Annotated in this window: 56 protein-coding genes, 8 tRNA genes, 1 other RNA gene, 2 pseudogenes and 2 riboswitches (1 of these 69 running past the window's edge); of the genes and pseudogenes, 55 read left to right on the plus strand and 12 right to left on the minus strand. The window is 35.6% G+C overall.

The window, feature by feature from the left end; translation table 11 throughout:
* The first annotated feature begins 71 nt into the window (after positions 1–71).
* The 25 genes and pseudogenes from mrdA (at position 72) to P3F81_RS03680 (ending at position 22,059) form a co-directional block, all read left to right on the plus strand.
* Positions 72–1,862 (plus strand): penicillin-binding protein 2, encoded by a 1,791-nt coding sequence (gene mrdA / locus P3F81_RS03555; RefSeq protein WP_434064767.1) that lies wholly within the window; start codon positions 72–74, stop codon positions 1,860–1,862.
* A gap of 90 nt (positions 1,863–1,952) precedes the next feature.
* Positions 1,953–2,576, plus strand: coding sequence for a septum site-determining protein MinC (minC, locus tag P3F81_RS03560; RefSeq protein ID WP_147667716.1), 624 nt, complete (start codon positions 1,953–1,955; stop codon positions 2,574–2,576).
* A complete protein-coding gene (gene minD, locus P3F81_RS03565) occupies positions 2,569–3,357 on the plus strand; it encodes a septum site-determining protein MinD (protein WP_147667717.1) in 789 nt (262 codons plus the stop codon). Before minC ends, minD begins: the two co-directional genes overlap by 8 nt.
* A gap of 12 nt (positions 3,358–3,369) precedes the next feature.
* On the plus strand, positions 3,370–3,645 hold the full coding sequence (gene minE, locus P3F81_RS03570) for a cell division topological specificity factor MinE (protein ID WP_147667718.1): 276 nt from the start codon (positions 3,370–3,372) through the stop codon (positions 3,643–3,645).
* Positions 3,646–3,797: 152 nt separating this feature from the next.
* Positions 3,798–4,904, plus strand: coding sequence for a rod shape-determining protein RodA (rodA, locus tag P3F81_RS03575; RefSeq protein WP_147667719.1), 1,107 nt, complete (start codon positions 3,798–3,800; stop codon positions 4,902–4,904).
* 110 nt (positions 4,905–5,014) lie between these two features.
* The gene (locus P3F81_RS03580; protein WP_147667720.1) at positions 5,015–5,752 is read left to right on the plus strand and encodes a M23 family metallopeptidase; all 738 of its coding nucleotides are present in this window, start codon (positions 5,015–5,017) and stop codon (positions 5,750–5,752) included.
* A 187-nt stretch (positions 5,753–5,939) separates the two neighbouring features.
* Positions 5,940–6,824, plus strand: a complete 885-nt coding sequence (locus P3F81_RS03585) for a M50 family metallopeptidase (RefSeq protein WP_147667721.1) — start codon at positions 5,940–5,942, stop codon at positions 6,822–6,824.
* Between the two features lie 142 nt (positions 6,825–6,966).
* Positions 6,967–9,520: pseudogene (locus P3F81_RS03590) on the plus strand (TIGR03960 family B12-binding radical SAM protein).
* A 50-nt stretch (positions 9,521–9,570) separates the two neighbouring features.
* Positions 9,571–11,013: an Rne/Rng family ribonuclease gene (locus tag P3F81_RS03600; RefSeq protein WP_147667724.1), complete on the plus strand. Its 1,443-nt coding sequence runs from the start codon at positions 9,571–9,573 to the stop codon at positions 11,011–11,013.
* Positions 11,014–11,151: 138 nt separating this feature from the next.
* Positions 11,152–11,463, plus strand: a complete 312-nt coding sequence (rplU, locus tag P3F81_RS03605; protein ID WP_147667725.1) for a 50S ribosomal protein L21 — start codon at positions 11,152–11,154, stop codon at positions 11,461–11,463.
* Positions 11,464–11,466: 3 nt separating this feature from the next.
* Entirely contained in the window at positions 11,467–11,808 is a 342-nt protein-coding gene (locus tag P3F81_RS03610; RefSeq protein WP_147667726.1) for a ribosomal-processing cysteine protease Prp, read from the plus strand.
* Positions 11,809–11,810: 2 nt separating this feature from the next.
* A complete protein-coding gene (rpmA, locus tag P3F81_RS03615) occupies positions 11,811–12,101 on the plus strand; it encodes a 50S ribosomal protein L27 (protein ID WP_147667727.1) in 291 nt (96 codons plus the stop codon).
* A 238-nt stretch (positions 12,102–12,339) separates the two neighbouring features.
* Complete coding sequence (locus P3F81_RS03620) at positions 12,340–12,576, plus strand: Spo0B domain-containing protein (protein ID WP_147667728.1); 237 nt, start codon at positions 12,340–12,342, stop codon at positions 12,574–12,576.
* 73 nt (positions 12,577–12,649) lie between these two features.
* Positions 12,650–13,921 (plus strand): GTPase ObgE, encoded by a 1,272-nt coding sequence (gene obgE / locus P3F81_RS03625; RefSeq protein ID WP_147667729.1) that lies wholly within the window; start codon positions 12,650–12,652, stop codon positions 13,919–13,921.
* An 11-nt stretch (positions 13,922–13,932) separates the two neighbouring features.
* Positions 13,933–14,244 (plus strand): ribosome assembly RNA-binding protein YhbY, encoded by a 312-nt coding sequence (gene yhbY, locus P3F81_RS03630; RefSeq protein WP_147667730.1) that lies wholly within the window; start codon positions 13,933–13,935, stop codon positions 14,242–14,244.
* Positions 14,245–14,259: 15 nt separating this feature from the next.
* Positions 14,260–15,413, plus strand: a pseudogene (gene proB / locus P3F81_RS03635) (glutamate 5-kinase).
* Positions 15,414–15,631: 218 nt separating this feature from the next.
* Positions 15,632–16,885, plus strand: a complete 1,254-nt coding sequence (locus P3F81_RS03640) for a glutamate-5-semialdehyde dehydrogenase (protein WP_147667732.1) — start codon at positions 15,632–15,634, stop codon at positions 16,883–16,885.
* Positions 16,886–17,041: a hypothetical protein gene (locus tag P3F81_RS03645; RefSeq protein ID WP_309320633.1), complete on the plus strand. Its 156-nt coding sequence runs from the start codon at positions 16,886–16,888 to the stop codon at positions 17,039–17,041. It begins immediately after the preceding gene.
* A 40-nt stretch (positions 17,042–17,081) separates the two neighbouring features.
* Positions 17,082–17,696, plus strand: coding sequence for a nicotinate-nucleotide adenylyltransferase (gene nadD / locus P3F81_RS03650; RefSeq protein ID WP_147667733.1), 615 nt, complete (start codon positions 17,082–17,084; stop codon positions 17,694–17,696).
* A gap of 86 nt (positions 17,697–17,782) precedes the next feature.
* Positions 17,783–18,034 carry an RNA recognition motif domain-containing protein gene (locus P3F81_RS03655; RefSeq protein ID WP_147667734.1) on the plus strand — a complete coding sequence of 84 codons (252 nt, stop codon included), beginning with the start codon at positions 17,783–17,785 and terminating at the stop codon, positions 18,032–18,034.
* A 157-nt stretch (positions 18,035–18,191) separates the two neighbouring features.
* A complete protein-coding gene (gene yqeK / locus P3F81_RS03660; protein WP_147667735.1) occupies positions 18,192–18,770 on the plus strand; it encodes a bis(5'-nucleosyl)-tetraphosphatase (symmetrical) YqeK in 579 nt (192 codons plus the stop codon).
* Entirely contained in the window at positions 18,763–19,755 is a 993-nt protein-coding gene (locus tag P3F81_RS03665) for an LCP family protein (protein ID WP_177505177.1), read from the plus strand. Before yqeK ends, P3F81_RS03665 begins: the two co-directional genes overlap by 8 nt.
* A gap of 18 nt (positions 19,756–19,773) precedes the next feature.
* Positions 19,774–20,124 (plus strand): ribosome silencing factor, encoded by a 351-nt coding sequence (gene rsfS, locus P3F81_RS03670; protein ID WP_147667737.1) that lies wholly within the window; start codon positions 19,774–19,776, stop codon positions 20,122–20,124.
* 9 nt (positions 20,125–20,133) lie between these two features.
* Positions 20,134–21,009 carry a CvfB family protein gene (locus P3F81_RS03675; RefSeq protein ID WP_147667738.1) on the plus strand — a complete coding sequence of 292 codons (876 nt, stop codon included), beginning with the start codon at positions 20,134–20,136 and terminating at the stop codon, positions 21,007–21,009.
* Between the two features lie 117 nt (positions 21,010–21,126).
* Complete coding sequence (locus P3F81_RS03680; protein WP_147667739.1) at positions 21,127–22,059, plus strand: chemotaxis protein; 933 nt, start codon at positions 21,127–21,129, stop codon at positions 22,057–22,059.
* A gap of 357 nt (positions 22,060–22,416) precedes the next feature.
* On the opposite strand, the gene P3F81_RS03685 is transcribed toward P3F81_RS03680, so the two are convergent.
* From P3F81_RS03685 to P3F81_RS03705, 5 genes are all read right to left on the minus strand, one after another.
* Positions 22,417–22,493: transfer RNA gene (locus P3F81_RS03685), tRNA-Met, on the minus strand.
* A 7-nt stretch (positions 22,494–22,500) separates the two neighbouring features.
* Positions 22,501–22,576: transfer RNA gene (locus P3F81_RS03690), tRNA-Thr, on the minus strand.
* An 18-nt stretch (positions 22,577–22,594) separates the two neighbouring features.
* Positions 22,595–22,670 (minus strand) — tRNA-Met (locus tag P3F81_RS03695).
* Between the two features lie 12 nt (positions 22,671–22,682).
* A tRNA-Tyr gene (locus tag P3F81_RS03700) sits at positions 22,683–22,767 on the minus strand.
* Positions 22,768–22,774: 7 nt separating this feature from the next.
* Positions 22,775–22,850: transfer RNA gene (locus tag P3F81_RS03705), tRNA-Thr, on the minus strand.
* Between the two features lie 201 nt (positions 22,851–23,051).
* Here P3F81_RS03705 and P3F81_RS03710 point away from each other — a divergent pair.
* The 3 genes from P3F81_RS03710 (at position 23,052) to glpK (ending at position 26,502) form a co-directional block, all read left to right on the plus strand.
* A complete protein-coding gene (locus P3F81_RS03710; RefSeq protein WP_147667740.1) occupies positions 23,052–23,621 on the plus strand; it encodes a glycerol-3-phosphate responsive antiterminator in 570 nt (189 codons plus the stop codon).
* A 498-nt stretch (positions 23,622–24,119) separates the two neighbouring features.
* A complete protein-coding gene (locus P3F81_RS03715; RefSeq protein ID WP_309320634.1) occupies positions 24,120–24,863 on the plus strand; it encodes an MIP/aquaporin family protein in 744 nt (247 codons plus the stop codon).
* 142 nt (positions 24,864–25,005) lie between these two features.
* On the plus strand, positions 25,006–26,502 hold the full coding sequence (glpK, locus tag P3F81_RS03720; protein WP_147667741.1) for a glycerol kinase GlpK: 1,497 nt from the start codon (positions 25,006–25,008) through the stop codon (positions 26,500–26,502).
* A gap of 175 nt (positions 26,503–26,677) precedes the next feature.
* Here glpK and P3F81_RS03725 read toward each other — a convergent pair whose 3' ends face one another.
* A complete protein-coding gene (locus P3F81_RS03725) occupies positions 26,678–26,884 on the minus strand; it encodes a Spo0B domain-containing protein (RefSeq protein WP_309320635.1) in 207 nt (68 codons plus the stop codon).
* 176 nt (positions 26,885–27,060) lie between these two features.
* Positions 27,061–28,170, minus strand: a complete 1,110-nt coding sequence (locus P3F81_RS03730) for an acyltransferase (protein WP_147667743.1) — start codon at positions 28,168–28,170, stop codon at positions 27,061–27,063.
* Positions 28,171–28,436: 266 nt separating this feature from the next.
* Between P3F81_RS03730 and P3F81_RS03735 the strand changes: the two genes are divergently transcribed.
* Complete coding sequence (locus P3F81_RS03735; RefSeq protein WP_147667744.1) at positions 28,437–28,751, plus strand: hypothetical protein; 315 nt, start codon at positions 28,437–28,439, stop codon at positions 28,749–28,751.
* A gap of 58 nt (positions 28,752–28,809) precedes the next feature.
* Here P3F81_RS03735 and P3F81_RS03740 read toward each other — a convergent pair whose 3' ends face one another.
* Positions 28,810–29,286 carry an OstA-like protein gene (locus P3F81_RS03740; RefSeq protein ID WP_147667745.1) on the minus strand — a complete coding sequence of 159 codons (477 nt, stop codon included), beginning with the start codon at positions 29,284–29,286 and terminating at the stop codon, positions 28,810–28,812.
* Positions 29,287–29,377: 91 nt separating this feature from the next.
* Between P3F81_RS03740 and P3F81_RS03745 the strand changes: the two genes are divergently transcribed.
* The 17 genes from P3F81_RS03745 to P3F81_RS03825 all read left to right on the plus strand — a co-directional run bounded on the left by P3F81_RS03745 (position 29,378) and on the right by P3F81_RS03825 (position 43,063).
* Positions 29,378–30,373: a deoxyguanosinetriphosphate triphosphohydrolase gene (locus tag P3F81_RS03745; RefSeq protein WP_147667746.1), complete on the plus strand. Its 996-nt coding sequence runs from the start codon at positions 29,378–29,380 to the stop codon at positions 30,371–30,373.
* A gap of 324 nt (positions 30,374–30,697) precedes the next feature.
* Positions 30,698–32,497, plus strand: a complete 1,800-nt coding sequence (gene dnaG / locus P3F81_RS03750) for a DNA primase (protein WP_147667747.1) — start codon at positions 30,698–30,700, stop codon at positions 32,495–32,497.
* A gap of 64 nt (positions 32,498–32,561) precedes the next feature.
* Positions 32,562–33,689 (plus strand): RNA polymerase sigma factor RpoD, encoded by a 1,128-nt coding sequence (rpoD, locus tag P3F81_RS03755; RefSeq protein WP_147667748.1) that lies wholly within the window; start codon positions 32,562–32,564, stop codon positions 33,687–33,689.
* Between the two features lie 87 nt (positions 33,690–33,776).
* Positions 33,777–33,852: transfer RNA gene (locus P3F81_RS03760), tRNA-Asn, on the plus strand.
* Between the two features lie 7 nt (positions 33,853–33,859).
* Positions 33,860–33,934 (plus strand) — tRNA-Ile (locus P3F81_RS03765).
* Between the two features lie 35 nt (positions 33,935–33,969).
* Positions 33,970–34,045, plus strand: a tRNA-Val gene (locus P3F81_RS03770).
* 70 nt (positions 34,046–34,115) lie between these two features.
* Positions 34,116–34,805 (plus strand): tRNA (adenine(22)-N(1))-methyltransferase, encoded by a 690-nt coding sequence (locus P3F81_RS03775; protein ID WP_147667749.1) that lies wholly within the window; start codon positions 34,116–34,118, stop codon positions 34,803–34,805.
* Positions 34,796–35,914 (plus strand): Nif3-like dinuclear metal center hexameric protein, encoded by a 1,119-nt coding sequence (locus tag P3F81_RS03780; protein WP_147667750.1) that lies wholly within the window; start codon positions 34,796–34,798, stop codon positions 35,912–35,914. The genes P3F81_RS03775 and P3F81_RS03780 overlap by 10 nt, the downstream gene beginning before the upstream one ends.
* Before the next feature lie 58 nt (positions 35,915–35,972).
* Positions 35,973–36,080, plus strand: a riboswitch (TPP riboswitch).
* Between the two features lie 179 nt (positions 36,081–36,259).
* The gene (gene thiS / locus P3F81_RS03785; protein WP_309320636.1) at positions 36,260–36,460 is read left to right on the plus strand and encodes a sulfur carrier protein ThiS; all 201 of its coding nucleotides are present in this window, start codon (positions 36,260–36,262) and stop codon (positions 36,458–36,460) included.
* A gap of 1 nt (position 36,461) precedes the next feature.
* Positions 36,462–37,235: a thiazole synthase gene (locus tag P3F81_RS03790; RefSeq protein WP_147667752.1), complete on the plus strand. Its 774-nt coding sequence runs from the start codon at positions 36,462–36,464 to the stop codon at positions 37,233–37,235.
* A gap of 8 nt (positions 37,236–37,243) precedes the next feature.
* The gene (thiH, locus tag P3F81_RS03795; RefSeq protein WP_147667753.1) at positions 37,244–38,344 is read left to right on the plus strand and encodes a 2-iminoacetate synthase ThiH; all 1,101 of its coding nucleotides are present in this window, start codon (positions 37,244–37,246) and stop codon (positions 38,342–38,344) included.
* A complete protein-coding gene (gene thiF / locus P3F81_RS03800; protein WP_147667754.1) occupies positions 38,344–38,946 on the plus strand; it encodes a sulfur carrier protein ThiS adenylyltransferase ThiF in 603 nt (200 codons plus the stop codon). Before thiH ends, thiF begins: the two co-directional genes overlap by 1 nt.
* 111 nt (positions 38,947–39,057) lie before the next feature.
* A complete protein-coding gene (gene thiE / locus P3F81_RS03805) occupies positions 39,058–39,714 on the plus strand; it encodes a thiamine phosphate synthase (protein ID WP_147667755.1) in 657 nt (218 codons plus the stop codon).
* Between the two features lie 73 nt (positions 39,715–39,787).
* Positions 39,788–40,142: RNase P RNA component class A (rnpB, locus tag P3F81_RS03810), an RNA gene on the plus strand.
* A 158-nt stretch (positions 40,143–40,300) separates the two neighbouring features.
* Positions 40,301–41,302: an ABC transporter substrate-binding protein gene (locus tag P3F81_RS03815; protein WP_147667756.1), complete on the plus strand. Its 1,002-nt coding sequence runs from the start codon at positions 40,301–40,303 to the stop codon at positions 41,300–41,302.
* 82 nt (positions 41,303–41,384) lie between these two features.
* The gene (locus P3F81_RS03820; RefSeq protein ID WP_147668207.1) at positions 41,385–42,260 is read left to right on the plus strand and encodes an ABC transporter permease; all 876 of its coding nucleotides are present in this window, start codon (positions 41,385–41,387) and stop codon (positions 42,258–42,260) included.
* Between the two features lie 8 nt (positions 42,261–42,268).
* A complete protein-coding gene (locus P3F81_RS03825; protein WP_147667757.1) occupies positions 42,269–43,063 on the plus strand; it encodes an ABC transporter ATP-binding protein in 795 nt (264 codons plus the stop codon).
* Positions 43,064–43,155: 92 nt separating this feature from the next.
* Here the strand turns inward: P3F81_RS03825 and P3F81_RS03830 are convergent, their stop codons facing one another.
* On the minus strand, positions 43,156–43,722 hold the full coding sequence (locus P3F81_RS03830) for a nitroreductase family protein (protein WP_147667758.1): 567 nt from the start codon (positions 43,720–43,722) through the stop codon (positions 43,156–43,158).
* 340 nt (positions 43,723–44,062) lie between these two features.
* Here P3F81_RS03830 and P3F81_RS03835 point away from each other — a divergent pair, with 340 nt between their 5' ends.
* From P3F81_RS03835 to P3F81_RS03865, 7 genes are all read left to right on the plus strand, one after another.
* Positions 44,063–44,905: a transporter substrate-binding domain-containing protein gene (locus P3F81_RS03835; RefSeq protein WP_147667759.1), complete on the plus strand. Its 843-nt coding sequence runs from the start codon at positions 44,063–44,065 to the stop codon at positions 44,903–44,905.
* 72 nt (positions 44,906–44,977) lie between these two features.
* Positions 44,978–45,781 (plus strand): amino acid ABC transporter permease, encoded by an 804-nt coding sequence (locus P3F81_RS03840; RefSeq protein ID WP_147667760.1) that lies wholly within the window; start codon positions 44,978–44,980, stop codon positions 45,779–45,781.
* 1 nt (position 45,782) lies between these two features.
* A complete protein-coding gene (locus P3F81_RS03845; RefSeq protein WP_147667761.1) occupies positions 45,783–46,541 on the plus strand; it encodes an amino acid ABC transporter ATP-binding protein in 759 nt (252 codons plus the stop codon).
* Positions 46,542–46,811: 270 nt separating this feature from the next.
* On the plus strand, positions 46,812–47,774 hold the full coding sequence (locus P3F81_RS03850; protein ID WP_147667762.1) for a glycosyltransferase family 2 protein: 963 nt from the start codon (positions 46,812–46,814) through the stop codon (positions 47,772–47,774).
* A 48-nt stretch (positions 47,775–47,822) separates the two neighbouring features.
* Positions 47,823–47,970: riboswitch (cyclic di-AMP (ydaO/yuaA leader) on the plus strand.
* Positions 47,971–48,016: 46 nt separating this feature from the next.
* Entirely contained in the window at positions 48,017–48,637 is a 621-nt protein-coding gene (locus P3F81_RS03855) for a C40 family peptidase (protein ID WP_434064768.1), read from the plus strand.
* Positions 48,638–48,907: 270 nt separating this feature from the next.
* Positions 48,908–49,276, plus strand: coding sequence for a sigma-70 family RNA polymerase sigma factor (locus tag P3F81_RS03860; RefSeq protein ID WP_434064759.1), 369 nt, complete (start codon positions 48,908–48,910; stop codon positions 49,274–49,276).
* A 71-nt stretch (positions 49,277–49,347) separates the two neighbouring features.
* A complete protein-coding gene (locus tag P3F81_RS03865; RefSeq protein WP_309320637.1) occupies positions 49,348–49,857 on the plus strand; it encodes a transcriptional regulator in 510 nt (169 codons plus the stop codon).
* A 175-nt stretch (positions 49,858–50,032) separates the two neighbouring features.
* Here P3F81_RS03865 and P3F81_RS03870 read toward each other — a convergent pair whose 3' ends face one another.
* The gene (locus tag P3F81_RS03870; RefSeq protein ID WP_309320639.1) at positions 50,033–50,851 is read right to left on the minus strand and encodes a restriction endonuclease; all 819 of its coding nucleotides are present in this window, start codon (positions 50,849–50,851) and stop codon (positions 50,033–50,035) included.
* Positions 50,852–51,805: 954 nt separating this feature from the next.
* On the opposite strand from P3F81_RS03870, the gene P3F81_RS03875 reads away from it, so the two are divergent.
* Positions 51,806–55,060 carry a hypothetical protein gene (locus P3F81_RS03875; protein ID WP_309320640.1) on the plus strand — a complete coding sequence of 1,085 codons (3,255 nt, stop codon included), beginning with the start codon at positions 51,806–51,808 and terminating at the stop codon, positions 55,058–55,060.
* 126 nt (positions 55,061–55,186) lie between these two features.
* On the opposite strand, the gene P3F81_RS03880 is transcribed toward P3F81_RS03875, so the two are convergent.
* Both P3F81_RS03880 and P3F81_RS03885 read right to left on the minus strand, forming a co-directional pair.
* Positions 55,187–55,354, minus strand: coding sequence for a hypothetical protein (locus tag P3F81_RS03880; RefSeq protein WP_309320641.1), 168 nt, complete (start codon positions 55,352–55,354; stop codon positions 55,187–55,189).
* 124 nt (positions 55,355–55,478) lie between these two features.
* Positions 55,479–56,960 (minus strand): FtsK/SpoIIIE domain-containing protein, encoded by a 1,482-nt coding sequence (locus P3F81_RS03885; protein WP_309320642.1) that lies wholly within the window; start codon positions 56,958–56,960, stop codon positions 55,479–55,481.
* A gap of 634 nt (positions 56,961–57,594) precedes the next feature.
* Here P3F81_RS03885 and P3F81_RS03890 point away from each other — a divergent pair.
* On the plus strand, positions 57,595–57,671 hold the start of the coding sequence (locus P3F81_RS03890) for a hypothetical protein (protein WP_309320643.1). It continues 1,321 nt past the right edge of the window; 77 of the gene's 1,398 nt are visible here — the first part of the coding sequence; the start codon lies at positions 57,595–57,597; the stop codon falls past the right edge of the window.

Here is a 57,671-nt window from a genome sequence, read left to right on the forward strand (position 1 = left end):
CACCTTTTTAGGTGTCTTTTATTTGAATATAGGAGAGAAGAATTGTGATAGCAAGAAAATTTAAAGGCCGCATGGAAGGTTTAGCTGTTATTGTTTGTTTAGTTATATTTGCGTTGCTTTCCAGATTGGGGTATTTACAAATTGTTGAGGGTGAATACTATAGCAAGTTAGCTGACGGAAATCGAATTCGATTGATTCCTGCAATGGCTCCCAGAGGCTTATTTTATGACCGCAATGGAATTTTAATGGTATCAAATCGTCCAGGTTTTACAGTATCATTGTTACCATTGTCAGGACCGGTATCGGATGATGTGGTAAACAAACTATCTGTACTTTTGGGTGTTACGAAGGAATCCATTTATGCTAAAGTCAAGCAACATACAGCGTTTGATCCAATCCATATAAAAAGTGATGTTGGACCGGAAATTGTAACGGTAATTGAGGAGCAAAAGGATGAGTATCCGGGGGTTGTAATTGAGATACAGCCAATTAGAAATTATGTGAATAATGATTTTGCAGCACATATTTTTGGTTATGTAAGTGAAATTAATGATACGGAGCTTGAAAAAAAGAAAAGTGATGGTTATAAATCTGGAGATATTATAGGTAAATTTGGACTGGAAAGAGTATATGATAAGGAGCTTCGTGGTATTGATGGCGGTGGGCAGGTTGAAGTCGATGTAACGGGCAAACCTGTTCAAGTTTTAGGTAAAAAAGAGCCAGTTCCAGGCTGTGATTTAACATTGACAATTGATGAAAATATTCAAAAAGCAGCTGAAAAGGCGATTGATGAGCAACTTCTTTATTTGCAGACAAAAGGTGGACGACCAAATGCAAAAGCAGCAGCTGCTGTAGTTGTGAATCCACAAACTGGGGAAGTCTTAGCGATGGTTAGTCGCCCAGCTTTTAATCCAAATTTATTTGCTGGTGGAATTTCAACTAAGGATTGGAATTTAATTAATAATAACCCAAATCATCCACTGGATAATAAAGCAATAACAGGAGAATATCCACCAGGATCAACATTTAAAGTTGTAACTGGGGTAGCAGCTTTAGAAGAAAATAAGGTAACGCCAGAAGAAAAAATATTAGATACAGGAAAGCATTGGATTATTCCAAAGGTCAATGCTGAAGGTGAGGCTTTGGGCTGGATTAATTTCCAAGAAGCTTTGTCTAAATCAGATAATGTTTATTTTTATGAGATGGGAAATCGATTAGGAATTGATTTGATAGAAAAGTATGCGAGGATGTTTGGGCTTGGAGCTAAAACTGGCATTAATTTACCATATGAAAGTGAAGGGTTAGTTGCAAACCGCAAATATAAAGAAGAGGTTTTTGAAGATGATTGGTATCTATCGGAAACTTTTGATGCGGCAATTGGGCAAGGGTTTAATTTAGTTACACCATTACAAATTGCCATGCTTTATAGCGAGATTGCTAATGGGGGGATACGTTATAGACCATATTTAGTAAGCAAAATTACTGCGCCTGATGGAACGGTGATTAAACAATTTCAATCCGAAAAACTAGGGCAGTTAACTATTTCACAAAAAACGATGGATTTAATTCGTATTTCTTTACGTGATGTTGCACGCGAGGGCGGAACAGCAGGGCAAATATTTAAAGATTTTCCGGTTCCAATCGCAGGTAAAACGGGTACTGCCGAAAATCCACATGGCAGTGATCATGGTTGGTTTGTTGCCTATGGACCTTTTGATAATCCACAATATGTCGTTGCCGTAATTGTTGATCAAGGTGGATTTGGTTCAATGTCAGCCGTACCAATTGGTAAGAAAATATTAGAAGCGGCATTTCATATTGACAACAATCCAAAAGAAAATCCTGTAGTTATAGGCCAATAGTGACATTTTCCGTAATATAGGCAGGAGTATAGCGGAAAATAGCGAATAGGTATTAATTGACATAGTATGCAGGTGAAAATAGGAGTAATGATGAATAAAGACGTTGTATTTAAAGGAAGCCGAACAGGACTTCAATTAGTTTTGAATGAGAATGTAGATTTTTCTGATATTTTAATACAATTAAGAAATAAATTAGAGTCTGCAATTGGCTTTTTTGGAAAAGGCACTATAATTCATGTTAATTCCGATGTTTTTAATGAACAAGAACAAATAGAGGTAGAAAATTTATTGAGTCAATATGGAATGACTTTGGAAATTTTGTCACCTCAAATTGAAAATTACATCATCGAGCCGGAACAAAGTATGGCTGATCATGTTATGGTTATTGAACAAACCGTTCGTGGTGGACAAGAAATTATCTATGATGGATCTATTTTGGTAAAGGGAAATGTGAATCCTGGGGCGCAAGTAATTGCTGGAGGAAATATTGAAATCGAGGGTACTTGCCGTGGACTTGTTCACGCTGGGGCTTATGGTGACATGAATGCTATGATTACAGCGCGTCGTATGCGCGCTTTGCAAATTCGTATTGCAAGTTTAGCAGCTAGGGCACCGGATAATTTTGAGGAAGTCGATCATCCCGAATGTGCGCGGATTAAAAATGGAGAAATCGTTATTGAATCAGTAAAAGAGCAGGAGGATATCTATGAGTGAAGTTATCGTTATTACATCTGGAAAAGGCGGCGTAGGAAAGACTACGACTACAGCAAATCTAGGTGTTGGTTTTGCGCTAAGAGGTAAGAGAGTAGTGCTCATTGATACGGATACAGGTCTTCGAAATCTTGACTTGTTATTAGGCTTGGAAAATCGTATTATGTATGATTTGATTGATGTAACAGAAGGGCGAGTGCCATTTAAGAAAGCTTTAGTACGTCATAAAAAGCATGATAGTTTGTATTTGTTGCCTACATCCCAAACGAAGGATAAGGCTGCTGTGAATCCAGAGCAAATGACAGCATTGTGTAATGAGTTGGCAAAAGATTTTGATTACATATTAATTGATTGTCCTGCTGGTATTGAGCAAGGTTTTAAAACTGCAATTGCAGCTGCTGATCAAGCAATCGTTGTTACGATTCCTGAAATTTCTGCTGTTCGTGATGCTGATAAAATTATCGGTGAACTTGGAAGGGCGGAAAAAGGCGATATCAAACTTATCGTGAATCGGATTCGCCCGCAAATGGTGAAAAAAGGCGATATGCTTGCAATGGAAGATATAGATGAAATTTTATCTCTTGATTGTATTGGGCAAATTCCTGATGATGAGTTGGTGGTTACTTCAACAAACAGAGGAGAGCCAGTAATTACAAATCCTGTTTCAGTAGCAGGGCAGGCATACAAAGATATTGTTGGACGTCTTTGTGGAGAAAACATTCCATTTAGTCCGATTGTCGAAGAAGGTTTTTTCGCGAAGCTAAAAAAAGTATTTAAACTGTAGGGAGGAAAGGATATGTTAGGTGCTATAATGAAGATGTTGGGTAAAGATAGCAAATCGTCAAAGGATATTGCCCGAGAACGGTTACGCTTAGTTTTAGTACATGATAGAGCAAGTGTTACTCCACAGTTTATGGAAGTACTGAAAGATGATATGATTAAGGTTATTTCAAATTATATGGATATTAATGAAAAAGAGATGGAAGTAAATTTTACAAAAGACGAGTCATCTGTAGCACTTGTTGCAAATATTCCAGTAAATAGAATGAAACATCAATGTTATGACAAATAAATAAAATCAAAAGTTGAAATGACGGACGTTGTTTCAACTTTTTTTATGGAAATTTATTTTATGAGTTACTTTATCTTGTAGATGATTTTAGGAAATGATATGATATATCATAAATAGTGTGATTTTGTATAGGGAAGGTATGTAAAAGGTAAATGATTAGTCAAAGATTGCTTCGCAAATTGGATTTTACGTTAATTATTGTTACGTTACTTATTGTTGGGGTGAGCTTAATTACTATTGGTAGCGCGACACATATTAATACTCCGAGTGAAGATCGGTATTGGTATGTACAAAGGCAAGGCATTTTTGCCATGATGAACTGTTTATTTGTATTTTTTCTTTTGCATTTTGATTATAAAGAACTACAAAAGTATGGAAATCATTTGTATATTTTTAATTTAGTTATGTTATTGGCGGTTATGTTGATTGGACATTCTGCATTAGGTGCACAGCGTTGGATACAAATTGGTCCAATTAGTTTGCAACCGTCGGAGTTTTCAAAAATTATTATGATTGTTTCTTTAGCAGCAATGCTCGATCAGCGAATAGGAAAGTTAAATACTTTTAAAGATTTGTTGCCAGTAGCTGCGTATGTAGGCCTTCCGTTCTTACTTGTGTTAAAGCAGCCAGACTTAGGGACCTCATTGGTTTTCTTGGCAATTTTATTGGGAATGACATTTGTTGCGGGGATTAATCTTCGGCTATTGATGATTCTATTTGGAGCAGGTGTTGCTTTAATGCCGATTTTTTGGCACTTTTTAAAAGAGTATCAGAAAATGCGAATCATGGTATTTATGGATCCAAATGTAGATCCATTAGGGTCTGGCTATCATATTATCCAGTCGAAGATTGCAATCGGTTCTGGGATGCTATTTGGCAAAGGATTATTTGGTGGAACGCAAAGTCAATTGAATTTTTTACCGGAAAATCATACGGACTTTATTTTTGCTGTTATTGGTGAGGAGCTTGGATTTATTGGGGCAGGAATAGTGTTACTTTTATATCTAATTCTCTTATATCGAGGCGTTAAAATCGCAAATGAAGCCCGTGATAATTTTGGTTCGTTGCTGGCTGTTGGAATTACCTCGATGCTGACATTTCATTTGCTAATTAATGTCGGTATGACTGCTGGAATTATGCCGGTTACAGGTATACCATTGCCTTTAATGAGTTATGGTGTAAGTTCGCTTACCACAAATATGCTTGCGATAGGAATTTTATTGAATATTTATATGCGACGGCAAAAGATTATGTTTTAAAAGGGAAGGTGTTACCCATACGGTGAGAAGATGGGTAACACCTTTATTATTTTTGAATTTGGTATCATTTCATTTAAAGTACCATATATTTTGGTACGGGGGTGTATGTAATGCCGAAAAAGTGGAATGATTGGAAAAGTTATTGGGATAATGAAGAGGATTGGATGTATGCTTATGATGAGGAAAAACCATATAAAAAGGATCTGAAAAAGATTGCGGTTGCTGGGTCTGTTTTTATTGTTTTTTATGCCATTCAGGCATTCCATAATCCAACTGGAGAAGTTCTTAAAGAGTATACGAGAAATGTTCTGGAGTGGAAAATGGATTTTAAAGAAATTACACAGGGCGTTCAACAACATTTACCAAGTATTGATTCTGATATATTAAAGCATGCACAAGCGGTAATTGCTCGACCGACAAATCCTTACCAATATATGAATATTCCGGTAGAAGGAGAAATTGTCTCTAACTTCGGTTGGAAAGATGATGAAAAAGGCAAACCGCAGTATTGGCAGGATGGAATTGAGTATAAAGTACCTTTTGGAACGAAGATTAAAGCAAGTAGTACTGGAAAAGTAAAATCTATTGCTCAAACTGAAGAACGAGGAAAAATGGTTGTTTTGTCTCATGCAAACGAGATTGAAACGGTATATGGATATTTAGAAGATGTAAAAGTAAGTGAAGGAGATCGTGTGACGCAGGGGCAAATCATTGCTACAAGTGGAAATAAAGTGCATACAGAAGAGCCAATGTTGTATTTTGGTATGCGTGAAAAGGGAATATCTGTTAACCCAAGTGATAAGGTAAGACTTAATTCAAGTCAAGGTCTAAATTCATCTGAATCCTAGCTATATTTATTTAATGATTGAGAAAATCACCCGTGCCCTATTAATATAATTCCCATTTCGCGAAGAGGCGAGCTTGTAATAGCGCGGAGTAATTTTTCATGTTGAATCGCTTATCTCGTTAGATAATATGGTTAGTCATTGAATAGAAGATTGACATTTAAAAATATGATAGGAGCGTGTATCTAGTTTGCGAATTGGCAAGTTCAGCGGTATTATTGTAAAAATAAATCGCTGGTTTATTTTTTTACTAGCACTATTTTGTATCACTGGATTAACGCAGCAAGTTTTAGTAGCTTTCATTAGTGTTTTTGTACATGAAATTACTCATGTTATTGTATCCACTTATCTTGGAGTGAAAGTACAAGAAGTTGAACTTTTTCCGTTTGGTGGAGCGGCTAAAATAGAGCGATTGTATGAAACATCGCGTTGGAATCAGTTTTTGATTTTTGCAGCTGGGCCTATGATGAGCTTGACTCTAGCTGCTATTTTTTATGGAATAAATTTATTATATAGTCATTCATTGTTACAAGAATTGTTTGAAATGAATTTTATGCTAGGTTGGTTTAATTTAATTATTGCGACTCCATTAGATGGTGGCAGAATGTTACAAATTTTCTTAAGTGGATCGGTAGGGTATGTAAGGGCGGGAAAAATTTCTCTTTTTATTAGTCGATTTATTTGTTTAATATTTTTAGGTAAGTTTATTTATGATTGCGTATTTTTGGATATCATCAATTTCTCAATTCTTTGTGTAATCATCTTTATTATTATTGTAGCAAATAAAGAGAGTAAGGTTGTTCAATATAATATTCTGAAATCTATCATGCGTAAAGAAGAAAGGTTAGCTGATGAAGGCTGTAGCGAATCAATGACATATACCGCTTTACATACTATACAAGCAAGAGATATAATAAAGTGTTTAGCGCATACGCAATACCATATGGTTTTTGTTATTGATTATGCGCATCATTTACTGGGGACTTTAACGGAAGTTGAAATTTGGGAAGCTTTAGCGAGAAAGCGTAGCGATATAACATTAGGCGAAATTTTGCTTGCAAAAGAAGGGACATAAGTCCCTAAAACTTCAAAAAAGCAGGATTTTTTTTGTCTTTCAAGAAATTTATAAAGCTATAGTAAAAATATTCCGCAAGGGTAAACTAGATAAGTCAGATACAGTAGAAAAAGATATATGTTTTATGGAGGTTATAATTTTCATGATAAAACTTACCCCTGCTGTGATTAATTCGGTAACAAAACCGGGGCGATATACAGGCAATGAATTGAATATGGTGAAAAAAGAATTACAAGATATTGATTTTCGTATTGCATTAGCTCTGCCAGATGTATATGAAGTTGGGATGTCTAATCTCGGTTTAAAAATTTTATATCAAGTATTAAATAACCAATGTAATATTTATGCAGAACGTGTATATACTCCTTGGGTAGATATGGAAGAAAAGATGCGTGCGCAAAAATTACCGCTATATTCGTTAGAAACATTCACCCCGATTAAGGAATTTGATATGATTGGATTTTCCTTGCAATATGAAATGATATATTCAAATGTGCTTACGATGCTTGACTTAGCACAGATTCCTTTGTTGACAAGTGAACGTAAGGAAGAGGATCCATTTGTTGTTGGTGGTGGACCTTGTGTTTATAACGCAGAGCCAGTTGCCGATTTTTTTGATTTTTTTGTGATTGGCGAAGGGGAAGAAGTTATTATTGAAGTAGCAAATGCTTTCATTTCATGGGAAAAAGCGGGGAAACCAGAAGGACGGAATGGGTTTTTAAAACGTGTTGCAACGATTGATGGTATTTATGTTCCATCATTATATGAAGTACTGTATAACGAAGATGGAACGATAAAAAAGGTGAAATCGTTGACGGATGAAGCAAAGCCAGTGATTCAAAAGCGTTTAATTAAAGATATGCGCCAAAGTGCGTTTGCCACAAAACCAGTTGTACCATATATTGATGTTGTTCATGATAGAATTATGTTGGAATTGTTTCGTGGCTGCACACGGGGGTGTAGATTTTGCCAGGCTGGTATAGTTTATCGTCCAGTACGCGAAAGAACGAAAGACGAATTGGTTGGTTTGGCAAAACAAATTTCTGAAAATACCGGATATGATGAAATTTCCTTGACTTCACTAAGCTCCGCGGATTATTCTTGTCTACCGGAACTCGTGGATGATTTGATGGATGAGTTGAAGGAAGCTGGGGTAAGTATTTCGCTTCCTTCACTTCGTATTGATAGCTTTTCCATAGATTTAGCACATAAAGTGCAACAAGTTAGAAAAAGTGGGCTGACTTTTGCACCGGAAGCAGGTACGCAAAGGATGCGTGATGTGATTAATAAAGGTGTTACGGAAGAAAATTTAAAAGAGGCTGTAACAGCGGCTTTTCGTCAAGGGTGGACAACCGTGAAGCTTTACTTTATGATTGGGTTGCCAACAGAGACGGATGAAGATGTCATTGGAATTGCGCAGCTAGCACAAAAAGTTGTGCAATGGTATAAAGAAGTCAAAGGGAAACGTGGTGCAAGGGTAACGGTAAGTGTCTCTTGTTTTGTACCGAAACCACATACTGCTTTTCAATGGTTTGGGCAAAATACGATGGAGGAATTGGAACGAAAACAACGACTACTAAAAGAAAACATAAAAGATCGGGCAATTAATTTTAGTTATCACGATGCCAAGACCAGCTATTTAGAAGGAGTTTTTGCACGAGGTGATAGACGACTTGGAAAAGTATTGCTAGAAGCATGGAAGCTTGGAGTAAAATTTGATGGTTGGTCAGAACATTTTAAATATGAAACTTGGTTAGAAGCTTTTAAAATTTGTGATGTTAATCCAAATTTTTATAATCAACGGGAACGGGATAAGGAGGAAATCTTACCATGGGATCATTTAAGCAGTGGCGCGAATAAAGAGTTTTTCTTAAGGGAATATAAAAATGCCGTTAGTGAAAAGTTTACGCCGGATTGTCGCCATGATAGATGCAGCGCTTGTGGTGTTTGTCAGAATTTAAATGTTCAAGTAATAGACTGGAAGGAGGATGCAAGGAATGTGTAAGATTCGCAGTGAAATTACTAAAGGAGAAGAAATTCGTTATATTTCTCATTTGGATTATGCTTCAGCGGTTGAGAGAGCAATTCGCCGGACGAACTTACCAGTTGCGTATTCAGAAGGGTTTAATCCCCATATGAAAATATCTTTTGCATCAGCGCTTGCCGTTGGTGTAACAAGCGATGCTGAGTATATGGATGTTGAATTTAAAGAACCTATTTATGTGAAGGGGTTCTGTGAGACAATGCGTAATCAATTACCTCCAGGCATTGAGTTGTTACGTGCAGTTGAAATTGTTGATAAACAACCTGCTTTGATGGCGATTGTGAATTCGGCGGTTTATCAGGTTTGTCTTCCATATGATTGTGATTTTTCAAAAATTAAAAATGCTGTAAAATCTTATAATGAAGCAGAAATGATGATGTTTACAAGATTTTCTCCTAAAAAAGGGAAAAAAGAAATTGAAATAAAACAATATATGGAAAGACCGATTTGTGTAATGACGAAGGGAACAACAGCTATCTTGGATATGTACGTTAAGATTACACCTATGGGCAGTATAAAACCAGGAGAAGTTCTACAGGCCATAGCCGAAAAATTTGACTTCCCAATATATCTTGAAGATGTATTGATTCACCGCAAAGGAATTTATGCCAATGGGTCAACACCAATTGACTTATTGATCAATGAAAAATAGAAATACATAAGTAAATAAAAGTTTACTTAAAAAGGTTTGGAGAGAATGAAATGAAGTCTATTATCGTGAATGTTGTTCCAGAAGAGACGAGAATGGCGATATTAGAAGAAAATGAATTGATGGAATTGTCAGTAGAGCGGAACTTACATGACCACATTGTTGGAAATATTTACAAAGGGAGAATTCAAAATGTCTTGCCGGGGATGCAGGCGGCTTTTGTTGATATTGGTTATGAAAAAAATGCTTTCTTATATATTGGTGATGGCTTACCTAAAGACGCTGTGAAGTCAATTTCAAAGAATGAAACATTTCATGTAGGACAAAATGTTTTAATTCAAATTGTAAAAGATGCGATTGGAACGAAAGGACCACGAGCGACAACTCATCTGACTCTGCCCGGACGCTATGTTGTCTTAATGCCGACAGTAGATTATATCGGAATATCAAGACGAATTGAAGAAACTGATGAACGGGAAAGGCTAAAAGCCGTTGCTGAAAAAATTTGCCCTTCAGGTATGGGGATGATTGTTCGTACGGTAGCGCAAGGCAAAAGTGAGGAAGTTCTAGAAAAGGACATTCATTACTTGGCGAATTTATGGCAGTCAATTACGGCACGAAGTAGAGTATCAGGCGCATTGACACTTTTGTACCGCGATGCGGATTTGGTCATTCGGATTGTTAGAGATTATTTATCTTCAGATGTTGAAGAGTTAATTATTGATCATCAAGAATCATATCAAAGGGTTTGTGATTTGCTTCAAACGACTCCCGAGTTACTAGAAAAGGTTAAGCTGTATACAGGGCGAGAAGGGGTTTTTAAACATTACTCTATTAATGAAGAAATAGAAAAAATGGGAAAGCGTGAAGTCGAATTAAAATCAGGTGGTTCAATTGTTATTGATAAAACAGAAGCTTTAACAGTGATTGATGTCAATACGGGAAAATTTGTTGGTAAGACGAATTTATCTGATACCGTATTTCAAACGAATATTGAAGCTGCCGAGGAAATTACAAAGCAGATTCGATTGAGGGATATTGGCGGAATTATTATTGTTGATTTTATTGATATGGAAACGGAAGAACAGAAGCAGACGATCCTTAACGTGTTAGAAGAAAAAGTAAAAAAAGATCGAACGAAAACAAATATCGTAGATATAACAAGTCTTGGTTTGGTTGAAATGACAAGAAAGAAATCTCGTAAGAGTTTTGAAGGAATGCTCTATAGTACTTGTCCATATTGTGAAGGCAGAGGCAGGGTAAAATCACCAGAGACGGTTAGTATTAACATAAGCCGTGGACTAAGAAGAATTCATAAAAAGAAAAATGCCAGTCATGCTTATTTAATTCAAGTACACCCACAAGTAGCAGAAAGTCTTTTAGAAACGGATATCTTAACTAGGCTAAAGATTGAATTAGGATGTACAATAAAAATAGAAGCATTAGCGAGCCTCCATCCAGAGGTTTACTCCATCTTGCAGTTGGATGAATTATAGATTGACAAGCAATTTTTTTTATGATAAAATTCTACGATGTAGGCAATGTAATTGCTTTCCCAAACCGCATGGTGAGGTCTTGATAAACAGAGTTTTCTGTACCGTAATCAGCGAGTATACATATAGGGAGGTGTAATGATGTACGCAATTATTCAAACTGGTGGTAAACAATATCGTGTTGCTGAAGGCGATACTTTATTTGTTGAGAAAATTGAAGCTAACGAAGGCGACGTAGTAGAATTTGATCAAGTTCTTACTGTTGTTAAAGATGGCGAAGTTGTTGTTGGTAAACCTGTTGTTGCAGGTGCTAAAGTAACTGCTAAAGTTGAAGCTCAAGGTAAAGGTAAAAAGATTTTAGTTTTCAAATATAAAGCTAAAGCTAATTATCGTAGACGTCAAGGTCATCGTCAACCATTTACAAAAGTTACTGTTGAAAAAATTGAAGCTTAAGTTATGGTAAGGCGAAGCGGTGTAGAAATAGAAATATTTCGCAATGCATTAGGTCTTGTAGTCGGATTTTCGGCAAAAGGGCATGCTGGAACAGCAAAGCATGGCAAAGATATTGTTTGTGCGGCTATTTCGGCATTAACGCAGACTACTGCGTTAGGACTGGTGAAGCATTTAAATCGGGAGATTGATCTTCAGCACGCAAGTGGTGATATGGTTGTCCGTTTAAAAGCAAAGCCAGATGCATTGACGAATGCTGTTTTTGAAACGATGATTCTTGGGTTAAATGAGATCGAAAAAATAAATCCGCAAGGTGTGCATATTTTAGACGCACAGGAGGTGAAATGAGTATGTTTAATTTTAATTTACAGTTGTTCGCTCACAAAAAAGGTGTTGGTAGCACCCGTAACGGACGTGATAGCGAATCTAAACGTCTTGGTGTAAAACGTCAAGCTGGTACCGTTGTTACCGCTGGCAGCATTTTAGTTCGCCAGAGAGGTACTCACTTCCATCCAGGTCAAAACGTAGGCATTGGTAAAGATGATACCTTATATGCTAAAATTGCTGGCAAAGTGGCTTTTGAACGTAAAGGTCGTTTTGATAGACAAGTTAGCGTTTATGCTGTGGAAGAAGCTATCTAATAAAACATTACCTGCGGCTTTAAGTCGCAGGTATTATTTTTATCCGATAATGGTGTAGTTGATGAGTAAACTCTTTCGTGAGAAAATGTTAGTTATCGGCAATAAAAAACGTTATTGTTTTGTGATGTATAAAAAGCTGGTAGAGTGTTTACCAGCTTTTTATACATCACAAAAAGGAGTTTTATAGGAAAGAGCAGAATCAAAATCATATGTATGGGATATGAAGGAGGCTGTTGCTATGGAAAAAGAATTGAAGAATCAAGTTGTATGTGATGAAATTGTACTTGCATTAAGAAAGCAGCAACATGATTTTATTAATCATATTCAAGTTATTCAAGCTTACCTACAGATCGGTAAATTGGATAGAGCTTTGCGTTATTTAGATGGAATTGCACATGACGTTGGTGCTGTAGATCGTATTATAAACGAGTTAAACTGCAAGAATATGTGCCGGGCATTGAGTAATAAAAAATAAAATTACATATATTAATGATAGTTAGCCTAAAATACAGGATTTGTGAAAATGTTTATTTAAAAAGGAGATAGTAATGTTTATAGATAGAGCGAGAATTCAAATAAAAGCTGGAGACGGCGGACATGGAATGTCAAGCTTTCGCAGAGAAAAATTCGTTCCTAAAGGTGGTCCCAGTGGTGGCGACGGTGGCCGTGGGGCGAGTGTTGTTCTAAAAGTAGATCCTAATATGAATACTTTGATTGATTTCCGTTATAAACGTAAATTTGTTGGAAAAAATGGAGATAACGGCGGTACGAAAAATTGTTATGGACAAAATGCTGAACCTTTAGTGGTTAAAGTACCTGCAGGCACAGTAGTAAAAGATGCTGAAACAGGTGAAGTATTGGCGGATTTAACGGAAATTGACGAAGAAGCAGTATTAGCTCATGGTGGGCGTGGTGGACGTGGTAATGCAAAGTTTGTAAATAGTGTAAATCGTGCCCCAACTTTTGCTGAAATGGGTGAACCAGGAGAAGAAAGAGTTTTACAACTAGAATTAAAACTTTTAGCCGATGTTGGTTTGGTAGGTTATCCGAGTGTTGGGAAGTCCAGTATTATTTCTATGGTGTCAGCTGCGAGACCTGAAATTGCAGCATATCACTTCACGACATTAGTTCCTGTGCTTGGTGTTGTTAGCCTTGGCGAGGGACATAGTTTTGTTATGGCAGATATTCCAGGACTTATTGAAGGTGCCCATGAAGGTGTTGGTTTAGGACATGACTTCTTACGGCATGTTGAGCGAACAAAGATTATTTTACATGTAATAGATGTTTCTGGAATAGAAGGGCGCGATCCTATAGAGGATTACCATCGAATTAATAAAGAACTTCGTTTATACAATGAAAGATTAGCAAAACGTCCACAGATTATCGCGGCAAATAAAATGGATATTCCTGAGGCAAAAGAAAATTATGAGAAATTAAAAGCTTTTGCAAACGAGCAAGGGATTGAAATCTTCCCGGTATCCGCAGCAACGAATGAGGGATTAAAACCATTAATTGAGCGCGTATCACAAATGCTCGATGAATATGTAGAAGAGCCGGAAGCAATTGAAGAAGTTAAAGTTTATCAGGCAAAACCTGATGATGAAATTACAATTTCGCGTGATGAAGCAGGTGATTTTGTCGTTAAAGGGAAATATATTGAAAAACTAGTTGCGATGACGAATTTTGAGAATGATGAAGCGCTGCAAAGATTCCAATATATTTGGCGTGTAAAGGGCATAGAGGATATGTTAAAGGCGCATGGGGTAAAAGAAGGCGACACCGTTCACATCGGTACAATGGAATTTGACTATAAAGAATAGGAGCGATTTATTTGATAAGAAACACACTAACGGGAAAACAAAAGAGGTTTTTACGTGCGATGGGATCGACTTTAGATCCAGTTGTACAGATTGGTAAAGGGGGACTTGTACCTTCGATTGTGACAAGTGCCCTGGATGCTATTCAAGCACGTGAATTGATTAAAGTAAAGGTGTTGCAAAATTGCCTTGAAGACCCTAGAGCTGTAATTGAAACGCTTGCGGATCGTACGAATACGGATTTAGTACAAATTATCGGTCGAAATGGTCTTTTATATAAGAAAAATTTTGAAAAAACCAAAATTGAACTCCCAAAATCGAAGTAAATAGAGGTAGTTTCCATGGATACAAGAGCTGAGCTGAAAAAAGCAAAACGTATTGTGATTAAAGTTGGTACAAGTACGTTAACTTATAGTACAGGAAAATTAAATTTTTCAAGGATAGAAAAATTAGTTCGTGAACTTTCTGATTTAGCAAACCAAGGAAAAGAGATTATATTAGTTACGTCTGGTGCCGTTGGTGCAGGAATGGATCGGATGGGACTTAAAGAAAGACCTAAAACGATTCCTGAAAAGCAAGCATTAGCTGCAGTTGGGCAAGGCATTCTCATGCATACATATGAGAAAATTTTTGGTGAGTATGGACAAACTGTTGCACAAGTTTTATTAACAAGGGAAAATTCTCTGCAGCATCATCAATATACACATTGTCGAAATGCATTATTGACGTTATTGCATATGGGAGTTATTCCAGTCATTAATGAAAATGATGCGGTGGCAGTAGAAGAATTGAAAATCGGCGATAATGATACTTTATCAGCAACTGTTGCAACTTTAGTTGATGCAGATGTGTTAATTATACTATCGGATATTGAGGGCTTATATACAGCAAATCCGCAAACCGATAAAACGGCAAAACTTATTTCAGAAATAAAAGAGATTACACCGGAGATAGACGCTCTCGCTGGCGGGGCAGGATCTAAGCTAGGTACAGGTGGTATGTTTACTAAAATTCAAGCGGCTAAAATTGCTGGTAATGCTGGTGTTACTATGCTGATTGCATCAGGCAGTCGAGAAGGTATTGTTTGTGATATATTAGAAGGTAAATCTTTTGGTACAATTTTTCCCGCAAAAGAGGCACATTTAAAAGTGCGAAAAAGTTGGCTGGCCTTTGGGACAAGGATTGTTGGTGAAGTATCGGTAGATGCTGGGTGTCAAGCAGCGCTTTTAAATGAAGGATCAAGTTTACTTGCGGTTGGTATTACAAAAGCTTGCGGAAAGTTTTCGAAAGGCGATACTGTACGGATTTTATCTGAACATGGACAAGAAATTGCACGTGGAATGATTAATTATAATGCGGACCAGTTGAACCTTATTTTAGGCAAATCCACGAAAGAAATAAAGAATATTCTAGGTGTATTAGCGGTAGATGAATTCTAGGTGTATTAGCGGTAGATGAAGTTGTTCATCGTGATAATATGATTTTGATGGCATAAATGGGAGCTGGTGCGAATGATGACTTACATTCAACCAGCTTATTATTTTGATTGACGAATATAGTTGCAACATATAGAATAATTCTTATACATAATTGTAAGGCTCTTATAATATTTTTATTTGATTTGTAAAATATATTTTCATTATTTCTTTTTAAGTAGATAAGTCCTTTAATGTATTTGCGAAATACATATTATTTTTAGAAAGGTTGATCTTTATGGATTATATTGCGCAATTGGAAGAAAAAGCGAAATTGGCTAATCAGGCAGCTAGGGTTATGGCTGTTTTATCAACGACTGAAAAAAATAATGCTTTATATGCTATGGCTAAAGCTTTAGAGGAAAAACAAGGTTTTATTATAAATGAAAATAAAAAAGATTTGGCAAATGGTAAGGAAAAAGGACTATCGACTGCTTTATTAGATCGTCTGATGTTAGATGAAGCAAGGATTCAAGCAATGGCTGAGGGTCTTAGGCAGACTGCTGCTTTGCCTGATCCAATTGGTGAAGGAATATCGTCTACGCGTCGCCCAAATGGCTTAGAAATCCAAAAAGTCCGCGTTCCACTTGGTGTAATTGGAATTATTTATGAAGCTAGACCAAATGTTACTGTAGATGCAGCGGGATTATGTTTGAAATCTGGAAATGCAGTAATTTTGCGTGGTGGTTCAGAGGCAATCCAATCGAATATGGCCATTGTAAAAGTTATTGGTGAAACCATGGAAAAATCTGGTCTCCCTAAAGGCGCGCTTGGGTTCATAGACACAACCGATCGAAAAGTAGTAAATGCGATGTTAAAATTAAATCAATATTTAGATGTCATTATCCCACGTGGCGGTGCTGGATTAATAAAAACTGTTGTTGAAAATAGTTCTGTACCAGTGATTGAGACGGGGACTGGTGTTTGTCATACCTATGTAGATGAAACAGCAGATTTTACTATGGCAATGAATATTGCACTAAATGCAAAGGTGTCCCGACCAGCAGTTTGCAATGCCATGGAAACTTTACTTGTACATCAAGCAATTGCAAGCGATTTTCTCCCAACGATGTTAGAGCAATTCATTGAGGTGGGGGTAGAAATTCGTGGTTGTAGTGAAACGCAAAAATATCACTCTGCTGTCATTGCAGCAACAGAAGAAGATTGGCAAGCCGAGTATGGAGATCTGATTTTAGCGATAAAAGTAGTAGAGAATATTGATGAAGCTATAGAGCATATTGCTAAATACAATACAAAACACTCGGAAACAATTGTCACGAAAGACTATGATATGGCGCGTAAATTTCAACAAGAGGTGGATGCGGCAGCTGTATATGTGAATGCATCTACTCGTTTTACTGATGGTTTTGAATTTGGTTTTGGTGCTGAGATTGGAATTAGCACACAAAAACTTCATGCACGTGGTCCGATGGGGTTGCCTGAACTAACAAGTATTAAGTATTTAATTTCAGGTTCAGGGCAAATTAGATAAATGAATAGGTTTATTGCATATATACGAGCGTTTTATGCATATATTCAAACGCCGAAAGGAAGGTATGATTTTTTAGATTTTTTACGTGCCTTCCTTATCATAATTTTAGTCAGCGTATTTATTGGTGCATTTTTACAAGAATTGATGAAGTTATAAGAGATAGTTTATAAAAGGACTGTATATGGGAGCATTTATCATGATAGAAAAAGTACGGAAAATCGGTATTATGGGAGGAACTTTTGATCCGATTCATATTGGGCATTTAGTAACTGCTGAAGCTGTTCGAAATGAGTATTCTTTAGATCGTGTATTATTTATACCAGCGGCAAATCCACCACATAAAAAAGATCAACATGTCACGCCTGCAATTCATCGTTATATTATGACGGCGATGGCAACGTATTCAAATCCTTTTTTTCATGTTTCCTCAATAGAAATGGATCGCCCAGGCCCTTCGTATACGATTGATACGATTTATGAATTGAGAAAAAGGTATGGAACGCAGACGGAAATTTATTTTATTACAGGTGCGGATGCGATTCAGGAAATTCCTACTTGGGATAGAATTGAGGAACTACTTGGAATCTGCCATTTTATTGCTGCTACTAGACCTGGCTGTGTACCTAGTGTAGATAATATAAAAGAGCACTTTGGTGAATTAGGAGAGCAAAAAATTCATCGCTTAAATACCCCTGAGCTAGAAATATCTTCAACGGATATTCGTGAACGTATAAAAAAAGGATATTCTATAAAATATATTGTTCCGGAGAGTGTGGAAAATTATATTATAAAAGAAGGTTTATATCTGTAAAAAATAAAAATGTTGGCATATATTTTGGTATATTTGTACATACTGTTAGAGTAGTGCAAAGTCCATAGAAAGAGAGGTGATGGAAAGTGACGAAAACTCTCTATGTCGGCAATCTACCATGGTCAACTACAGACGAAGCGTTAATGGAAGCTTTCAGTGCTTATGGCGGTGTAGTATCGAGTAGAATTATTACAGATAGGGAAACTGGTCGCTCAAGAGGTTTTGGTTTTGTAGAAGTTGATGATAGTGATGCCGATAAGATGGTATCAGCTATGAATGGTACAGACTTCGGGGGTAGACAAATCGTGGTTAACGAAGCAAAACCTCGGCAAGACTAAAATAATATAGTATAATACTAAAGGGTATTGCAGCGAATTTTTGCAGTACCCTTATAGTTTTTTCGATTTATCGTAATCAAAGAAAATAACTTCCTTCAAATAAAGGAATGCAGGATAATTTTCAGCTTTAGCGAATTTAGCAGAAGAAGGTGATTTTGTGGAATTTAATGAGCTAAAGAAAATTTTAATGACAAAGTTAACGAATAAAAGATATCAGCATTCTCTGGGAGTTGCTGATACGGCGGCGTTATTAGCAAAGCGCTTCGGCTGTTGTATTGAAAAAGCGAAGATAGCTGGACTTATGCATGACTGTGCAAGAGCATTTTCAAATGAGGAATTACTGCTTATGGCGAGTGACCTTGAAATCCAGGTTGGGGCGATTGAGAGGAAATCACCAGTTTTATTACATGCTTACGTTGGTGCCATGATTATTGAGAAGACCTATGGGATATTTGATGTCGAAATACAACAAGCGATTCGTAACCATACAACGGGTGGGAAAAGCATGGGGCTTCTTGATAAGATTATTTATTTGGCTGATGTAATTGAGCCATCACGTAATTTTTCTGGAGTTGAAAAATTGCGTGAATTAGCAAAGCAAGATTTAGATGTAGCCGTTTTAGCTGCATTAGATCAATCTATTATACATATCATAATGCAAAAAGGTTTAGTTCACCCTGATACAATTTTTGCGCGTAATGAACTTTTGTTAAAGGATGAATACATGGATGGGTAAGTTAAATCAAAAAGTACGAAAAAAGCGGAGACTTAGGATAGACCGCTGTATTCTGCTGATTATTATTTTAATTGTCGCATGTTTTGCAATTGGCTTTCTTATAAAAGGTGTATATGCGGTGGGGCAAAATGCATATCAATTTTGTCAGAATATAAGTCAAGATTATCAGAAGAGAATGAGTTTCCAAGCGAAGTTTCAGAGTGAAAAATTTAAAAATTACACGAATATACTTCTCATTGGTGTCGATGATGGTGATATTGATAATGCAGGGATGGCAAAACGGGCTGATGCTCTAATGATGATGAGCATCAATCATGAGACGGGAAGTTTAGAAATAGTATCAATTCCAAGGGATACTTATGTAAATATTCCGGGGAGAAATACACTGGGACGTATAGCACAGGCGTATAGTTATGGGGAGACACAATTGACGGTAAGAACTGTCGAAGAGTTATTAAAAATTCCGATAAACCATTATATTGTGGTTGACTGGGATACTTTTGTTGGAGTCATAGATACTCTTGGGGGAATTGATTTATATGTTGAAAATGATATGTATTATGAAGATCCTTATGCAAATTTAGTCATTGACTTAAAAAAAGGATTTCAACATTTAGATGGAGTATCTGCTGGGAAATATGTACGGTATCGAAGCGATGATTTAGCTGATATCGGGCGAGTTCAAAGACATCAGAGAATATTAAAGGCAATTTATACACAAGCTCTGCATGTAGATGCTATTGTTAAAATACCGGAAATATTTGATATCATAAATAAAAATGTTACGACAAGCTTGTCAGCCTTTGATGTAGCAAAGATAATAAAGTATGTAGATCATGTGAGTCAAGACTCAATAAGAACCCAAATGATTCCTGGAGATTTAAAAACGATGAATAATGAAAATGTTTGGGTGATAAACGAGGGCGAATTAAATCGTCTTCTAGATCAAATATTTATTGATAATGATAAAATAAAAACTGAGTAGTTTGTTTAGGAGGAAAAAATGAATATTAAAAGTGAAAAATTAAGTGAAATGATAGCAAAAGCAGCGAGTGATAAAAAGGCTCGAGATATTGTAATTATGGATATGAAAGACATATCTTTAGTTACAGATTACTTTATTGTGTGTAGTGCAAATTCTAGTACACAAGTTAAAGCGATAGCAGATAATATAGAGGATGAATTAGGAAGAGAAAACATCTTTTTCACACATAAAGAAGGATATCGTGAAGGCAGATGGATATTACTAGACTATAATGATTGTGTAGTACACATTTTTGTTGAAGAAGAACGTCAATTTTATAATATTGAACGTTTATGGGGCGATGCGCCGACAACTAGATATGAAGATTAGAGGATGCATATGAGTGATAAAGAAAATAACAGACTAAAACCAAGTACAGTTGCTACTTTGGAAGTAGTAAGAAAAAGTGAAATGGGTGCTTTCTTAGACGCTGGCACAGGGAATACTTCTGATGATATTTTATTGCATAAAACGCAGCAGATTCGTTCGGTTGAAATAGGTGAAAAGGTGGATGTTTTTTTATACCTTGATCCTAAGGGGCGGCTTACTGCGAGTATGAGAGTGCCGCAAATGCGAGTTGGACAAATAGCCCGTGTGAATATTATCAATACGAGTAAAGATGGTGCTTTTGTGGATGTTGGAGCTGAGCGTGGTATTTTTATGCCATATGCAGGCATGCGCGGTAAAGTACAAGTTGGTGAAAAAGTATGGGCAAAACTATATATTGATAAATCAGGACGACTTGCAGTTACTATGGAAGTTGAAGATGAATTAAGAAGAGCTTCAAAACCAGCGGAAGGAATTAAAGTTGGCGATAAAGTAAAAGGCACGGTTTACAATTATACTGATCAAGGTGCATTTATTTTTACTGAAGCGCGCAATATTGCCTTTATGTATAATGGCGAAATGATTTCTAGACCTAGAGTAGGGGAAGAGGTAGAAGTTAGAGTTACTTTTTTGCGCGAAGATGGCAGATTGAATGTATCTATGCGCCCAGTGAAAGAAAATGCCATTGTAGTTGATGCTGAAAAAATTCTAAATTTACTCAAAACTCGTGGTGGTAAAATGCCTTATAGTGATGAAACCTCAGCAGAAGTAATAAAAGATAAGTTCAATATTAGTAAATCTGCTTTTAAAAGAGCAATGGGATCATTATTAAAAAATGAGCTAATTGAACAAAAAGATGGATGGACATTTTTGAAAAACAACGAATAAGATTTTATGTTTAATTTTTGGCAGGATTTTTTTCCACAGATAGCGAATTTGATAAAAAAATGTAGTTCTAATTTTAAGCAAGGGATACTAAATGTTATATAGAGTGGAGGAATTTCGATGAGTGACAATACTGTTGATAAAAAAGGAATTTTACTAGAAACTGGTACAAATGAATTTGAAATTGTAGAGTTTAATATTGGTAAAGTTAGTTATGGAATTAACGTAGCAAAAGTTCGTGAAGTTATCAATCGTGATTCGGTTACCGTTACTAAAATGCCACAGGTTCATCCATTTGTAGATGGTTTATTTACTTTACGTGGCAGAGTAATGCCTTTAGTCAATTTACCGCGTTGTTTAAATGAAGGTGGAGAAATTGAGCCTAAAAATATAATTGTTACGGAAATTAATAATTATAATATGGGATTTTTAGTCGATACTGTATCAAGGATACATCGCATTTCATGGACTGAGATGGAACCTGCTCCTAATGTTGGAGATACATCTATGGTTGTTGGTGTAATTAAGATGAGTGATAAAATTGTTCTTTTGCTTGACTTTGAAAAGATCATTGCTGAAATTAATCCTGAAATTAATGCAAAATTAACTACTTTTGAAGATACTCATGATGATATTAAGGAAAAAAGAACGAAACAGCCGATTGTTGTAGCGGAAGATTCTCCAATGTTACGTGATCTTTTAGTTGGAACATTACATGAGGCTGGATATCGTAATGTACATGAATATAGTAATGGTAAATTGGCATGGGAAGCGTTAAGTAGAATTTCTAGAGAAGATAAACCAGTGTCGGAAAGTGTAAAAATGATTATTTCTGACATTGAGATGCCGCAAATGGACGGACATCATTTATTGACATTGGTTCGTGCAGATCAACGTTTAAAAGAAGTACCTTTGGTATTTTTCTCTTCGTTAATTAATGATGAAATGCGCCGTAAAGGTGAGTCTATTGGTGCAAATGGTCAGATTTCAAAACCAGAAATTGCACAATTGATAGATTTAATTGATACTTTAATTTTTGGTAAGCATGATTGATTCATTTAGAAAAGATGGTTATAATAGGAATGAGGAATAATTTTATCCTTATTCCTATTATTTTTTATATAAGGCTGTGAAGCAGAGTTGTGATAAAGAAGCTTGAAGCAAATGACTTTTTGTTTTTAATTGTTTTTTTTAGTTGGTTGCCATCGGTTGATATGGACCATTTATCAATCTTACAATATGTTGGGTTGGAGGTAGCGATATTATGGAGTGTAGCATTTTTATTAAAATTTTTTGTACGATAAAAAGCAGAGGAAAGATGTAAGAATTTGATTCTTGATCATCTTTCCTCTGCTTTATTATAAGGTCATTATAATAAAAAAACTCGCAATCGCGAGTTTTAATTTCAAATGGTGGCGGCGCAGAGATTCGAACTCCGGACACTGCGGGTATGAACCGCATGCTCTAGCCAACTGAGCTACGCCGCCGTATTTATGGAGCTAATGACCGGGATTGAACGGGTGACCTTATCCTTACCAAGGATAAGCTCTACCGGCTGAGCTACATCAGCGATCACTAACTTTTGTTTTGGTTGCGGGGGCAAGACTCGAACTTGCGACCTTCGGGTTATGAGCCCGACGAGCTACCAACTGCTCCACCCCGCGATATTAAATTAATGGTGGATGGGGTTGGATTCGAACCAACGAAGGCAGAGCCGGCAGATTTACAGTCTGCTCCCTTTAGCCACTCGGGAACCCATCCTTATTTATGGAGCTGGCGAGAGGACTTGAACCCCCAACCTGCTGATTACAAGTCAGCTGCTCTACCAATTGAGCTACACCAGCATGCCTTAACGACAATATACATTCTACTATGACAAAAAAAAAATGTCAATATAAAAAGAAAAAATAATATAATAAATATACAAGATATAAAATATTTTTTATATTGTAGAATATATAGAAGGAGAATTATTGAAAATGACGAAATAATTCACCTAGAGGCTTTATAACAAAAAATAAAAATTAGAGAGTTGATATGGGATTATGGAACAAAAAAACATCTGTGATAAGTTATTTTCGGAAGGAGCAATAGTTCCTGCAGTAAGGACGGTAGATGATTTTAAATTTGCTTTAAATATAAAATCATCTAGCATTATATTACTTTTTGGAGATATTATTATTTTGCCGTCTATCATTCAAGAAGCTAAAAAACATAATAAACGTATTTTGGTTCATTTAGATTTATTGGGTGGAATAGGTAAAGATCGGTCAGGGATTAGGTATCTCGCACGCATAGGTGTTACTGGAGCCATTACAACAAAGCCACAGCTAGTAAAATTTGCTCGCGAGGAAGGGATGATCGTCATTCAAAGATTGTTTGTAATGGATTCTGAGGCTTTAAAGTCAGGCATAAATTTATTAAGAAATTGTCGTCCTGATGCCGTTGAAATTTTACCAGCATCTGTTCCAAAATCAATTATTGAGGAATTGGTCAAAGAAACAAACTTACCTATTTTAGCTGGTGGGCTTATGCATACGATGGAAGATATTGAGCTGGCTATTCAGAATGGAGTTCATGCTGTTAGTACAAGTAAACGTGAGCTTTGGAAGTGATGTAAGAAAAAAATAAAAAAAATTAAAATCATGCAGGATTTTTAAAAAGTTTATCTAATTATACAAATATAAAATTAATTAAAGAAAATAAACAGCGAGATGACAGAGAGTTGTTTGAGTTAATAAAGAAGATGTATCTTAATGTCTTTCACTGTATATTCTTGCTAATTTTAAGGAATGTGAATAGATATTAAGATATTTTTATTTTTAGAGATATTCAAACCTTTCTCTCCTGTAAGTAAAAAATGAAAATATTTTTCAAAAATGTAAGAAAAATATAAAAAGGTTGCAGGAATTTATTAAAAAATAGCTAATATAATAGCTGTAGGAGTTACGGATATGTGAATGGGTGTAGTTGGACTAAAAAGTACGACATCCCATCTTATCATATTAATGCATACTAAAAGGGGTGATTGAAAAAAAGAAAAAAGAACAAGCGATGCTTGTTGGTTAAGAGGATTTATCAGACATTATTTTTTCATCTTAAAAAACAAAGTAATGGAGGGACTTATTCTCATGGAAAATTTATTAGGCGAAATTTTTGGTACCGCAGTACTTACTTGTATGGGGTGCGGCGTAGTTGCAAACGTTATCTTAAAAGGTAACAAAGGTGAAGGCAGCGGATGGATTGTAATCACTGCTGGATGGGGATTTGCGTGTATGTTAGGTGTTTTCACTGCGGTTTCATTAGGAGCTCCACAAGCTGACTTGAACCCAGCTGTTACACTTGCTAAAACTATGAATGGTGTTTATCAACCAGGTCATGCTGTTGTAACTATGGTTGCTGAAACATTTGGTGCTTTCTTAGGTGCTGTTGTTGCTTGGGCTGCTTATCTTCCACACTGGGAAGCTACTGAAGATCAAGCTACAAAATTAGGTGTATTCTCCACTGGCCCTGCTATTCGTAGCTATGGTGCAAACTTCCTTTGCGAAGCAATTGGTACTTTCATGCTTATGTTCTTAATCTGGGTAATCTTCAATGCAAACAATGGTCAATTACCTGCAGGTTTCGGCCCTTATTTAGTTGGTATGTTAATCTGGGCTTTAGGTTTAAGCTTAGGTGGTCCTACTGGATATGCAATCAACCCTGCTCGTGACCTTGGACCTCGTATAGCTCATGCGATTTTACCTATCCCTGGAAAAGGTAGCTCTGACTGGGCTTATTCTTGGGTGCCAATTCTTGGACCTCTAGCTGGTGGTGCTGTTGCATACTTCGTTGCGAAAGCTATCAACTTAATCTAATACTTTGGGATTTTGAAGTAATATTTAAAGTTGTTATGAAAAATGATATCTAGTTTTACTGATATTATATTACATCTGCTAAAACTAGATATCATATTAAGTTAATTCATAAAATTTAATGTCGAGGAGTGCTTAGAGAATTATGACAAAAAAATATGTGTTAGCGTTAGACCAAGGTACTACTAGTTCAAGATCAATCCTTTTTGATCAAAACTCAAACATTGTTGCTGTTGCACAAAGAGAATTTACACAAATTTTCCCTAAACCAGGTTGGGTTGAACATAATGCAAACGAAATTTGGTCAACTCAAATTGGTACGATTGCCGAAGTAATTGCAAACGCTGGTATTGAACCAAGCGAAATTGCTGCAATTGGTATCACTAACCAACGTGAAACTACAGTTGTTTGGGAAAAAAGCACTGGTAAACCTGTATATAATGCTATCGTATGGCAATCTCGTCAAACAATGGATATTTGTAATGATATCAAAGCTAAAGGCTTATCCGATACTTTCAGACAAAAAACTGGTTTAGTGGTAGATGCTTACTTCTCTGGTACGAAAGTAAAATGGATTTTAGATAATGTTGAAGGCGCTCGTGCAAAAGCTGAAGCAGGCGAATTGTTATTTGGTACGATGGATACTTGGTTGGTTTGGAAATTGACTGGCGGTAAAGTTCATGTTACTGACTATTCCAATGCTTCCCGTACTTTAATGTATAACATTCGTGATTTAAAATGGGATGATGAACTTCTTGAAATCCTTACAGTTCCAAAATCTATGCTTCCAGAAGTTAAACCTTCCAGTGAAGTTTATGGATTAACTACTCCTACTGTATTACAGGGTGCTGAAATTCCTATCGCTGGTATCGCTGGTGACCAACAAGCTGCTTTATTTGGTCAAACTTGCTTCAAACCAGGTATGGCTAAAAACACTTATGGTACTGGTTGTTTCATGCTTATGAACACTGGTAGTGAATTATATACATCCAAAAATGGATTGTTAACTACAATCGCTTGGGGTATTGAAGGTAAAGTAGAATATGCTCTTGAAGGTAGTATCTTCGTAGCTGGTTCTGCAGTTCAATGGTTACGTGACGGTTTAAAAGTTATTGAATCTGCTCCAGACTCTGAATACTATGCTCGTAAAGTTAAAGATTCTGAAGGTGTTTATGTAGTACCTGCATTCGTTGGTTTAGGTGCTCCATACTGGGATATGAAAGCTCGCGGTGCAATCTTCGGATTAACTCGTGGTACTAGCAAATCTCACATCATTCGTGCAACTTTAGATTCCATGGCTTACCAAACTAAAGATGTTCTTGGTGCTATGCAAGCTGATTCTGGTATTAGATTACAAGCATTGAAAGTTGACGGCGGTGCTGTTGCTAATAACTTGTTAATGCAATTCCAATCTGACTTGTTAGGCGTTCCAGTAGATCGTCCGCAAGTTGTTGAAACTACTGCTTTAGGTGCTGCTTATCTTGCAGGTCTAGCTGTTGGTGTTTGGAGTTCTAAAGAAGACTTAATTAGCAACTGGCAATTAAACAGACGTTTCGAACCAACAATGGATGAAGAAACTCGCGCTAAACTTTATGCTGGTTGGCAAAAAGCCGTTAAACGTTCCATGGAATGGGAAGATTAGTCCTAATAAATTCATAGGTATAAATATAAAAGTAAAAGGTGCTATCAGTGATAGCACCTTTTACTTTTATATTTATTTATAGGGTAAGGTAACATAGATTAATGATTTGTCCAATGAATAGCTAGGTCATCGGATCAATCATGATTGAGTATATAAATTACGTGAATATGTAATTTTAACCGATGTATGACTTTCTACAGATTGATTCGTCAATACTGTCTAAAGATGCAACCTCGTCTACAACTTTATCTAAATAGAATAATGCTTTATCAGCTTTATTCATTTGCAAATAGGATTGAATAACTTGTAGATGATTAATAAAGTCGTGCTGTTGCATTTTTAGGGCTTTACATGATACCTGGGTTTCAAATGATTTCTCCATATCAATTCTCCTCATCTAAGCTTTATTCTATTTTGTTCGACAAAAATTTACCTAATATGCTAAGTATATCTTGAATTTTAAATTTATACTATCAGAGTTATTCTGAAAATTTTGTAAGAAATTTATATTGTGAATCACTCTAACTTAGAAGAATAAAAAACTGGAACAAAGAAAAATTATTTTTTCTTTGTTCCAGTAAGTAATAAGGTGAAAATAGGATAGAGTTTTCCGATTTTATCAATACAGATAGCAACCAAGATACTAAAAAAAGTTACAGCAAAGAAGAATAAAATCGTTATAGGAGCTGTCATTAATTTCCCTTGGGAAGCAAGGAAAAGAGCGAAATAATAAATGGCAAAAGGATGAAAAAGATAAACAAAATAAGAATGCTTTCCTAATAGTGAACAAAAAATTCTTATTTGCTTAGGGAGAGTTTTGAATGTAAAGATATAGAATAGAAATAAGGTTGTTCCGATTGTGTAAAAAATTCCTGCGGGGCTTAATTGATGAGCAGTATTAATTGCAGATTCAGTTGAATACCCTAATAAATATAATAATGAATAATAGTATCCTAAGATCCCAAATAGGGAAAGAAAGAAAAGTAAAGTAATTTTTCGAGAATATCTTTTTAAAAAAATTAGAAAATTTTCATAATGAATAGAGCAATAGGCGCCTAAAATAAATATAAATAAGTAGTGAAATACCCAATAATTTAAACGATAGTCAATCAGATGATTGATGAAAAAACTGGAGGAGTTTCCAGTAAGAATATAACTGGAATAATAATCAAAAGCAATTTGGAAAATTAATAAAAAAATCAATCTGAGCTTTGTCATATGCTTCACCATTTTTATCCATAGGGGCATCAATAAATAGAACCACAATAAAATCACCATAAAATATAATTGATAAGAAGCTAATCCAAAGAATAAACAATTTATCAGAGACGGAATAGAACAAAAAGAGTACTCTTTATAAGTTAAGGTGTAATGAAGTAGATAAAGAAACGACCATGTTAGATATGGTAACAATACAGAGTGCATTCGCCGCAGCAAGAAATCTTTATAAGCAAATGGTTGATTAAGATCACGTTTGTAAAATAAGCCAAAGGCAGAAATGAAAAAGAAAATAGGCACACTAAATCGAGTTACTATTTCTAATAATGCAATTAAGTGTATATTATTGAAAGTATTTGATAAATATTGTGACCCTGTATGAATACCAATGACTCCAAGCATGGCTATACCGCGCATATATTCTAATGCAACAATTCTTTTTTTTGCCATAATGAAGAAATCTCCTATACAATTTAGTTTTGTTTTATTATTGGTAAAGTTACCCTTTGTTATTATAAATTGTATTGCTAAAGAAGTAAATATTTTCGATTATTTATGATCTGAAGTTTTATATAATTTAAGTCTTAGTAATAACTTAAAAGAGAAAAAATTTAAGAGTTTTTGTAAATTTTATTGATATTTAAAAGGAAAATGATGATTTATGAAAGGGAGATATGTTAAAATATGATTATAAACATTTATTAGGAGGGATTGTCATGAAAAATGTTACAATACAGTTATTAACTGTTTTTGTTATTAGTGGAATATTAAAATGCATTTTTCTTTCTTCGTTTGCTAGTATATTCATTGATTTGGCAGTATTAGGGGCAATTTATATTTTATTACGCCGTCAATATCCATATTACTCAATAAAAAAGATTATGTTGTATATTTCAGGAATGACGGTTGTATCAATTTTAGTGGATATAGGGATATTACGTGCTGATATTGGTAATTTAATTATTTTGGCCATTTTAGGATGGATGTTTTTTGGTGGTGGAAATATTATCGGTGGTTATAGGCGAAGATAATAAGAAAGGACAGTTATTTTATAACTGCCCTTTTTCTCATCTAAAGGTAATTTCTTAATTAGATAATCGTATTTGTTTCTACATTATATTGTAATACAGAAAAGTAAGAGGTTGTGTTACCTTCAGTAAAGGTGACATTTCCATGAAAAGTTGCGATTTTAGTCTTCCAATTATAATCTACCTGGTTTGCTGTAATTGTTGTATAATTTGTCTCTAATTTTACTCCGCCATCTATTTGAGCTAAGGAACTTTTACCATTTACATAAACCTGATCGCCATAAAAAGATAAATCATTTTGTGTAACCTCTACACCGTCAGTTCCCCATACTTCAAGTGAGATGACATTAACTCGTGCTTTTCCAGCTTTTATAACTCTACTATTTGTCGATACAGAAACATTTCCTTCAAGAAGATATTGTCCGCTGGCAATGTCAAATGTTTTACGATCTGAGGTAATTGTTGGCTTTGCATAAACGGAAGATGTTGTGATAAAAATGAGAAGAAGTAGTAAACAATATATTTTCAATTTTTTCATTGGGTGAAATCATCCTTTCTCGTTTGTAGTATAACAAATATTTTAAGAAAAAGCATTGTAAAAAAAGTGAAATAATGTGAGGCGATAAAAGATGACAATCCGTGAAGGAATCGAAGAGCGAGAATATTTGAACTTGTCACCCCTAGCCTGTAAAAGTAAAGATAGTAAAAGAAGATTCAAGGAAGAGCCATGTGATTTCCGCACTGATTTTCAACGTGATAGAGATAGGATTATTCACAGTAAAGCCTTTAGACGTTTAAAACACAAAACTCAAGTTTATATTGCGCCAGGTGATCATTATCGAATGCGAATGACACATAGTCTCGAAGTAGCTCAAATTGCTAGAACGATTGCTCGGGGGTTAAATTTAAATGAAGATTTGACTGAGGCTGCTGCTTTAGGCCATGATGTTGGACATACTCCATTTGGTCATGTTGGAGAGGATGCGATGAAAGAGATATTAGGGCATTTTAGGCATAATGAACAGAGTTTACGTGTTGTTGAGTACTTAGAGCAAAATGGCGAGGGGTTAAACTTAACAAATGAAGTAAAGGATGCAATTTTAAATCATTCAGGCAGAAACCTACCCTCTACGTTAGAAGGAAAAATAGTCCGAATTTCTGATCGGATCGCGTATCTTTGCCATGATTATGATGATGGAATACGTGCGGGTCGTTTGACACCCAATATGTTGCCTAAAGATGTAGCTGAAATTTTTGGAATTAGACCGTCTAAAATGATTACGGCTATGGTGTCCGATATGATTCTTACATCAAGCGGTAAAAATGATATTATACTATCTGAAAGTGTTCAGAAAAGCATGGATGAATTTAGAGATTTTATGTTTGAGACTATATATCATGCTAAAGATTTAGAAATAGAAAGAAAAAAAGCGGCTTATGTTATTCATACTTTATATGAGTATTTTTTCTCGCATCCGGATAAGTTGCCAGAAGATTTTCGAAAGCGTGAAAATAGATGGGGATTAGCATTAACTGTTGCTGATTATATTGCTGGCTTAACAGATTTATTTGCGATTAAAACTTTTGAGGATATTTTTATTCCGTCTACTATGTTTGGCGATTAAAAAAAGTCACACGCTGAAAATATCAGTGTGTGACTTTTAAGTTCGAAACTGTAACAAATTTGAAGAATATTGTCAATAGGGAAAAAGGATATTTGAATTTTATATTGAATATAATTATAACATGAGATGGATTTTCGAATGAATAGTAAAATTATCTTAAATTTTGTCGAAAATATCCATTTAGATGGAAGGTTTTCTAATTTTATCTCTATTAGGCAGGAAAATGTAGAATCTTGGCGAATCTATGTAGGATGTTTCAATTATTCATCATTTGAATGAAAAATAATCGTTTTTGATTTTAACAGGCTCAATGAAGGGTTGGTTATGGAAAAAATAATATTTAATGAGTTTGTTGAACAAGTTTTAACTTCGAGTGATATTGTCGTAGTTGTTTCTGAATATGTGTCACTAAAAAAGAAGGGTACGAAATATTGGGGCTGTTGTCCTTTTCACAATGAAAAAACGCCGTCTTTTTCTGTTAGTCCGGATAAAGGGCTTTTTTATTGTTTTGGGTGTCAGGTGGGTGGAAATGTTGCTTCTTTTATCTCTAAATATGAGAATATTAGTTGGTTTGAAGCTATAAAATTATTAGCGCAAAAAGCAAACATTCCATTACCAGAGAAGGAAAAAACCTCTGAAGAAATAGCCAGAGAAAAAGAAATGCATCGTTTGTGGAATGTACAGGATTTAGCAAAGGACTTTTTTTATGCTTGTTTAACGAAAACGAATTACGGAATAGAAGCTAAAAATTATTTATTTGGACGCGGTATTGGACAGAATATTATTGATGAGTTTAAATTAGGGTTTGCACCTAATGCATGGGATAAGTTAAGTCGCGCATTTAAAAAGCGAGGGATAAGTGATTTATTACTTGTTAAATCTGGACTAGCTGCAGAAAGAAAAAATGAAGGTGTCTATGATCGGTTTCGTAATCGTGTAATATTTCCTATTATCGATGAAAAGAATCATGTAGTTGGGTTTGGTGGACGGGTTCTAGACGATAGTCAGCCTAAATATTTGAACTCTCCAGAAACAGTGATTTTCAATAAAAGAAATATTTTATTTGGGCTTCATCTTGCGCGTGAGCACATAAAAAAAGAAAGGTGTGCAATTGTTGTTGAAGGGTATATGGATGCTGTAACTGCGCATAGTAATGGAATAAAAAATGTCGTTGCATCATTAGGTACTGCTTTTACAAAACAGCAAGCAAAGAGATTGTTAAGATATGCAGAAAAAATTCTGTTTGCATATGATAGTGATGCAGCAGGACAAAATGCTACAGTACGTGCTTTGTCTATTGTACGCAATCTTGGTGCTGAGGTAAGTGTTATATCAATTCCTGATGGAAAAGATCCCGATGAATTTATTCGTAAACATGGTGCCGAAGCATTTAGAAAACTGGCAGATCATGCTTTACCATTGTTAGATTATCAAGTAGATAAAGCTTTACGTGATTATGATTATACAACTTTGGATGGTAAAGTTGCCGTAGTTGCAGATGTAGTTCCAGTTTTGGCAGAAACGGATAATGCAGTTGAAGTAAATGCTTATATTGCTAAAATCTCGCAAACTCTAGGTATTGATGAAAGTGCAGTCAGAAGTGAAATTCAAAAATATCTACAAAAAAATAAACAGGATAATAATGTAAAAAAAGGGCAAGCTATAGAAATGAATACTATTGTGCAACGTGTTGATAGTGCTGCATTAGGTGCAGAGCGTCATATCATACGCTTATTATGGGAAGATAACAATATAATACCTTATGTAGAAGCACAATTGCAAATAGATGAATTTAAGAATAAAGATCATAGAGAGATTATGCAATTTTTATCAGATGTTCATAAAAAGGGTCAGAGTACTTCTGATATTGGGATATCGTTAAATTTGAGCGATTCTGCAAATAATGAATTATCTCGTTGTTTGCTAAATGAATTCGAGGATAGTGACAATGTACAGTTAGTAGATGATTGTATTAAGTCAATTCATTTAGCACATTTAAAGGATTTGTATGAAAAGCATAGATTACGAGCAGATCAATTAGAACGTATGGGGGATGAAGGCTTTTTGCAGGAATTGGCGGAAAGTCAACGAATAAAATATGAGATTAATAAGATGTATGATTGATGGGGTAGATAGATTTATGAATACAATGAAAAATTCTATATTTGCAGTGAAAGGAGGGATTTAAATGGCAGATAAGAAAACGGCATCATCGGCGCATGTAAATAATGAAGTTGTGGAAAAGTTACTTGCGAAAGGGAAGAAACATGGCGGAGTGTTAACTTATAGTGAAATTATGGATGCACTTCAAAGTGAAGATTTATCTCCAGATGAAATTGATGATATGTATGAGGTTTTTTCGAGTAAAGGGATTGAGATTGTTGATGAAGGACATGATTCGGAAAGACTTGATGATAATGATGACGTAAACTTAGATGATCATGGAAATGATGATACAGATATTGATTTAAGTATTCCAGAGGGTATTAGTATAGATGATCCAGTAAGAATGTATCTAAAAGAAATCGGTAGAGTACCTCTTTTAACTGCAGAAGAAGAAATTCGTTTGGCGAAGCGCATGGAAGAAGGCGATGAGGAGGCAAAACGACGTTTAGCAGAGGCAAATTTACGTCTAGTAGTAAGTATTGCGAAACGTTATGTTGGACGCGGAATGCTATTTTTGGATTTAATTCAAGAAGGGAATCTTGGTTTAATTAAAGCCGTTGAGAAGTTTGACTATAATAAAGGATATAAATTTAGTACGTATGCAACGTGGTGGATTCGTCAAGCAATTACGCGTGCGATTGCTGACCAGGCAAGAACGATTCGTATTCCTGTACACATGGTGGAAACAATTAATAAATTAATTCGTGTATCACGTCAGCTTTTACAGGAACTTGGTAGAGAACCATTGCCTGAGGAAATTGCTAAACAAATGGGAATAGCTGTAGAGCGAGTACGTGAAATCATGAAAATCGCTCAAGAACCAGTTTCATTAGAAACGCCAATTGGCGAAGAAGAAGATTCTCATTTAGGTGACTTTATTGAAGACCAGGATGCACCAGCACCGGCTGAAGCTGCTTCCTTTATGCTACTAAAAGAACAATTAGAAGAAGTTCTAGAAACTCTTACGCCAAGGGAAGAAAAAGTTCTTCGATTACGTTTTGGATTAGATGATGGAAGAGCTAGAACACTTGAAGAAGTTGGGCAAAATTTTGGGGTAACTCGTGAACGTATTCGTCAAATTGAAGCGAAAGCTTTAAGAAAGTTACGTCATCCAAGTAGAAGTAAGAAATTAAAAGATTTCTTAGAATAAATATACTAGTAAAAAAGTTGCTAAGTATATGGCTAGATGCTTGACAAGATATTTTCGTTTATGTATAATATTTCTTGTTGGCAACATTCCTTGATAGCTCAGTTGGTAGAGCAATCGGCTGTTAACCGATCGGTCGTAGGTTCGAGTCCTACTCAAGGAGCCAATTTTTTGGGCCTATAGCTCAGCGGTAGAGCAACCGGCTCATAACCGGTTGGTCCCTGGTTCGATCCCAGGTGGGCCCACCATTTTGAGTGAAATGGTATCGGTTAAAATTCTATATGGGCGATTAGCTCAGCTGGGAGAGCGCCTGCCTTACAAGCAGGATGTCAGCAGTTCGATCCTGTTATCGCCCACCATGTATGAATTGATAATGCAAAGCTTTTGAGCTTTGCATTTTTTAGTATATCACCGTTTGGGGGATGAAAGATGAAATTAGGAAATCGTTTAATGGCAGTTGCGAATTTTGTGGAAAAAAACTGTGTTATTGCTGATATAGGAACAGATCATGCTTATTTGCCGATTTATTTAGTTGAAGAAAAAATCGTTGCGAGAGCTTTTGCCTGTGATGTCCATACGGGGCCTTATCAGGCTGCTAAACAAGCAGTAAAAAACTATTTACTAGAAGATAAAATAGAAGTAAGACTGGGTGATGGCATTCGTGTTTTAAAACCTAATGAAGCCACTTTTTTAACGATTGCTGGTATGGGTGGAACTACTATGGTGGAAATTTTATCTGCAAAGCCAGAGGTTTTAGCTGGTGTAAAAGGCATGGCTTTACAGCCGCAAAATGCAACAAGTAGTTTAAGAAATTGGTTGTGGAATAATGGATGGCGCATTGAAGATGAAGATTTAGTCATTGATGAAGGCAGATTATATGAAATAATTTTGGCAAAGCCAGGACAAGATGCATGGAGAGATGAAAGTCTTAGTGATATCGGTACAATATTATGGAAGAAGCGACATCCCTTATTAAAGAATCACATACAAAATCTTTTAATGCAAAGTAAGCGTATTTTAATGGCAATGGAAAAGAGTGAAGATGTTAAACAATCGGAAAAATACAAAATTGAACGAAATAAAGTAAAAGGACTAGAGGAGCGATTAAAATGTCTATAAAATGCCAAGTAATGATGGATGTAATGGAAAAAATTGCGCCACGTCATTTAGCGGAAAGTTGGGATAATGTTGGGCTTATGATTGGCAGTCCCAGTAGAGACATTCAAAAGATTATGGTATGTTTGGATGTAAGCGAGGCTGTTATTAAACGTTCAATAGAGCAAAAGGTTGATTGTATCATTTCTCATCATCCATTTATTTTTAAAGCAATGAAAAACTTACGGATGGATTTACCACAAGGACGATTAATTGAAAAAATAATAAAAAATGAAATTGTTATCTTTTCGGCGCATACAAATTTAGATATTGCAAATCATGGAGTAAATGACGTATTAGCAGAAAAATTATCACTAAAAGATACAAAACCTCTGTCGATCACTGATTCGGAAGCTTTAGTAAAACTTGTTGTATTTATTCCGGAAGATTATGTAAGTGTTGTACAAATGGCGATTGCAAAAGCAGGTGCTGGTCATATCGGAAATTATAGTCATTGCACATTTCAGGTAAAGGGACAAGGCACTTTTATGCCTTTGGCAGGTACAATTCCGTTTATAGGTAAACAAGGTAAGTTGGAATATGTAAATGAAGTGCGCTTAGAAACGATTATGCCGGAAAAAATTGCTCATCGGGTTGTTAGAGCAATGATGAAAGCACATCCGTATGAAGAGGTTGCCTATGATTTGTATCCGGTAAAACAATCAGGAGAAGCATTTGGTTTAGGGAGAATTGGAAAACTTGAAAAGCCGTTAAAAGCTCTGGAGTTTATTCAAATAGCAAAAGAATCGCTAAAAGCTGAGCAAGTACGTTTTGTTGGTGATACGAATACGATGATTCAAAAAGTTGCAATATGTAGCGGTAGTGGGGCTGAATTTATTGGAAAAGCTGCCTATGCAGGCGCAGATTTATTTGTAACTGGTGATTTAAAATATCATGATGCACAAAGAGGACTAGATGCTGGAATTTGTATTCTTGATGCAGGCCATTTTGCAACAGAAATGCCCGTACTAGAAGTAGTGGCTAAGTATTTACAAGCAGAAAAAGAAAAACAAAAATGGGATATAGAAGTCGTTTATGATGATTTTAGTCAAGATGTTTTTACTGCATTTTAATATTGACGAATTTTAAAAAAAGGAATACAATTTTAATTGTGTAATACACTTAAAATTGTATATATTGCAAGGGAGCTCATGTTATGGGCTGAGAGTGGACTATAAGCACCTGACCTTTTTACCTGATCGGGATAATGCCCGCGTAGGAAGCGAGATAAACGTGATGAAACGTTTATTTATTTCAGTATCTATGTTATACGCCTAACCTATACGGGAAGGCGTATTTTTTATGCCTTTCGACTAGTTTTCCAATTACTGGAATCCGGATAGAAGAAAAATATCCCGAATCAAATATTATTTTACAAGCGATATATACGTTAGTTCTTTTTGAAAGGGTGGATGTCAATGGAAATAACGTTAAATGGAAAAGTGATGCAAGTTGCAGGTCAAATAACGGTTCAAACGTTAATTCAAACGCAAAGTTTGCCAGGAAAACGAATTGTCGTTGAGTGTAATGGTGAAATCGTACAAGCTAAGGATTGGAATCGTGTGATTATTAAAGCGCATGACCGTTTAGAGATTGTAACATTTGTAGGAGGCGGCTGATATGCAAGATATTTTAAAAATAGGTAAAACTAAAATAATGAGCAGATTATTTATTGGGTCAGGAAAATTTGGTTCAAATAAGTTGATGCCAGAAGCAATTCAGGCAGCTAAGGCTCAGGTAGTTACTGTTGCTGTACGTAGAATTGATATGGACTATCCAGAAGAAAATATATTGAATTTTATTCCTAAAGATTGTATTGTTATGCCAAATACGTCTGGAGCGAGAAACGCAGAGGAAGCGGTGAGAATTGCCCGTTTAGCTAGAGCCTCTGGCTGTGGTGATTGGATTAAAATTGAAGTTATTTCAGACAATCGCTATCTATTGCCTGATAATGAGGAAACGATCAAAGCAACAGAGATTTTGGCAGCGGAAGGCTTTACGGTACTTCCTTATATGTGTCCGGATTTAATGGCAGCAAAGCGGCTGAAAAAAGCAGGTGCTGCTGCTGTTATGCCGCTTGGATCTCCTATTGGCAGTAATCGAGGTTTACAGACGAAAGAGTTGATTCGAATTTTAATTGAGGAAATTGATTTGCCAATTATCGTAGATGCTGGAATAGGAAAGCCTTCTGATGCAACGGAGGCGATGGAAATGGGAGCAGCAGCAGTTTTGTTAAATACAGCAATTGCTACAGCAAAGTCTCCTGTGCTGATGGCAGAAGCTTTTGCACTAGCTGTAGAAGCTGGACGTAAAGCTTATTTGGCAGGTTTGGGTAGAGTAATTGGAGCTGGTGCGAGTGCTTCCTCACCGTTAACTGGCTTTTTACATGAGTAGGTGAGCAGATGAGTTTTTTGCATGAATTAGAAAAATATCAAGCTTTTGATTATCAACGTTTTTTTGCGCAAGTTACGAAAGAGCAAATTTTATCAATCATCAGCAAAAATAAATTGTCGGTTATGGATTATTTAACATTATTGTCACCTAAGGCTGAAGAATGTTTAGAAGCAATTGCTCAACGTGCAAATGAAGTAACGATTCAGCAGTTTGGTAAAACGATGCAGCTTTTCACACCGATGTATATTGCAAATTATTGCATTAATCAATGTGTATATTGTGGATTTAACTGTAAAAACCAATTGACAAGAATGAAGCTTACAATGAAAGAGATTGAGAAAGAAGGAGAATGGATTGCTAAAACTGGTCTAAAGCATGTCTTGGTATTAACAGGAGAATCACCAATTCATAGCTCGGTAGATTACATAGTAGAGGCAGTAGATACTTTAAAAAAATTCTTTACTGGGATTAGTATTGAGGTCTATCCTTTAAGTGAAGATGACTATTACCGCGCAGTTAAAAATGGTGTAGATGGGATGACCATTTTTCAAGAAGTGTACGATAAAGAAATTTATAAAGAGCTTCATTTAGCAGGCCCAAAGCGCGATTATGAATTTCGTCTTGATGCACCGGAAAGAGCATGCAGAGCCGGATTAAGGACAGTAAATATCGGGGCACTCCTCGGCTTGAATGATTGGCGAAAAGAAGCGTTCTTGACAGGAGTCCATGCAAATTACCTACAGCGTAAATATAGTGAAGTTGAAATCGCCGTTTCTACACCAAGAATGCGCCCACATACGGGCGGATTTCCACCACGGGTTACAGTAAGTGATAAAAATATCGTGCAATATATCGTAGCTTATCGTTTGTTTATGCCGCGCAGTGGAATTACTTTATCATCAAGAGAAAGCTTTACATTGAGAAATCATTTAACGAAAATTGGTGTGACAAAGATGTCGGGAGGGGTAACTACGGCGGTTGGCGGACATAACAAAGGAGAAGAAGCAAGCCAGTTTGATATTTCTGATCATCGGAGTGTTGCTGAAATGGCTCAGATGCTGTATAACCAAGGGTATCAACCGATTTATAAAGATTGGCAGGTTGTATAATGACTGAATTTGAGAAAGGTCTATTAAAATATTTCTGTAAAGAAGATTTAAAAAAGATCCAACAAACTAAAATTGGTATTGCTGGTGCTGGGGGATTGGGATCAAATTGTGCGATGCTTCTCGTGCGTAGTGGATTTATTCATTTTACAATTGTTGATTTTGACCGGGTTGAGGTAAGCAATCTGAACCGGCAAAACTATGTTTATTCTCAGGTGAATCAGTCAAAGGTAGCTGCATTAAAAGAAAATTTGGCGCAGATCCATTCAAATGTGCAAATTGAAGCAGTAGAAGATAGATTAACTAGGGACAATATAAAAGAAATATTTTCTTCTTGTGATATTGTTATTGAAGCAGTGGATTGTCCAGAGACAAAAGCAATGATCATTGAAGAACTAGCACAAGCAGGAAAATATATTGTTGCTGCTTCAGGTTTAGCAGGCTGGGGAAATAGCGATCGGATAAAGGTGAAAAAAATCAATGACCGTCTTTATATTGTCGGAGATTTGATAAGTACAATAGAAAATAATCCTCCATGTGCGCCGGTGGTAACTTTAACAGCATCAAAGCAAGCTGATTTAGTTCTAGAAATTGTCTTACAGTAATTTGTTTTCTCGGGATAAATTTTGAGAAACATGATATGATGAAGAAAATGAAAAAAAGGGGAAATGCAAAATTTTATCTGATGACTTGATTAAAATTTTGCTAATAAGATGATGAATAAAGAAATAGCGATTGAAAATTTTTTGACGACGAAAATCTATGCGTTAACAGCAGAGAAATTATCCAAAGGAAAAACTAATTTAGAAGTTGTTGCTGCGTGTATAGAGGCTGGGATTAAATTTATCCAATATAGAGAGAAAACGAAGAAAACAAAAGCGATGTATGAGGAATGTTTGGCAATTCGCGAGATAACAAAACGAGCAGGTGTAACTTTTGTTGTGAATGATTATATTGATTTAGCATTGGCAGTGAAAGCTGACGGTGTACATGTTGGGCAGGAAGACTTTCCACCGCAGATTGTGCGGAAGCTGATTGGAAAAGATATGATTCTTGGACTCTCTACGCATAATTCTAAGCAGATAGAAGAAGCTGAAAAATGTGGTGTTGTCGATTATATTGGCGTTGGACCTGTATTTGCAACGCAAACAAAAACGGATGTTTGCGCGGCAGTTGGATTAACTTATGTCGAATATGCAGCAATGCATTCGCGGTTGCCATTTGTTGCGATTGGTGGAATTAAAGAGCATAATATTTGTGATGTTGCCAAAGCAGGTGCAAAAACGATCGCTGTTGTTTCTGATATCGTAGGTGCTGAAAACATTGTTGAAAAAATAAAAAAATTATCTCAACAAATGAAGATTGAAATGTAATATGTGGGAAATATACTTTTGTTATTGACAGCCTTGTTGCTTCGTGATAGTATTATATCTTGCTTGATGGTTGTGAGTATGAAAGATAATCGCGAGTACCGAATGGTATTTGAGGAAAGTCCGGGCTCCACAGGGCAAAGTGCTGGATAACGTCCAGCGAGGGTGACCTCAGGGAAAGTGCTATAGAAATTTAAACCGCCTAGCTTTGTTAGGTAAGGATGGAAAGGTGCGGTAAGAGCGCACCAGCAGTTAGGTGACTAACTGGCTTTGGTAAACCCCACTTGGAGCAAGACCGAATAGGGAAGGGATGATGTTGCCCGCGGAGCCTTCCGGGTTGTGTCGCTTGAGTTGTCAGGTAACTGACAATCTAGATAAATGATTATCACCGCGTGAGCGGAACAAAACTCGGCTTATTGATTACTCATAACTTTACTGAGAAATTAAAGGTTACTGAAACTAGAGGTTTCAGTAACCTTTTTATTTATAAAAAGGCAGGAGATTTATTGATTTTGTCGAATGCTTGTTAAAGTAGAATTTTTGCTATTGTAAGGCAATAGCATTGTAGTATGGAAGGATGGAAGAATTTATGATGAAGGCAAAAGGCTTGAGAACATTGGCGGTTGTTATGTCAATGGTGCTTTCTATAGGAGCTTTTGCAGGTTGTGGATCAACTCCAAAAGATGCTTCTAATCAGAAAGTTGTAAATGTAGGTATTGTTCAATTGGTTGAACACCCAGCGCTAGATGCAGCAAATAAAGGTTTTATTGATGGGTTAGCATCTAAAGGCTACAAAGAAAATGTGAATATTAAGTTTGACAGACAAAATGCACAGGCAGATCAATCAAACTTACAAAACATTAGCCAACGTTTTGTAAATAATAATGTGGATTTGGTTTGTGCAATTGCAACGCCAGCAGCACAGTCTGTTGCAAATGCAACAAAGACAATTCCTATTGTAGCTACTGCAGTTACCGATTATGAAGAGGCAAAACTTGTTGTTACTAACAAAGAGCCAAAAGGTAATGTAACAGGGACTACAGACATGAATCCTATCGCAGAACAAGTGGATTTATTAATGAAAATTTTACCGAATGCAAAACGCGTGGGAACGATTTATTGTTCTAGTGAAGTTAATTCACAAATGCAAGTAAGAGTAATGAAAGAATATGCAGAGTCTAAAGGGTTAGTCGTTGAAGAAGCTACGGTTTCTACTGTAAATGATATCCAACAAGCGGCACAAAGTTTAATGGGAAAAGTAGATGTTATTTATGTTCCGACAGATAATGTTATGGCTTCAGCTATACCTACTTTGGTCGGAGTTACAGATGAAGCTAAAATACCATTAATTTGTGGTGAAGCAAATCATGTTAAAGCGGGCGGACTTGCTACTTTAGGTGTAGATTATTATAAATTAGGATTCCAAACAGGTGAAATGGCAGCGGATATTTTATCAGGTAAAGCTAAACCAGAATCGATGCCAATTCAATCCCTAAAAGAAATGCAAACAACAATTAATGAAACTGTTGCCAAGAAATTGGGGATTACAATTCCAGAAGATCTTTTAAAAGATGCGGAAATTGTAAAATAAATTTGTATGGGGAGAGGGTTTCCTTTTAAGAAGGAGGCCCTTTCTTTCTTAGATAATGGGAGTATAGAGGGGGATTTTTATGTTGGATTTATTGATTCCAACGATTTCACAAGGTTTACTATGGTCAATTATGGCATTAGGTGTATATATTACATTTCGTGTTTTAGATATAGCTGATTTAACGGTAGAAGGGAGTTTCCCTTTAGGCGCTGCAGTTGCAGCCGCAATGATTGTTGAAGGCAGCGACCCGTTTGTTGCTATATTTGTTGCTGCTATTGCAGGTATGTTCGCGGGCATAATTACAGGAGTTTTACACACAAAATTAAAAATACCGGCTTTACTAGCAGGTATTCTAACAATGATAGCGCTTTACTCTATCAATTTGCGTGTTATGGGAAAAGCAAATGTATCTTTGCTTCGGATGGATACGGTATTTACAAATATGATGGATTTTGGTTTGTCAAATGTTAATGCTGTGTTATCTATTGGTATTATTAGCACAGTTTTTTTTGGAATATTAATTTATTGGTTTTTTGGCACGGAAATTGGCGCAGCGATTCGTGCGACTGGTTTTAATCAGCAAATGATTCGGGCAAATGGTGTAAATACGGATTTTACAATTATCTTAGGACTTTTGCTTAGCAATGCTTTAGTTGCAGTTTCTGGAGCTTTAGTTGCACAAAACAACGGATTTGCAGATGTTGGTATGGGAGTTGGTACAATTGTTATCGGTCTAGCTTCTGTTATTATTGGGGAAGTTTTATTTGGGACGAGAAGTTTTAAAAATTGTTTAATTTCCGTTATTTTAGGTTCGATTATTTATCGAATTGTTATTGCGATTGTATTGCAATTAGGAATGCCACCAAATGATTTAAAATTATTTACGGCAATTTTAGTCGCTATTGCATTATCTATGCCGTTATTTAAAAGTAAATTTGCAAAAAAAAGGGAGGTATAAGTAAAACCATGTTGAGAATTGAAAATATATCGAAGACTTTTAATGCTGGAACGATTAATGAAAAAAAAGCTTTATGTGGTTTAAACCTTCATTTAAATACAGGAGATTTTGTTACGGTAATTGGTGGTAATGGTGCTGGAAAATCAACGTTGATGAATTCTATTGCCGGAGCTTTTCTTGTGGATTCAGGTAAGATTGTTATTGATGGTGACGATATCACAAAAGTGCCAGAGCATAAACGGGCAAAATATATTGGCAGGGTATTTCAAGATCCTATGATGGGAACAGCTGCTGGTATGATGATTGAAGAAAATCTTGCGATTGCAGCAAGACGAGGTAAGGCGCCAGGACTTGCTTGGAGTTCTAGAAAATCAGATCAAGCATGGTTTGTTGACCTATTAAAGGAGCTAGACCTTGGCTTAGAAAATCGTTTGACAACAAAAGTGGGGTTATTATCGGGCGGGCAGCGGCAAGCAATTACTTTGTTGATGGCAACAATGAATCAGCCTAAACTTTTACTTTTGGATGAGCATACGGCCGCGCTTGATCCAAAGACGGCCGAAAAGGTATTAAATTTGACAGGTAAGATTGTAAATAAACATCATCTAACAACATTGATGATTACGCATAATATGAAAGATGCCTTGAGTTTTGGCAATCGTTTAATCATGCTTCATAATGGACAAATTATTATTGATGTTTCTGGTAAGGAAAAAAGTAGTCTTAGTATTGCTGATTTACTAAAAATGTTTGAACAAGCAAGTGGCAATGAGTTTGCCAATGATAGAATGCTGTTAAGTTAAAAAAATAGTGTCTCTGCATTTTGCAGAGACACTATTTTTATTTGGTGACTATTTGAGATGAATTTAAAAATCTAGTTGAATCAAGGCTTAAGTTATCTCTTCCAACAAAGAATTTCTGGATCTTTTTTGGGAATAGGTAAATGATTGGTTTGTGGATATCCAATAACAATAGGGGCAATTGCCTCGTATTCTTCGGGAATATTTAACTCTGTTTTGATTTTACTAGAGTTAAAATGATAAATAGAAAAGCCAATCCAGCAAGTTCCTAATTCTAAATCAGCAGCAGTCAGCATTAGGTTTTGTGCTGCTAGTGCACAATCTTCATGTGGATGTAAAGATGGCTTTTTTGCATAAATCACAATTAAAGCTGGTGCGTGATGAAAAATATTAAAAGTTTCTTTTTCCATAAGTGAGCGATATTTTTCTAGGATTGTTTTTTCGGTATTCATTTTTTCAATAAGCGATTTTTTTATTTCTGTTGAGTATCTATCTAATAACTCTGTATTTTCAATTACAGCGAAAGCCCAAGGCTGTAAATTCATTGCACTTGGGGCTTTACTTGCATTAAGAATTAGGTGTTCAATTTTTTCTTTTTCTACGGCAGTATTTGTATATTTGCGAACGGAGCGGCGTGTTTCAATTGCTTCTTGTAAGATCATAATAGTCCGCCTTTCTTTTTTATAATGATTATTACAAAACATAGTGAAAATGTCAAACTTTATTCAAGGTAATTTTATTTAATTTCATAGAAACGTAAAAGACAAAAAATCAGTATTTTGCCTTAAATGTAAAAAGATAGATAACAGTAAGAAACCTTGACAAGCAAACATAGAAATTGATACAATGAAAAACAAGGGATTTAAGGATGCTTTATTTCAGAAATGAAGAAATAAAGTCGACAAAGATGTCGACTCCTAAACGATAGGGGAGACGTCTTTTTGCTGTTTTATTGGTGGAATACTGATATTAAAATTGAATGATGGGGAGAGGCTGGAAATAATGAAAAGTTACAAAAAGATTGTTAGTTTAGTACTTTGCTGCATGATGCTTGCAGGTATAGCTTTACTTGCTGGATGTGGTTCTAGTCAAAAAGCAGACAAAAAAGTATTAAAAGTTGGTATGGAATGCGGTTATGCTCCTTATAACTGGACACAAACAGATAATGCAAATGGTGCTGTGAAAATTGCTGGCAGTGATGCTTATGCATATGGTTATGATGTTATTGTTGCTAAGAAACTGGCAGAATCCATGGGAGCTGAACTTGAAATACATAAAATTGAATGGGATGGTTTAGCGCCTGCTGTAGCTTCCGGTAAGATTGATGCTGCAATTGCAGGGATGAGTATCACATCAAAACGTAAGGAAAGTGTTGATTTTACTTCTCCTTATTATTATGCATCTGTAGTTGCACTTACAAAAGTGGATGGTCCTTTTGGAAAAGCAAAAGATATTAACGATTTAAAAGGTGCAGTTGCTACATCTCAGCTAAATACAATTTGGTATGATTTAATTGGCCAAATTCCAGAGGCTAAAATTCAACCAGCGATTGATAATGTGCCAGGTATGATTGTGGCATTAACATCTGGAAAAGTTGAAGTTCTTGTTTTAGACCGTCCGACAGCGATGGCAGCAGCTTTTGCGAATCCAGGACTTGTGATGTTAGACTTTAAAGATGCAAAAGGTTTTGAAGCATCTAAAGAAGATGTTGAAATCGGTATTGCAGTGAAAAAAGGTAACGAAGAATTGGTTAAACAAATGAACAGTGTATTAGATAAAATGACTGATGCTGACCGTGATAAAATCATGGAAGAAGCAATTAAAAGTCAACCATTAGCAAATTAATTTTGCCTATGTTATGGGACGGCAGTTGCCGTCCCTCTTTTCAGTAAATAAATAGTCAAGGTGGAACTTTGTATGACGACATCAATGCCTGTAACATTTTTTGAATGGGTATTATTTCTTTTAGATAAATATGGAGCAATGTTGGCAAATGGTGCGATGGTAACGATGGCGCTAGCTTTAGTTGGTACTTTTGTCGGCTGTATTATTGGTTTATTAGTCGGGATTGTTCAAACGATTCCCATCAATCCGCGTGCGGGTGTGATTACTCGGACGTTAAATCATTGTGTACAATTTATTTTATCTGCTTATGTGGAGGTTTTTCGCGGTACACCAATGATTGTACAAGCAATGGTCTTTTACTATGGGTCAATGAGCTTATTTGATATAGATATGTCACCGCTACTTGCAGGTTTTTTAGTTGTTTCGATTAATACAGGAGCATATATGGCGGAAACCGTAAGAGGGGGGATTTTCTCTGTTGATGAAGGACAGACTGAAGCTGCCAAAGCAATTGGTATGACACATTTTCAGACGATGTATAATGTTGTTTTGCCACAAGCATTGCGTAATATTATGCCGCAAATTGGTAATAATTTAATTATTAATATTAAAGATACCTCTGTATTGAATGTAATATCTGTAACAGAATTATATTTTGCGTCTAAATCAGCAGCGGGTGTATATTATAAATATTTTGAAGTATTCTTCATTACTTGTGTAATTTATTTTATTTTAACATTTACGGTTTCGCGAATTTTGCGTTGGCTTGAAAATAGGATGGACGGAGAAGATAACTATGCATTAGTGTCTTATGATCCAATGGCTGATCCTTGTGGACCGTTTGGTATGCAACCGAAAAAGAAAGGCAGGGATTAAGATGGCAGAAGAAAATAAAAATCCTATGCCGGTATTAGAAGTAAAACATCTAGTAAAATTTTTTGGTGAACGGGAAATTTTAAAGGATATTGATTTTCAAGTTTTTCAAGGTGATGTAATTAGTATTATTGGTGCATCCGGTTCAGGAAAATCCACATTGCTTCGTTGTATTAATATGCTTGAGATTCCTACCTCGGGGGACATTGTTTACCAAGGTGAAATTATTGATGATACAAGCAAGGATATTGCCCTTTATCGAACAAAGGTTGGTATGGTTTTTCAACAGTTTAATTTATTTAATAATATGACAGTTTTAGAAAATTGTATGGTTGGGCCAGTTAAGGTTTTAAAGCGAGATAAAGAAACTGCTAAACAGAATGCGATGAAATATCTAAATAAAGTTGGTATGGCACAATATATCAATGCGAAGCCACATCAATTATCAGGTGGACAACGGCAACGTGTGGCAATTGCTAGAGCTTTGGCGATCGAACCCAAAGTATTGTTATTCGATGAACCGACTTCGGCACTAGATCCTCAAATGGTAGGAGAAGTACTCAGTGTAATGAGAAGTTTAGCTCAAGAAGGTCTTACGATGATTATCGTAACGCATGAAATGGCTTTTGCACGTGATGTATCTACTCGTGTTGTTTTCATGGATCAAGGTATTATTGCTGAAGATGCATCTCCGGAAGAATTATTTAATCATCCTAAAAATGAACGGACGAAAGAATTTTTGTCGCGTTTTACTGCAAATTAAATGAATTTGAATTTCGCAGTACAGTTGTATTAGAAATGTTTATCCGATGGCTTAGCTGCTCTAAGCCCCCAACTTCTGTAAATAGGAGTATACCTACAGAGCACAGGCGAGCAGCTAAGCCCTTGGATAAGGCCGGCTAAGATTCAGGTGGAGTGAAAATTCCACCTGAATCAAGTGACTTTATTTCGATTAAATACTCGATATGTACTGCATATCGAGTATTTTTGTATATACTGTAAATAAGTAGTGCGAAATAATTGGGGAGAAAAAATGAAATTAATATCAATTGTTGTTCCTGTTTATAATGAGGAAGAAAATATCGAGCATTTTTATGAAGAAATCTGTAAAACAATGCAGCCGCTTGGGTATGATTTTGAGCTGGTTTTTGTGGATGATGGTTCAAAAGATAGCAGTATTTTAATTCTGGATCATTTATCGCAGCGAGATGATCGAGTTAAACCTTTATATTTAGTCCGTAACTTTGGTCATCAGATTGCATTGACTTGCGGACTAGATCATGCCAAAGGGGAAGCAGTAATTACAATGGATGGAGATATGCAGCATCCACCAACCTTTATCCCAATATTAATTGAAAAATGGGAAGACGGATATGAAGTGGTTCAAACGGTTCGAAAAACAACAGAAGGTGTATCTTGGTTTAAAAATAAAACGTCAGCGCTTTATTATAAATTAATCAATAAGATATCAAAAGTAAAAATTCAACCGGGTGGCTCTGATTTTAGGCTCATGGATCGACGCGTAGTAGAAAGCTTTAAATTATATAAAGAACGAGCGAGATTTATTCGTGGGATGATAGGCGCTATTGGCTATAAGCAAATTCAGCTTGAATTTGTTGCTCCAAAGCGTTTTGCAGGCACTTCAAAATTTTCTTTAAATAAAATGCTACATTTTGCTCTTGATGGAATTACCGCATACTCTAAAATGCCATTAAGGTTTGCTTTCTATTTAGGGATTATCTTTGGTCTTTTTAGTATTCTTTTAACTGGTCATGTAATGTACATCAAATGGTTTACTGATGAAGCTGTCCCTGGATGGGCAACATTATCGGTAAGTATATCGCTTTTAGGCGGTATTCAGTTAATGGGATTGGGGATTATTGGTGAATATGTTGGGAGGATTTTTGAAGAGGTAAAGCAGCGTCCACTTTATTTTGTTCGTGAAAAACCGAATATTTTAGATATAAACGAAAAAAATAAAGAAAAAAAGAAGTGATTTTATAAATTTAGCAGGAATTTTTACCTTTTTGTAGAAGCTTATAATAACAAGAAAAAGCCGAATCATTGAGTGAGCGGGGGAACCATTTTAGGGGTGAATTTTGTTTTATTTTATCTATATGGATAGGTTAAAACATCATGGGTATCTCTATCCAAATCCGTCAGCTAACCTCGTAGGCGTAGAGAGAGAAGAGTGACTTATTGAGTAAAGTGTTTCGTGTTTTCGTTTTGTCGTTGCTAATGGTAAGCGTAGTTTCTGTTGTGAATGCTGCAGCATTCCGTGCAGGAGATCGGGGCGAAGAAGTGGCTGCGATTCAAAGAGAATTAGTTAGCTTGGGCTATCATGTATCAGTAGATGGAGATTTTGGTCCGGCTACAGCCGCTGCGGTTAAATCCTTTCAAGCAAATTACGGGTTAGAGGCAGATGGGTTAGTTGGTTCAGCTACTTATCGTGCTTTGATGGGAAGAGAAATTCCAGAGGTCAGTCGTGCTGGTTCTACATCTTTAGTTCGTCGAATTATTCAAGATTCCTTACAGTACATAGGAGTTCCTTATTCTTTTGGAGGGACAACTCCAAGTGGGTTTGATTGTTCAGGTTTTATTCGTTATGTATTTGCGGATAGTGGAATTTACTTACCGAGAGCTGCTGATGAACAATACACTGCTGGTTATCAAGTTTATAATTTGCAGCCAGGAGACTTAGTTTTCTTTTCTACATACACGTATGGTGCATCACATTCAGGGATTTATTTAGGCGATGGAAAATTTATAAGTTCTACATCTAGTAGTGGGGTAAGAATTGATGATTTAACAACAGGATATTGGGGTGCTTGTTACATTGGTGCCCGTCGTGTACTTTAAATTGAACATAAAAGAGGCATTGCGCCTCTTTTTTATTTATATAAAAATAGGATTAGACTTTGCCAGCCTAATCCTATTTTTTAATATGAACGTAAATTCTCCCACATAGAATAAATACACATTGCTATGATTAATCCTAAAATAATTAAATCGCCAAATGACATAGTCATTCTCTCCTTTTATTAAACTTAATACTACCAATCTTTTCAAGGCACAATCTTTGTAATTGTTCCATAGAATAAAGCACAGATTGAACGGAGGGGATTGGTAATGTCTTTTTTATTAACACTATTTGCATTGTTCGGAAAAGGTTTAAGCTTACTTGTTGCTTATGTTGCTAATAATACATTTCCATTACCATTGACTGAAAAAGAAGAACAAGAGGAGTTAGAACGGTTAAGGCAAGGAGATGAAAGTGCAAAGAATGTTCTGATTGAGCGTAATCTTCGCTTGGTAGCGCATATCGTTAAGAAATTTGATAATACAGGGGAAGATTCAGATGATTTGATTTCAATTGGTACAATTGGCCTAATTAAAGCAATTAACACATTTGACTTAAATAAAAAAATTCGTTTAGCTACCTATGCTGCGCGGTGTATAGAAAATGCTATTCTCACACAGCGGATAAAAACAATTTAAATAATACTAGTCAGATTATTTTTCATGAAAAATGGCACCCGTTTATACGTCTTAGTAGCCATACGCATATAATGACCTGCCATTGCCCTGGCGGCATTAAGTATGCGCCATTATATATTCACAGCTTCCAATTATTGCAACCACGCAAATTACTTGAAGCGGAAAGGTTCAATATTCAATATACCAGCCCGTCTGAAATTGACACAGTAGCAGACAAGCTGCGTTATTACCGACATAAAAAAGCGCTGCGGCAAAAAGATGTAGCTGAAAAAACTGGAATTCACCTTGCTACTTATTGCGCTTATGAACAGGAAGATAGAAAAATTCCTTATCCTTTGGACAAGCTAAGTAAAATTGCTGAACTTTTTGACGTTGAAATCACAGACCTGCTTGATCATTATAATCTATTTTTATACAACGGACAAGCTCAGCAAATACGAGCGTTGCGTCAAAGCTTAGGCCTAAGCAAGAAAGAATTTGGTAAGCTATATGGATTTCACGCACACACGGTTAATCAGTGGGAAAATGATAATATTCAAATTTTAAAAACTACCTGGGTGAAATTGTTTGGTGACGAATAAAAATAGTAGCTAGTTGTGCTTTTCTTGAAATGTCCTATAAAAACGCGCACATACTAAAAAGTCTTGAAGATAAAAAATGCGGGATTTTACTGCACGTGATTTTGCGAATTATTCGAGGTGGAATTTTCAAAAATCCGCCCAGATTGATAGGCAGTTATGAGAACTGGTAGATTCATTAAAAATCATCTGGATCTAAACCGTACCAATTACCATCAGTTTGAGGCAACTGTCTTTGTCGAACTCCCTGTGCAAATCGATAGCGCATTTCATAAAAGTCATTTCTCAAATTCAAGTTATCTTCTTCAATCCACTCATCAATAGTTTTTTCCCAATCTTGTAACCATTTAATGTGTAATGCCTGCTCAATTTCTAAAAAAGCATCAAGATATAGTTTGACATTTAATAAGCAAGGTTTACATCCATAAACATAACCATATTTTCCATCTACATATTCTGCTAAACCAACAAGCGAGTTTGGAATATTTTCATCAGACAATATATCTTTTTTGCAACAAACACACTTTAAAGGTTGGTAGTTTTGTTCAGACACGTTCATATAATATTTATGAGGATACAAGCCAAAACTTTGCAAAATTTTAGTGTTCATTGATTGCATTATCTGTGATATATCTTGAGGGCCAAAAATCAAATATTTGTATTGAGAATTACCACATATTCCGTCTAATCTCTTTTGTAGTCCAGTTGTTATTCCCGTAGAATAGAACCCTATAAAACCAGTTACATTAAATTGTAATAACCTGTCACTGATATTTTGTTCATCATCTTGTCCTACATGTTTACCTGATTTTAAATAATGCTTACAACTAACCAAGTATCTGGAATCATCACGTTCAACTAAATAATCCTGCCCGCCATCAGTACCATATGCAGGTAAACTGTATGGGACAAAACCAATCTGGCGTAAAACATGGACAGAAAATTTTTCCCATTCTTCATCGTCCATATTATGAAAAAAAGTAATAAATCTATTCATCTCTTCACCCCTTCACCACACATAACTTTCTTATATTTTTTGTTTTGTAGACTTACTTAAATATAGTTATTATATCACTAATCCATTACTAACGACAATCTTATAGCTTATTTTCAGTACCTTGTTACAAGCTTACGGTTTGTACATATGATGAAGAAGGTCTTGGCATTCGTTAAGAGAGTAAAGTTTAATGATATGCTGATGGGGAAGTTATGTTTGTTGTAACATAAAGTTGGAAAACGCATTTTATCGTTTGACTGATTGAAGCCTACGGAAAGGTATACAAAAGATTATGGATATTTATAAAGGCAGTGGAAAGGAACCACAGATAGAAATATCAGATAACGCTTTTAAGATTGTCCTGCCGAATCTCAATGCTCAGACTAAGAAACAGCCAAGCGGAAAAACTAATGCAGATGGCAAGGAAACAAGGTATGGTCACACGGAAGAAGGTTGAAAAGCTGTTAGGTATCGGACAGAGAACAAGTCGACGCCTATAAAAGCGATGAAAAATAGGCAGATTACTCAGCAATAAAAAGGAAAAAATATATATTACAGCTTTCTAAATAAATATATTTAAAAAATTATAACTATGGGACAAGACGAGGACTTCATGTCCTTGTCTTTTTTGTGAAATTTATTTGGCTAAACAATGTATAATTTACATTTGAAAATTTCCTTATAAAGCCTATTAAGATAATTTCTGCTATAATGAAGGAAAAGTCAAAGCGTTGCGCGAAAAAACTTTGTTTAACACTGTATAATAAATTTTTATTCCATTTGAGCAAAAGTAGTTAATTACTCCCCAAAAAAGGTTGTCGGCGCGGCGGATATCTGATCCTTAAGTAATACATCTAAATATATTACTTAAGGATCAAATCATATTTTAATTGAGAACTTACAAAGGCAATAAGTAATATGAGGTAAAAGTCTTGATGAATAGGAGAAAGTAAAATGGGCAGACAAACGGAAGCTTTTAAGAAAATGCATCCTGAACAATTTTCAGATTCAAAGATTATTCAAAAAGGTAAATTGGATCGTGATTTTTTAGATTTTTATTTTGAAACATTAACTAGTAAAAGTTTAGATAAGGCTTTTGAGGATTTTTGTAGGCATATTGCCGAGGTTGAAATCTGTCCTAATTTATTACCACAAACTGGGCCTACTGGCGGTGGTGACAGTAAAGTTGATAGTGAAACATATCCAGTGGCAGAGGCAATTTCTGCGCTCTGGTATTATGGTAATGGAAACAAAGCTGCAACAGAGCGTTGGGCATTTGCAATTAGTGCTAAGAAGGATTGGAAGCCAAAAGTCAAATCTGATGTTGCAAAAATTGCAAAAGTCAATCAGAATGAAAACCGTGGCTATGCAAAAGTTTTCTTCATGTCTAATCAGTATATTTCAGATAAAAAGAGAGCCGATACGGAGGATGAGTTACGTAAGCTCTATAATCTGGATGTTCGCATAATTGATCGTACATGGCTACTTGATAAGGCACTTAAAAATACAAACAATGTTGAAATAACAATAAAGAGCTTTGGCCTTTCCAACAATTTTTCTAATGAAATACAAGTTGGAGAGCGAGATTACAGACGTAAGCAAGAGTATGATCAAATCGAAAATAAGTTGGCAAATGATAATTTAAAATCATCGGAGATGGTTGTACTTTCTCAAAGAAGTATAGTTTTAGCAAGAGAACTTGAGTTTTCAAAACAACAGGTATTAGGGCTGATTGAACGTAATAATAGAATAGCTAAAGAATATGGTACTATCATAAACATTGCTGATGCTGTTTATGATGCTGCTTGGACTGTCTACTGGTGGTATTGTGATGCGGAAATCTATTATGACTATTATAAAGAATATGAGAAAATTGTACTCAAAGAGAATAATGTGAATTTGTTCAAGAATCTTGTTACACTTTGGATAAATCTACATTCTCTATCCCTTGAAAATAAAGATATTCCTTTAGATGATCACATAATACATCTGAAGGAAAAATATAATCAATTTATTAGTGACCCTTCAAAGCCCAATACCGCGATTGAAGCTAAAGCAGCGTACCAACTAGCGCGGTTCTTCCTTGGTGACACACCTAATGACATAGTTGATGAGATGATTCAAATAGTGGATGATAGTTTTGGTCATCTTGATTTAGATTTGTATCCATTAAGCCGGGCTGTTCAGGAATTTCCAGTCTTTGAAGAAGCGGAACGCTATAATGAGTTGTTTGAACGTATAGTTACCATTATGAGTGAACAAAAGCAAAAATCAGAAGCCGCACTAATGCTGGCAAAGCGAGGTCACTCATTGAAAACAAAAAAACCATATGAAGCGTTGGCTTATTTTAGTCGTTCTCTTATGAGTTTGTATAATGAGAACAATAAAACCCATTTGATCACAGTTGTCATGGAAATGGGTGATATTTTTGAGAAAGTAGGGCTTCTCTGGGCGGCAAGAAATTTTTATTATTTTGATTTCTGCTTATGTTTGAATCAGTATATGAAATTTGGTGAAGTTCTTCCGGGACTGTTCATGAGTGCGTACGCGTTAAAATACATAGAATTGAGACTTGGGCACATATTGTATGCTACAAGTTTTGATGCCTTGGCCAATATTTCAGAGCATTTATATCCGGAAAAAATAAAATCAAACGATGAAGCAGATAATTTTGATTATATTCTTGCTATTCAAATGCTTCGTACAAGTTATGAAGTGGAAAAATTTCTTGGACAATTACCAGCTTATTTAGAGGGACAAGGATTAACTTTTTCCAGTGCTGCAATGAAATATGAACTGGGATATTATGATGAATCTATTTTGGATGATCTAAATGGCAGTACAGAAGCATTTGATGATTTGATTGAAAAGTGGAAAGTACAGCCTGCTTTGGATCAGCTGAATTACCTTCCGTGGTTTGGAATAGAACCATCGTGTCAGATGCAAACCAATTTATTAGGTTGCTCCATTGAATTAAATACCAGTGGCTCCTATGAGCATGGTGAGGTTGAGATTGGCGCGACGATTCTTGCAACGATAGAAAGTTTCTTCGGAACTGGCGTAGCCAATGACCTTATTTCTTTAACTGGAAAAATTAAAATAGAACTTTATTTTGATGCTGACAATAAATCTTTGATTAAGGGCAAGATTCTTGATGAAAAGCCCAATGTTATTTCCGTGACATTCAAAGATTATGACTCAAAGAATATCATTAACGCGCAAAGTGATTTTTCTGATTTTTTGATAGAATTAATTGGGATGGTTATAGCAATCATGTTTCCATTTGGATCTGAATTGAAAAAAATTAAAAAGATGATTAAAAACGATGCAGCATTTGATCGTTCACAAACTTTTTCAAATAGCGTATTTTATGGTATGGAAACGCTCGGGAAAAGAACTTTTTGTTTTGCGTCAATTATAAACGATTTTGAAGAACTGCCAATGAAACGCACAAAAAAATCTGAAACTACAGATAGTAAACCTTTAGATGATATAATAGAGCCTATTGTTCCGGAGAGAGTGCATCACTGTAAACCGCCAGAAGATGTTGATTTAAAAAATGTCAGTAATGCAGATATTACCACTTCTTCAATTGTAAATGTCCCATTATGGAATATTTGTGGTTGGCAAGGTGTACTATTCATGGCAAGTCCATTGCACACTTTTCCTCCCGTTTTATCATTGGCATTTACAAAGACCACTTGCAAGAGTATTTTTGAAGATTGGATAAAAGATCTTGGCCACAATGATAGCAAGAACAAAATTGGTATACGTATAATAAAAGGAATTGATAAGAAACACCCGTACTGGTATCGAGTAGTTATTTGTCAGTTGGGATTCTCACATAATAGCGCACAAAATGCGCAGATTATAGCAATGCCGGTAAGATTCCATACAATGGAGCCTAACAATGATGTTAATCTTAAAATGTTCGAGAGGGAATTGCAAATAGTAAAGAGCTTCTCAATTTGTCCTTCGTATTTTTCAGATGTCACAGCACAACCTACTGTTTTTGATAAGTTGATGATACATAAGAATCTAGATAGTATAATGATATGTGATGCCTGTGATGTGCTGGAAACAGATTGGATGACAGAGTGTGCTATCCTTCCAACTGATGATCCATTTATTCCTTTGGGTAAAGAACGCGCTCCTATATTAACAATGATTGAAAGGAAAAGGCGGAAGGAGCATGATGCTGATTTTTGAAGAAAAAAATTGTCTGCATTTTTATATTTCTATAATCACTTGGGAAAATTCATAACAACTTTTTCCATAAAGTATCAAAAAAATAAGTAAGTGAAGTCGTCTTTCGATTGCTTCGCTTACTTATTTTTACTTGAAAGAATTTTGAATACTGGAAACCAATTGTATTTTCTGTTCTTTAGGGCAGGGGAGCTTTGTTATGTACTTCAAAACCGCTTCGGCATGAACCGTCGCAACTCTTTTTTGTAAATCGAGTAATCCTTCAGGGCTTTTTGGCGAGTAGACGATGACATTCAATTGCATCCCCTCCTTTCTGTGGATAATAAAATTTATTCAAGGACTGTTCGTCTGTATTCGAGTTATAATATATAATTGCGTGTACGTGATAAACGATGTGATAGTTAGTAGTTTGTAACGGCTTTTATAGCTCACGATTACGCTTTTGAATAGCGGCAGCTACATCATCTACGGAAACACCAATTTTTGATAAAAAATCTATTGTTTCAAGTGAAATATCTTCAACACTCTCAGGAAGAATTGCTCTCGGGAGTTTTTCATACATATCGCCTGCTATTTCTAAATTATGTAACTTATTAAGAAACTCTTTAGCTCTTTTCCACCCAATGTGGAAGACTTCACAAATCATATTGTGAGAAATCGATTCACGCTCCAACGACCATATAACTATCTGAGCGAAAAGTTTATCATTAGCGTCCTTTTTAGTTATAACAGACTTACTATTTAGATCATCTTTTTCAACTGAGTCTGACTGTTGAGAGTCCATTTCTGAAATAACAAACATATGTTCAAAGCTTTGATTCGGAAATGGTTTCATCTTAAGATATAAGAGTGACTCTTTAAGTTCATTAGGGGAAATGAATACTCCTTGCATACGTTGTATACTCTTATATTTTGATGATTTGAAATACATGTCCCCATTTCCTAATAAATGCTCAGCACCGCTTTCACCAATTATTGTTTCTGAAAAATTGCGCTTGGCACATGTAAACGCCATACGCGCAGTTATGTTTCCTAAGTCAATATTCATATTCTTTATTGTTGGATTTTGAGCAGCCAAAACCATATGGATTTTTGCATGTCTGCCCCGTTGTAATAGGCTAGAAATAGTCACGGTTAACAACTTTAACATTTTCTTATCACCTATTTGTGAAATAAGTGCCGGAAATTCGTCAATGACACAGACAATTCTTGGAAGCAGCATAAATTCATCGTTGTTTCTGAATTCAAGATCAATTCGCCTTTCCATTTCTTTCTTTAATTTTATTAAAGCTTTTAACCCAGCTTCGGTATTCCTTATTACGGGACACGATAGGTGAGGGATTCCATCAAATGGCATTAGATCGTTAGCTCCGACGTCGATAATTAGCAGGTTTAGTTTTGCAACTGATTTTCCTGTTATCAGACTTAGAATCAAGCATTTTAAAGCTACGCTTTTGCCTGAACCTGATGAGCCACCGATTAGCAAGTGATTCTCCGATGACAAATCTACAATTACTAGATTACTCGTGATACTATAACCAGTTGCAAATGGGAGTCTCATCTTCATTTTTTTCTTGAATGCTGGATATGCCGGATTATTCAAGAGTTTCGGCAGGCTGTTGTATTTTATTTTCAAATCCGAAGCGGCAATGAAGATGGTTAAATTATTTTTGAATGGTTGAAAAAGGGGAAGCTTCAATTTAAGTTGAACATCAGATGCACGAGCAAATAATTGTGATTCTCGTGTAGCCCCTTTGAGTTTAACTTCAAAAATAACTCTGTCTTTTTGAAGGAGTCTATCTTTAATTTTGATATCGACTCCGTAATGTTCGAATTGTTTTACGATATCGTCACTCAAGTCGTCAGCCTTGACTTCAGAATAATAATTGTTATGTTTGTCCATGATAAAATGGTTCTCCTTTCAATGATGGAAGTTATTTCACTGCTTCTTCTTTTGGGACTGCACCATACTCTAATTCGTATGAATATATGCAATCATATGCGCACATTTTGTTGATAGAAGAAGTAGTAGAAGAAGACAAAACAGCTTAGCTTTTTAAAATAATTTTCTCGACAGAAAATCATATTTGGAATAACTTTAGCCCTCCTTATTTAGTGCATCGAGCTTTAAAGGCTCGAGGTTGCGAGTTTTTTTTGCTCGCTTAACATTTCTTTGGTATATATACCAGTTAAGTTGTTATGCCAATCATCTTTTTAGTGTAAATATTGGTGTAGTTTGTATTATACAAACTATGCATTTATAGCAATTATTTGGGTGGCAGGTTGTTTTATTATAGGTAAAGTGAAACATAAAAGATGTAGACACTTTTTTATTACACCTATAATCCTGTCTATGAGCGCTTAACGATGCCAATTGACATATAAGCAAAATAAAACATATAATAACCATGGCATTCAACTTTTTGAACTGGTCTGTTAAAGATAATTTATCATAGTCATATTTTAAAAGGCGTGACATTTTTGAAAAATGAAATTTTTTGTATTACATTAAAAATTAATTTAAGGAAATTGTGAATATGATTACGAATTTGCATTGGATTGATGAGTTTATAAAAAGAGAAAAAAATTTTTATGGCAAAACCACTAGTTTCCC

The sequence above is a fragment of the Selenobaculum gibii genome, assembly GCF_030273445.1.
Taxonomy (GTDB): Bacteria; Bacillota; Negativicutes; order ICN-92133; family ICN-92133; genus Selenobaculum; species Selenobaculum gibii.

Bases quoted from the DNA above. Each gene is read 5' to 3' on its own strand.
- mrdA (WP_434064767.1), top strand. From the start codon at position 72: ATGGAAGGTTTAGCTGTTATTGTTTGTTTAGTTATATTTGCGTTGCTT.
- minC (WP_147667716.1), top strand. From the start codon at position 1,953: ATGAATAAAGACGTTGTATTTAAAGGAAGCCGAACAGGACTTCAATTA.
- minD (WP_147667717.1), top strand. From the start codon at position 2,569: ATGAGTGAAGTTATCGTTATTACATCTGGAAAAGGCGGCGTAGGAAAG.
- minE (WP_147667718.1), top strand. From the start codon at position 3,370: ATGTTAGGTGCTATAATGAAGATGTTGGGTAAAGATAGCAAATCGTCA.
- rodA (WP_147667719.1), top strand. From the start codon at position 3,798: ATGATTAGTCAAAGATTGCTTCGCAAATTGGATTTTACGTTAATTATT.
- P3F81_RS03580 (WP_147667720.1), top strand. From the start codon at position 5,015: ATGCCGAAAAAGTGGAATGATTGGAAAAGTTATTGGGATAATGAAGAG.
- P3F81_RS03600 (WP_147667724.1), top strand. From the start codon at position 9,571: ATGAAGTCTATTATCGTGAATGTTGTTCCAGAAGAGACGAGAATGGCG.
- rplU (WP_147667725.1), top strand. From the start codon at position 11,152: ATGTACGCAATTATTCAAACTGGTGGTAAACAATATCGTGTTGCTGAA.
- P3F81_RS03610 (WP_147667726.1), top strand. From the start codon at position 11,467: ATGGTAAGGCGAAGCGGTGTAGAAATAGAAATATTTCGCAATGCATTA.
- rpmA (WP_147667727.1), top strand. From the start codon at position 11,811: ATGTTTAATTTTAATTTACAGTTGTTCGCTCACAAAAAAGGTGTTGGT.
- P3F81_RS03620 (WP_147667728.1), top strand. From the start codon at position 12,340: ATGGAAAAAGAATTGAAGAATCAAGTTGTATGTGATGAAATTGTACTT.
- obgE (WP_147667729.1), top strand. From the start codon at position 12,650: ATGTTTATAGATAGAGCGAGAATTCAAATAAAAGCTGGAGACGGCGGA.
- P3F81_RS03640 (WP_147667732.1), top strand. From the start codon at position 15,632: ATGGATTATATTGCGCAATTGGAAGAAAAAGCGAAATTGGCTAATCAG.
- P3F81_RS03645 (WP_309320633.1), top strand. From the start codon at position 16,886: ATGAATAGGTTTATTGCATATATACGAGCGTTTTATGCATATATTCAA.
- nadD (WP_147667733.1), top strand. From the start codon at position 17,082: ATGATAGAAAAAGTACGGAAAATCGGTATTATGGGAGGAACTTTTGAT.
- P3F81_RS03665 (WP_177505177.1), top strand. From the start codon at position 18,763: ATGGGTAAGTTAAATCAAAAAGTACGAAAAAAGCGGAGACTTAGGATA.
- rsfS (WP_147667737.1), top strand. From the start codon at position 19,774: ATGAATATTAAAAGTGAAAAATTAAGTGAAATGATAGCAAAAGCAGCG.
- P3F81_RS03675 (WP_147667738.1), top strand. From the start codon at position 20,134: ATGAGTGATAAAGAAAATAACAGACTAAAACCAAGTACAGTTGCTACT.
- P3F81_RS03680 (WP_147667739.1), top strand. From the start codon at position 21,127: ATGAGTGACAATACTGTTGATAAAAAAGGAATTTTACTAGAAACTGGT.
- P3F81_RS03710 (WP_147667740.1), top strand. From the start codon at position 23,052: ATGGAACAAAAAAACATCTGTGATAAGTTATTTTCGGAAGGAGCAATA.
- P3F81_RS03715 (WP_309320634.1), top strand. From the start codon at position 24,120: ATGGAGGGACTTATTCTCATGGAAAATTTATTAGGCGAAATTTTTGGT.
- glpK (WP_147667741.1), top strand. From the start codon at position 25,006: ATGACAAAAAAATATGTGTTAGCGTTAGACCAAGGTACTACTAGTTCA.
- P3F81_RS03725 (WP_309320635.1), bottom strand. From the start codon at position 26,884: ATGGAGAAATCATTTGAAACCCAGGTATCATGTAAAGCCCTAAAAATG.
- P3F81_RS03730 (WP_147667743.1), bottom strand. From the start codon at position 28,170: ATGGCAAAAAAAAGAATTGTTGCATTAGAATATATGCGCGGTATAGCC.
- P3F81_RS03735 (WP_147667744.1), top strand. From the start codon at position 28,437: ATGAAAAATGTTACAATACAGTTATTAACTGTTTTTGTTATTAGTGGA.
- P3F81_RS03740 (WP_147667745.1), bottom strand. From the start codon at position 29,286: ATGAAAAAATTGAAAATATATTGTTTACTACTTCTTCTCATTTTTATC.
- P3F81_RS03745 (WP_147667746.1), top strand. From the start codon at position 29,378: ATGACAATCCGTGAAGGAATCGAAGAGCGAGAATATTTGAACTTGTCA.
- dnaG (WP_147667747.1), top strand. From the start codon at position 30,698: ATGGAAAAAATAATATTTAATGAGTTTGTTGAACAAGTTTTAACTTCG.
- rpoD (WP_147667748.1), top strand. From the start codon at position 32,562: ATGGCAGATAAGAAAACGGCATCATCGGCGCATGTAAATAATGAAGTT.
- P3F81_RS03775 (WP_147667749.1), top strand. From the start codon at position 34,116: ATGAAATTAGGAAATCGTTTAATGGCAGTTGCGAATTTTGTGGAAAAA.
- P3F81_RS03780 (WP_147667750.1), top strand. From the start codon at position 34,796: ATGTCTATAAAATGCCAAGTAATGATGGATGTAATGGAAAAAATTGCG.
- thiS (WP_309320636.1), top strand. From the start codon at position 36,260: ATGGAAATAACGTTAAATGGAAAAGTGATGCAAGTTGCAGGTCAAATA.
- P3F81_RS03790 (WP_147667752.1), top strand. From the start codon at position 36,462: ATGCAAGATATTTTAAAAATAGGTAAAACTAAAATAATGAGCAGATTA.
- thiH (WP_147667753.1), top strand. From the start codon at position 37,244: ATGAGTTTTTTGCATGAATTAGAAAAATATCAAGCTTTTGATTATCAA.
- thiF (WP_147667754.1), top strand. From the start codon at position 38,344: ATGACTGAATTTGAGAAAGGTCTATTAAAATATTTCTGTAAAGAAGAT.
- thiE (WP_147667755.1), top strand. From the start codon at position 39,058: ATGAATAAAGAAATAGCGATTGAAAATTTTTTGACGACGAAAATCTAT.
- P3F81_RS03815 (WP_147667756.1), top strand. From the start codon at position 40,301: ATGATGAAGGCAAAAGGCTTGAGAACATTGGCGGTTGTTATGTCAATG.
- P3F81_RS03825 (WP_147667757.1), top strand. From the start codon at position 42,269: ATGTTGAGAATTGAAAATATATCGAAGACTTTTAATGCTGGAACGATT.
- P3F81_RS03830 (WP_147667758.1), bottom strand. From the start codon at position 43,722: ATGATCTTACAAGAAGCAATTGAAACACGCCGCTCCGTTCGCAAATAT.
- P3F81_RS03835 (WP_147667759.1), top strand. From the start codon at position 44,063: ATGAAAAGTTACAAAAAGATTGTTAGTTTAGTACTTTGCTGCATGATG.
- P3F81_RS03840 (WP_147667760.1), top strand. From the start codon at position 44,978: ATGACGACATCAATGCCTGTAACATTTTTTGAATGGGTATTATTTCTT.
- P3F81_RS03845 (WP_147667761.1), top strand. From the start codon at position 45,783: ATGGCAGAAGAAAATAAAAATCCTATGCCGGTATTAGAAGTAAAACAT.
- P3F81_RS03850 (WP_147667762.1), top strand. From the start codon at position 46,812: ATGAAATTAATATCAATTGTTGTTCCTGTTTATAATGAGGAAGAAAAT.
- P3F81_RS03855 (WP_434064768.1), top strand. From the start codon at position 48,017: ATGGTAAGCGTAGTTTCTGTTGTGAATGCTGCAGCATTCCGTGCAGGA.
- P3F81_RS03860 (WP_434064759.1), top strand. From the start codon at position 48,908: ATGTCTTTTTTATTAACACTATTTGCATTGTTCGGAAAAGGTTTAAGC.
- P3F81_RS03865 (WP_309320637.1), top strand. From the start codon at position 49,348: ATGACCTGCCATTGCCCTGGCGGCATTAAGTATGCGCCATTATATATT.
- P3F81_RS03870 (WP_309320639.1), bottom strand. From the start codon at position 50,851: ATGAATAGATTTATTACTTTTTTTCATAATATGGACGATGAAGAATGG.
- P3F81_RS03875 (WP_309320640.1), top strand. From the start codon at position 51,806: ATGGGCAGACAAACGGAAGCTTTTAAGAAAATGCATCCTGAACAATTT.
- P3F81_RS03885 (WP_309320642.1), bottom strand. From the start codon at position 56,960: ATGGACAAACATAACAATTATTATTCTGAAGTCAAGGCTGACGACTTG.